The sequence below is a fragment of the Mycobacterium sp. NPDC048908 genome (genome assembly GCF_043197955.1).
In the GTDB taxonomy this organism is placed as follows: domain Bacteria; phylum Actinomycetota; class Actinomycetes; order Mycobacteriales; family Mycobacteriaceae; genus Mycobacterium.
This window is the reverse complement of record NZ_JBICUE010000025.1, coordinates 1-56517: the sequence shown is the minus strand read 5'-3', so window position 1 is coordinate 56517 and position 56517 is coordinate 1. Positions and strand designations below refer to the sequence as shown.

Annotated in this window: 55 protein-coding genes and 1 pseudogene (1 of these 56 only partly in view); 22 read left to right on the top strand and 34 right to left on the bottom strand. The window is 66.9% G+C overall.

All coding sequences use genetic code 11. The features are described from left to right. From ACGFK1_RS31975 to ACGFK1_RS31940, 8 genes are all read right to left on the bottom strand, one after another. Positions 1-1032, bottom strand: partial view of a malate synthase G gene (locus ACGFK1_RS31975; protein WP_393439510.1) — the beginning only. 1182 nt of this gene lie to the left of the window's left edge; the window shows 1032 of its 2214 coding nt (coding positions 1-1032); the start codon lies at positions 1030-1032; its stop codon lies beyond the left edge, outside the window. An 81-nt stretch (positions 1033-1113) separates the two neighbouring features. Next, entirely contained in the window at positions 1114-2070 is a 957-nt protein-coding gene (locus tag ACGFK1_RS31970; RefSeq protein WP_393439507.1) for a 3-methyladenine DNA glycosylase, read from the bottom strand. Further along, positions 2063-3115, bottom strand: a complete 1053-nt coding sequence (locus tag ACGFK1_RS31965; RefSeq protein WP_393439504.1) for a hemolysin family protein — start codon at positions 3113-3115, stop codon at positions 2063-2065. Before ACGFK1_RS31965 ends, ACGFK1_RS31970 begins: the two co-directional genes overlap by 8 nt. Continuing rightward, positions 3108-4478, bottom strand: coding sequence for a hemolysin family protein (locus ACGFK1_RS31960; RefSeq protein ID WP_393439501.1), 1371 nt, complete (start codon positions 4476-4478; stop codon positions 3108-3110). Before ACGFK1_RS31960 ends, ACGFK1_RS31965 begins: the two co-directional genes overlap by 8 nt. Before the next feature lie 176 nt (positions 4479-4654). Further along, the gene (locus tag ACGFK1_RS31955) at positions 4655-6094 is read right to left on the bottom strand and encodes a GuaB1 family IMP dehydrogenase-related protein (RefSeq protein WP_393439498.1); all 1440 of its coding nucleotides are present in this window, start codon (positions 6092-6094) and stop codon (positions 4655-4657) included. A 99-nt stretch (positions 6095-6193) separates the two neighbouring features. Further along, positions 6194-7657 carry an NADP-dependent phosphogluconate dehydrogenase gene (gene gndA, locus ACGFK1_RS31950; protein ID WP_393439496.1) on the bottom strand — a complete coding sequence of 488 codons (1464 nt, stop codon included), beginning with the start codon at positions 7655-7657 and terminating at the stop codon, positions 6194-6196. A gap of 51 nt (positions 7658-7708) precedes the next feature. Next, positions 7709-8659 (bottom strand): M56 family metallopeptidase, encoded by a 951-nt coding sequence (locus ACGFK1_RS31945; RefSeq protein WP_393439493.1) that lies wholly within the window; start codon positions 8657-8659, stop codon positions 7709-7711. 14 nt (positions 8660-8673) lie between these two features. Further along, positions 8674-9090, bottom strand: coding sequence for a BlaI/MecI/CopY family transcriptional regulator (locus ACGFK1_RS31940; protein ID WP_393439490.1), 417 nt, complete (start codon positions 9088-9090; stop codon positions 8674-8676). A gap of 217 nt (positions 9091-9307) precedes the next feature. Here ACGFK1_RS31940 and ACGFK1_RS31935 point away from each other — a divergent pair, with 217 nt between their 5' ends. The 8 genes from ACGFK1_RS31935 (at position 9308) to ACGFK1_RS31900 (ending at position 15070) form a co-directional block, all read left to right on the top strand. After that, complete coding sequence (locus ACGFK1_RS31935; protein WP_393439487.1) at positions 9308-10054, top strand: iron reductase; 747 nt, start codon at positions 9308-9310, stop codon at positions 10052-10054. Between the two features lie 258 nt (positions 10055-10312). Beyond that, a complete protein-coding gene (locus ACGFK1_RS31930) occupies positions 10313-10717 on the top strand; it encodes a PaaI family thioesterase (RefSeq protein ID WP_393439485.1) in 405 nt (134 codons plus the stop codon). Positions 10718-10771: 54 nt separating this feature from the next. Continuing rightward, complete coding sequence (locus tag ACGFK1_RS31925) at positions 10772-11074, top strand: urease subunit gamma (protein ID WP_393439482.1); 303 nt, start codon at positions 10772-10774, stop codon at positions 11072-11074. Positions 11075-11106: 32 nt separating this feature from the next. Continuing rightward, complete coding sequence (locus ACGFK1_RS31920) at positions 11107-11421, top strand: urease subunit beta (RefSeq protein WP_393439557.1); 315 nt, start codon at positions 11107-11109, stop codon at positions 11419-11421. Continuing rightward, on the top strand, positions 11418-13139 hold the full coding sequence (locus ACGFK1_RS31915; protein ID WP_393439479.1) for an urease subunit alpha: 1722 nt from the start codon (positions 11418-11420) through the stop codon (positions 13137-13139). The genes ACGFK1_RS31920 and ACGFK1_RS31915 overlap by 4 nt, the downstream gene beginning before the upstream one ends. Next, positions 13139-13774, top strand: coding sequence for an urease accessory protein UreF (locus tag ACGFK1_RS31910; protein WP_393439476.1), 636 nt, complete (start codon positions 13139-13141; stop codon positions 13772-13774). Before ACGFK1_RS31915 ends, ACGFK1_RS31910 begins: the two co-directional genes overlap by 1 nt. 10 nt (positions 13775-13784) lie before the next feature. Further along, complete coding sequence (ureG, locus tag ACGFK1_RS31905) at positions 13785-14462, top strand: urease accessory protein UreG (protein ID WP_393439473.1); 678 nt, start codon at positions 13785-13787, stop codon at positions 14460-14462. Further along, the gene (locus tag ACGFK1_RS31900; protein ID WP_393439470.1) at positions 14444-15070 is read left to right on the top strand and encodes an urease accessory protein UreD; all 627 of its coding nucleotides are present in this window, start codon (positions 14444-14446) and stop codon (positions 15068-15070) included. The genes ureG and ACGFK1_RS31900 overlap by 19 nt, the downstream gene beginning before the upstream one ends. On the opposite strand, the gene ACGFK1_RS31895 is transcribed toward ACGFK1_RS31900, so the two are convergent. From ACGFK1_RS31895 to ACGFK1_RS31885, 3 genes are all read right to left on the bottom strand, one after another. Further along, positions 15067-16440 (bottom strand): NAD(P)/FAD-dependent oxidoreductase, encoded by a 1374-nt coding sequence (locus ACGFK1_RS31895; protein ID WP_393439467.1) that lies wholly within the window; start codon positions 16438-16440, stop codon positions 15067-15069. The genes ACGFK1_RS31900 and ACGFK1_RS31895 overlap by 4 nt on opposite strands. 110 nt (positions 16441-16550) lie before the next feature. Then, entirely contained in the window at positions 16551-17480 is a 930-nt protein-coding gene (locus tag ACGFK1_RS31890) for an LLM class F420-dependent oxidoreductase (RefSeq protein WP_393439464.1), read from the bottom strand. Between the two features lie 68 nt (positions 17481-17548). Further along, a complete protein-coding gene (locus ACGFK1_RS31885; protein WP_393439461.1) occupies positions 17549-18220 on the bottom strand; it encodes an SDR family oxidoreductase in 672 nt (223 codons plus the stop codon). Between the two features lie 129 nt (positions 18221-18349). Here ACGFK1_RS31885 and ACGFK1_RS31880 point away from each other — a divergent pair, with 129 nt between their 5' ends. The 6 genes from ACGFK1_RS31880 to ACGFK1_RS31855 all read left to right on the top strand — a co-directional run bounded on the left by ACGFK1_RS31880 (position 18350) and on the right by ACGFK1_RS31855 (position 23694). Next, entirely contained in the window at positions 18350-19129 is a 780-nt protein-coding gene (locus tag ACGFK1_RS31880; protein WP_393439458.1) for an ABC transporter permease, read from the top strand. Positions 19130-19135: 6 nt separating this feature from the next. Continuing rightward, complete coding sequence (locus ACGFK1_RS31875; protein ID WP_393439455.1) at positions 19136-20194, top strand: sulfate/molybdate ABC transporter ATP-binding protein; 1059 nt, start codon at positions 19136-19138, stop codon at positions 20192-20194. 222 nt (positions 20195-20416) lie between these two features. Next, the gene (locus ACGFK1_RS31870) at positions 20417-21439 is read left to right on the top strand and encodes an alanine and proline-rich secreted protein Apa (protein WP_393439452.1); all 1023 of its coding nucleotides are present in this window, start codon (positions 20417-20419) and stop codon (positions 21437-21439) included. A 513-nt stretch (positions 21440-21952) separates the two neighbouring features. After that, the gene (locus tag ACGFK1_RS31865) at positions 21953-22255 is read left to right on the top strand and encodes a GlsB/YeaQ/YmgE family stress response membrane protein (RefSeq protein WP_393439450.1); all 303 of its coding nucleotides are present in this window, start codon (positions 21953-21955) and stop codon (positions 22253-22255) included. Positions 22256-22293: 38 nt separating this feature from the next. After that, on the top strand, positions 22294-23310 hold the full coding sequence (locus tag ACGFK1_RS31860; protein ID WP_393439447.1) for a zinc-binding alcohol dehydrogenase family protein: 1017 nt from the start codon (positions 22294-22296) through the stop codon (positions 23308-23310). Between the two features lie 108 nt (positions 23311-23418). After that, entirely contained in the window at positions 23419-23694 is a 276-nt protein-coding gene (locus tag ACGFK1_RS31855; protein ID WP_393439444.1) for a hypothetical protein, read from the top strand. Between the two features lie 12 nt (positions 23695-23706). Here the strand turns inward: ACGFK1_RS31855 and ACGFK1_RS31850 are convergent, their stop codons facing one another. Beyond that, the gene (locus ACGFK1_RS31850; RefSeq protein WP_393439441.1) at positions 23707-24186 is read right to left on the bottom strand and encodes a hypothetical protein; all 480 of its coding nucleotides are present in this window, start codon (positions 24184-24186) and stop codon (positions 23707-23709) included. 119 nt (positions 24187-24305) lie between these two features. On the opposite strand from ACGFK1_RS31850, the gene ACGFK1_RS31845 reads away from it, so the two are divergent. After that, on the top strand, positions 24306-24890 hold the full coding sequence (locus tag ACGFK1_RS31845) for a CGNR zinc finger domain-containing protein (protein ID WP_393439439.1): 585 nt from the start codon (positions 24306-24308) through the stop codon (positions 24888-24890). 3 nt (positions 24891-24893) lie between these two features. Here the strand turns inward: ACGFK1_RS31845 and ACGFK1_RS31840 are convergent, their stop codons facing one another. Both ACGFK1_RS31840 and ACGFK1_RS31835 read right to left on the bottom strand, forming a co-directional pair. Next, positions 24894-25655 carry a CPBP family intramembrane glutamic endopeptidase gene (locus ACGFK1_RS31840; protein WP_393439437.1) on the bottom strand — a complete coding sequence of 254 codons (762 nt, stop codon included), beginning with the start codon at positions 25653-25655 and terminating at the stop codon, positions 24894-24896. A 23-nt stretch (positions 25656-25678) separates the two neighbouring features. Continuing rightward, complete coding sequence (locus ACGFK1_RS31835; RefSeq protein ID WP_393439434.1) at positions 25679-28093, bottom strand: phosphoketolase; 2415 nt, start codon at positions 28091-28093, stop codon at positions 25679-25681. 85 nt (positions 28094-28178) lie between these two features. Between ACGFK1_RS31835 and ACGFK1_RS31830 the strand changes: the two genes are divergently transcribed. From ACGFK1_RS31830 to ACGFK1_RS31820, 3 genes are read left to right on the top strand one after another with little or no spacing between them, the layout of a single operon-like run. Continuing rightward, positions 28179-29063: a TIGR03619 family F420-dependent LLM class oxidoreductase gene (locus ACGFK1_RS31830; RefSeq protein WP_393439431.1), complete on the top strand. Its 885-nt coding sequence runs from the start codon at positions 28179-28181 to the stop codon at positions 29061-29063. Further along, complete coding sequence (locus ACGFK1_RS31825) at positions 29036-31354, top strand: CaiB/BaiF CoA transferase family protein (RefSeq protein WP_393439428.1); 2319 nt, start codon at positions 29036-29038, stop codon at positions 31352-31354. Before ACGFK1_RS31830 ends, ACGFK1_RS31825 begins: the two co-directional genes overlap by 28 nt. A gap of 32 nt (positions 31355-31386) precedes the next feature. Then, positions 31387-32862, top strand: a complete 1476-nt coding sequence (locus ACGFK1_RS31820) for an acetyl-CoA acetyltransferase (protein WP_393439425.1) — start codon at positions 31387-31389, stop codon at positions 32860-32862. Between the two features lie 12 nt (positions 32863-32874). On the opposite strand, the gene ACGFK1_RS31815 is transcribed toward ACGFK1_RS31820, so the two are convergent. From ACGFK1_RS31815 to lon, 8 genes are read right to left on the bottom strand one after another with little or no spacing between them, the layout of a single operon-like run. Further along, on the bottom strand, positions 32875-33438 hold the full coding sequence (locus tag ACGFK1_RS31815) for a hypothetical protein (protein ID WP_393439554.1): 564 nt from the start codon (positions 33436-33438) through the stop codon (positions 32875-32877). Continuing rightward, positions 33438-34628, bottom strand: coding sequence for an NAD(P)/FAD-dependent oxidoreductase (locus ACGFK1_RS31810; protein ID WP_393439422.1), 1191 nt, complete (start codon positions 34626-34628; stop codon positions 33438-33440). The genes ACGFK1_RS31815 and ACGFK1_RS31810 overlap by 1 nt, the downstream gene beginning before the upstream one ends. A gap of 1 nt (position 34629) precedes the next feature. Further along, a complete protein-coding gene (locus ACGFK1_RS31805) occupies positions 34630-35367 on the bottom strand; it encodes a DUF72 domain-containing protein (protein ID WP_393439420.1) in 738 nt (245 codons plus the stop codon). After that, complete coding sequence (locus tag ACGFK1_RS31800; protein WP_393439417.1) at positions 35364-35993, bottom strand: endonuclease; 630 nt, start codon at positions 35991-35993, stop codon at positions 35364-35366. The genes ACGFK1_RS31805 and ACGFK1_RS31800 overlap by 4 nt, the downstream gene beginning before the upstream one ends. Positions 35994-36012: 19 nt before the next feature. Continuing rightward, positions 36013-36345, bottom strand: coding sequence for a TfoX/Sxy family protein (locus ACGFK1_RS31795; RefSeq protein WP_393439414.1), 333 nt, complete (start codon positions 36343-36345; stop codon positions 36013-36015). A 30-nt stretch (positions 36346-36375) separates the two neighbouring features. After that, positions 36376-36564, bottom strand: a complete 189-nt coding sequence (locus tag ACGFK1_RS31790; RefSeq protein WP_393439411.1) for a hypothetical protein — start codon at positions 36562-36564, stop codon at positions 36376-36378. After that, complete coding sequence (locus tag ACGFK1_RS31785; RefSeq protein WP_393439408.1) at positions 36561-37583, bottom strand: LLM class flavin-dependent oxidoreductase; 1023 nt, start codon at positions 37581-37583, stop codon at positions 36561-36563. The genes ACGFK1_RS31790 and ACGFK1_RS31785 overlap by 4 nt, the downstream gene beginning before the upstream one ends. 3 nt (positions 37584-37586) lie before the next feature. After that, entirely contained in the window at positions 37587-39926 is a 2340-nt protein-coding gene (gene lon / locus ACGFK1_RS31780) for an endopeptidase La (RefSeq protein WP_393439405.1), read from the bottom strand. A gap of 117 nt (positions 39927-40043) precedes the next feature. On the opposite strand from lon, the gene ACGFK1_RS31775 reads away from it, so the two are divergent. Both ACGFK1_RS31775 and ACGFK1_RS31770 read left to right on the top strand, forming a co-directional pair. Next, on the top strand, positions 40044-41321 hold the full coding sequence (locus tag ACGFK1_RS31775) for an ATP-binding protein (RefSeq protein WP_393439402.1): 1278 nt from the start codon (positions 40044-40046) through the stop codon (positions 41319-41321). Positions 41322-41361: 40 nt separating this feature from the next. Next, positions 41362-42063: an SDR family oxidoreductase gene (locus ACGFK1_RS31770; protein ID WP_393439400.1), complete on the top strand. Its 702-nt coding sequence runs from the start codon at positions 41362-41364 to the stop codon at positions 42061-42063. 62 nt (positions 42064-42125) lie between these two features. Here ACGFK1_RS31770 and ACGFK1_RS31765 read toward each other — a convergent pair whose 3' ends face one another. From ACGFK1_RS31765 to ACGFK1_RS31750, 4 genes are all read right to left on the bottom strand, one after another. Further along, positions 42126-43121, bottom strand: a complete 996-nt coding sequence (locus tag ACGFK1_RS31765) for an esterase family protein (protein WP_393439397.1) — start codon at positions 43119-43121, stop codon at positions 42126-42128. Positions 43122-43321: 200 nt separating this feature from the next. After that, entirely contained in the window at positions 43322-44566 is a 1245-nt protein-coding gene (locus ACGFK1_RS31760) for an alpha-hydroxy-acid oxidizing protein (RefSeq protein WP_393439394.1), read from the bottom strand. Between the two features lie 12 nt (positions 44567-44578). Continuing rightward, complete coding sequence (locus tag ACGFK1_RS31755) at positions 44579-45973, bottom strand: mechanosensitive ion channel domain-containing protein (protein ID WP_393439391.1); 1395 nt, start codon at positions 45971-45973, stop codon at positions 44579-44581. Further along, the gene (locus ACGFK1_RS31750; protein ID WP_393439388.1) at positions 45970-48150 is read right to left on the bottom strand and encodes an adenylate/guanylate cyclase domain-containing protein; all 2181 of its coding nucleotides are present in this window, start codon (positions 48148-48150) and stop codon (positions 45970-45972) included. Before ACGFK1_RS31750 ends, ACGFK1_RS31755 begins: the two co-directional genes overlap by 4 nt. A 38-nt stretch (positions 48151-48188) precedes the next feature. Here ACGFK1_RS31750 and ACGFK1_RS31745 point away from each other — a divergent pair, with 38 nt between their 5' ends. Then, positions 48189-48635 (top strand): DUF1810 domain-containing protein, encoded by a 447-nt coding sequence (locus ACGFK1_RS31745; RefSeq protein WP_393439385.1) that lies wholly within the window; start codon positions 48189-48191, stop codon positions 48633-48635. On the opposite strand, the gene ACGFK1_RS31740 is transcribed toward ACGFK1_RS31745, so the two are convergent. From ACGFK1_RS31740 to ACGFK1_RS31705, 8 genes and pseudogenes are all read right to left on the bottom strand, one after another. Continuing rightward, on the bottom strand, positions 48619-49896 hold the full coding sequence (locus ACGFK1_RS31740) for an alpha-amylase family protein (RefSeq protein WP_393439382.1): 1278 nt from the start codon (positions 49894-49896) through the stop codon (positions 48619-48621). The two genes, ACGFK1_RS31745 and ACGFK1_RS31740, sit on opposite strands and share 17 nt — an antisense overlap. Then, positions 49893-50372 (bottom strand): nucleoside deaminase, encoded by a 480-nt coding sequence (locus ACGFK1_RS31735; protein ID WP_393439379.1) that lies wholly within the window; start codon positions 50370-50372, stop codon positions 49893-49895. Before ACGFK1_RS31735 ends, ACGFK1_RS31740 begins: the two co-directional genes overlap by 4 nt. 10 nt (positions 50373-50382) lie before the next feature. Continuing rightward, entirely contained in the window at positions 50383-50994 is a 612-nt protein-coding gene (locus tag ACGFK1_RS31730; RefSeq protein WP_393439376.1) for a rhomboid-like protein, read from the bottom strand. An 11-nt stretch (positions 50995-51005) separates the two neighbouring features. Then, positions 51006-52679 (bottom strand): tetratricopeptide repeat protein, encoded by a 1674-nt coding sequence (locus ACGFK1_RS31725; RefSeq protein ID WP_393439373.1) that lies wholly within the window; start codon positions 52677-52679, stop codon positions 51006-51008. After that, on the bottom strand, positions 52615-53676 hold the full coding sequence (locus ACGFK1_RS31720) for a hypothetical protein (protein WP_393439371.1): 1062 nt from the start codon (positions 53674-53676) through the stop codon (positions 52615-52617). The genes ACGFK1_RS31725 and ACGFK1_RS31720 overlap by 65 nt, the downstream gene beginning before the upstream one ends. Positions 53677-53678: 2 nt before the next feature. After that, positions 53679-54260 (bottom strand): TetR/AcrR family transcriptional regulator, encoded by a 582-nt coding sequence (locus tag ACGFK1_RS31715; RefSeq protein WP_393439368.1) that lies wholly within the window; start codon positions 54258-54260, stop codon positions 53679-53681. Between the two features lie 90 nt (positions 54261-54350). Beyond that, positions 54351-54698 (bottom strand): DoxX family protein, encoded by a 348-nt coding sequence (locus ACGFK1_RS31710; RefSeq protein WP_393439365.1) that lies wholly within the window; start codon positions 54696-54698, stop codon positions 54351-54353. 247 nt (positions 54699-54945) lie between these two features. Further along, a pseudogene (locus ACGFK1_RS31705) lies at positions 54946-55593 on the bottom strand (cytochrome P450); the annotation flags it as partial. 192 nt (positions 55594-55785) lie between these two features. Between ACGFK1_RS31705 and ACGFK1_RS31700 the strand changes: the two are divergent. Further along, on the top strand, positions 55786-56409 hold the full coding sequence (locus tag ACGFK1_RS31700; protein ID WP_393439362.1) for a PaaI family thioesterase: 624 nt from the start codon (positions 55786-55788) through the stop codon (positions 56407-56409). The last annotated feature ends 108 nt before the right edge of the window (positions 56410-56517 follow it).

Genomic DNA, 56517 nt, shown 5'->3' with positions numbered 1-56517 from the left:
GAACAGCAGGCTGCGTCCTGGCAGCGTGAGCTCGCCCTCGCCGTCGGGTGTGGTGTAGACGCGGTCCTGGTTGAGGACACGCGTGAATGTCTTGCCGTCTTTGGTGACGTCCTCGGCGAGGTCGCCCCTGTTGAGGCCGAGCCAGTTGCGGTAGCCCAGCACCTTGTCGTCGGCGTCAACGGCGGCCACCGAGTCCTCGAAGTCCATGATCGTGGTGATCGCGGACTCCAACACGACATCCTTGATGCCTGCCGCGTCGGTCGAGCCGACAGGGGATTCGGGGTCCACCAGGACCTCGATGTGCAGGCCGTTGTTGCGCAGCAGCACCGACCACTGTGGGGAGCCGAGTTCGCCGGTGTAGCCGACGAACTGCTCGGGCGTCGCGAGGCCGGTGGATCCGTCGCCCGTCTCGATGACCAGCTGTCCGTCGTCGATCTTGAGGCCGGTCGCGTCGCTCCACGACCCGGACGCAAGCGGAGCGGCCGTGTCGAGGAAGTTGCGGGCATACGCGATGACCTTGTCGCCGCGCACTTGGTTATATCCGCCGTCGGTACCTGGTCGCACCTTCTCGGCGCCGTCGTCCTCGGAGATGACGTCGGTGCCGTAGAGCGCGTCGTACAGCGAACCCCAGCGCGCATTGGCCGCGTTCAGCGCGAACCGTGCGTTGAGGATCGGCACGACCAGCTGCGGGCCCGCCGTGGTGGTGATCTCGTCGTCCACTCCGGCGGTGGCGATGGTGAAGTCGTCCGGCTCCGGCTGCAGATAGCCGATGTCGGTGAGGAACTGCTTGTAGCCGTCGGGATCCAGCGGCTCGATCACGTGCTGGCGGTGATACTTGTCTAGCTGCGCCTGCAGGTCGTCGCGGCGGGTGAGCAGGTCCTGGTTCTGCGGACTGAGGTCGGTGACCACCTTGTCGACACCGGCCCAGAAGCTGTCCGGGTCGATGTCGGTGCCCGGCAGCGCCTCGTTGTTGATGAAGTCGTAGAGCACCTGGGCGACACGCAAGTTACCCACTGTCACGCGATTGGTCATGCGCGATCCGCCTTCATTCCTTGCTCGCTGGCCATATTTCCTCCTAAGCCGTCGATCCAGCTTACCCAGCTGTAACTGGGGTTATTCGCCAGCAGCGGCGGTCAGCAGCAGGTCACACCACGAGGCCAAGGTGGCCCGCAGCGGCGCGGCCTGCTCAGCAATGCTCTGCTGGGCTCGGACATACTCGGCGCGACCAGCTGGCGTCTCAACGGGGATCGCGTCGAATCCGTAGTCGCGGAGATCATAGGGGCTGGCGCGCATATCCAGCGAACGGGCACGCGCTGCGAGTTCCAGGCAGTCCATCACCAACTCCGATGGCACCAGCGGACCGAGCTTGAACGCCCACTTGTACAGATCCATGTTCGCGTGCACGCACGCGGGTTGCTCCGCGGCCACCTGGCCGTCGCGGGTGAGCCGCTCGACGTTGCGTCCCACTGCGGGCTCTGTGAAGAAGCGGTACGCGTCAAAATGGCTGCAGCGCAACGGCATCGACTCGACGACGGTGTCGGTACCCGCTTGCCCGAGCCGCAGTGGCACGTGCGCGTGCCGCACGGCGGGCGCTCGGTACACCATTGCCCACTCGTGCATCCCGAAGCAGTTGAGTCGCCCCGGACGCGACGCGGTCGCGTGCAGCAGCAGGGCGATGAACCGCACCGTGTCCGCTCGCGCCCGCAGGTGATCGCTTGTCACCGCCACCCCGCGGGGTGAGCGCCCGTATCCGGCCCGGCTCAGATGGCGCTCGGCCGCCGCGCCGGTCAGCGTCGCGCCGAAACCGGGATGCCAGATCCGCAGTTGCCGTGGCCGCAGGCTGTAGTACGTCCACAGGAAGTCCCACACCGGATGGGCCTCGCCGACCCGGGCCCGGTGGCGATGAGGCTCACAGAATTCGTCGACCCGAGCCTGGTGCCGTCGTTCGCGTGCGGTCCAGTCGGGTTCGGTGAGCACGACATCAGGCACCGTCGGGCGGTGCCCGACATCAGGCACCGTCGGGCACCGCCCGACATCAGGCACCGTCGGGCACCGCCCGACATCAGGCATGGTGTGTCCTGTCGCGGACGGCGCCCACCACGTCCTCGACAAGGTCTTCCAGCGTCACCATCGCCGACACTGCGCCATCGGCGCCGGTCACCGACGCCAGGTGGCTGTTGTTGCGCCGCAGCAGCGAAAGGGCGTCCGGCAGCGAGGTCGTCTCGGCGACCTCCGGCAGCGGCCGCACCGTGTCGGGGCCGACCACCGCGTCCGGGTTGTCGACCAGCGCCAGCACGTCTTTGATGTGCACATAGCCGATGAACCGGTCGCGGGAATCGACGACCGGGAACCGCGAGTAGCCGGTCTCGGCCAGCGCGCTCTGGATCGCGGCGACCGTCGGCCCCGACCCGTCACCGGCCACCGGCACCGTGCGCACGTCGCTCAGCGGCATCGCGACATCGCGAACAACCCGATTGCGGATCCTCAGCGCCCGCGACAACCGGTTGTGCTCCTCGGGATCCAGCAGCCCCTCCGACAGCGACTCGGCGATCATCTCCGAGAGCTCGACGCTTGAAACCGTGTTCTCCAGTTCGGTTTTCGCCTGCACTCCGAACATGCGCAGGGTCACGTGGGCACACCAGTCGTAGACCGCGATGACGGGTCGCGCGACGCGCACCCACAACAGGTACGGCGGCACCAGCAGCATGGCCGCCGACTCCGGACCGGCGATCGCGATGTTCTTCGGCACCATCTCACCGAGAAGCACGTGCAGCACCACGACGATGGTGATGGCGATGACGAAGGACACCGTGTGCAGCACGGTGTCGGGGATGCCGAGCAGGTGAAACGGCCGCTCGAGCAGGTGGGCGACCGCAGGCTCCCCGGCGCGGCCGAGCAGGATCGAGCAGATCGTGATGCCCAGTTGGGCGCCCGCCAGCATCAGCGGCAGATTCTCGCCGGCCCGGATCACGGTCACCGCGCTGCGCTTGCCCTGCTCGGCCAGGGTCTCGAGGCGGTCGCGGCGCGCCGAGATCAGCGCGAACTCCGCACCGACGAAAAACGCGTTGGCCGCCAACAACGCGATGGTCAGGATGACGCCGAGGAAGTCACCCATCGGTATCGCCCTGTCCGTCGTCGTCGCCTCGACCGAGCTGGGTGAGTTCGAGTTGGTCGATGCGTCTGCCGTCCATCCGGACCACGGTCGCAAGCCAGCGCATCGGGTCGTCGATGGGCCCGTCCGGGTCGAACGCCGTCAACTCGACCGACTCGCCCTCCTCGGGGATGTGCCCGAGCAGTTGCAGCACCAGCCCGCCGATCGTCTCGTATTCGCCCTCCGAAGCCCGGAATCCGGTGGCGCCGGCGACCTCGTCGATGCGCAGCAGACCCGAGACATGCCAGCCCTGGCCGGCCTGCACCACGTCTGCGGTCGGCTCGTCGTGTTCGTCGCGGATGTCGCCGACGATCTCCTCGATGACGTCCTCGACCGTCACCATGCCCGCAGTGCCGCCGTACTCGTCGACCACCAACGCGGTCTGCAGGCCGTTGGCGCGCAGCTGGGCCATCACGTCGTCACCGTCCAGTGTCGATGGCACCCGCGCGACCGGCTGCGCCAGCGCAGTCAGCCGTGTCCTCTTGTGCAGCTCCGGGGGTACTTCGAAGACCTGTTTGACGTGCACGATTCCGGTGGTCTCGTCGAGATCGCCGTCGACGATCGGGAATCGCGAATAACCGCTCTGGATCGCCGCCTCGACCAGGTCGGCGACCGTGTCGTCGACCTCCAGCATGACGATCTCGGTTCGGGGCGTCATCAGTTCCTCTGCCGTCCGCGAGCCGAACTGCAGCGAGCGATCCACCAAGGTGGCGGTGACCGGGTCCAGCGACCCGTGCCGGGCCGAGTTGCGCACCAGCGACCCGAGCTCCTGCGGCGACCGCGCCGAGCGCAATTCCTCTGCAGGCTCGATGCCGAGACGACGCAGTATCCAGTTCGCGGAGCCATTGGTCAGGTGAATCAGCGGAGCGACCACCATCGAGAACAACACCTGCGGGCCCGCGACCACCCTCGCGACCGCCAGCGGCTTGGCGACGGCGAGATATTGGGCGACCAGCTCACCGAACACCATCGAGACCGACGTGGCGATCAGCAGCGCCAGCACCAGCGCCAGCCCACTGGCCACCTCTTTGGACAACGCGGTCGCCGCGAACACCGGCTCGAGTAGGTGAGCCACCAACGGCTCGGCGAGATAACCGGTGATCAACGTGGTGATCGAGATGCCGACCTGGGCCCCGGACAGCTGAAACGACAGGGTGCGATGCGCGCGCTGTACGAGTTGGTCGCGGCGGCCGCCGCTGCGGGCGTTCGCGTCGACGGTGCTGCGTTCCAGCGCGGTCAGCGAGAACTCCGCCGAGACGAACAGCGCGGTTCCCGCGGTCAGCACCAGGAACGCCAGCACCGCGAGCACGGTGTACACGACGCTCATCGCGTCCTCGCCAAGAACTCGCCGGGCCGCGTGCCCGGCCGACTAGGGGACGGCTCGGCGTCGGAAGGCTCGGGCCACTCAGCAGGCCCGACGGCCTCGACGGGTGCCTGCGGCACAGGGTCCCTTTCGAGTAGGCGTCAAGAAAAATCTATGGTAGCCGCCTCGACCGCCTGGCCTCACCATCCGGTGGGCAGCGGGTGACCCTCGGCAAACCCGGCGGCGGATTGCACCCCGAGGACGACCTTGTCGTGCAACTCCGCAATGGTCGCGGCGCCGACGTAGGTGCACGTGCTGCGTACACCGGAGGTGATGTGGTCGAGCAGGTCCTCGACCCCGCCGCGGGTCGGGTCGAGGCCCATCCGCGACGTCGAAATGCCCTCCTCGAACAACGCCTTTCGGGCGCGGTCGAACGCACTGTCTCCCGCGGTGCGCGCGGCGACGGCGCGTTTGGACGCCATCCCGTAGCTTTCCTTGAACGGCTGGTCCTCGCGGTCGCGCATCAGATCACCAGGCGATTCGTAGGTGCCCGCGAACCACGACCCGATCATCACGTTCGACGCGCCCGCTGCCAGCGCCAGTGCCACATCGCGGGGGTGACGAACCCCGCCGTCGGCCCACACATGACCGCCGAGTTGCCTTGCCGCCGTGGCGCATTCGACCACAGCGGAGAACTGCGGCCGCCCGACGCCGGTCATCATCCTGGTGGTGCACATCGCGCCGGGCCCGACCCCGACCTTGACGATCGACGCGCCTGCGGTGATCAGGTCGTGCGTGCCTTCCGCCGACACCACGTTGCCTGCGGCGATGGGCACCCCGAGGTCTAACGACGACACCGACTTGATCGCCTCGAGCATCCTGACCTGGTGGCCGTGCGCGGTGTCGATCACCAGCAGGTCCACTCCCGCCTCGACCAGCGCGCGGGCCTTGCCGCCGACGTCGCCGTTGATGCCGACCGCGGCGGCGATGCGTAACCGGCCCTTGTCGTCGACGGCGGGGGTGTAGATGCCCGCCCGGACCGAGCCGGTCCTGGTCAGCACGCCGGCCAGCGTGCCGTCGGGTTGGGTCAGCACGGCCAAATCAACAGGGGCGTGCTCGAGCAGATCGAAGACCTTGCGCGGGTCAGTGCCCGTGGGCGCGCTGACGAAATCGGCGATCGCGACGTCGCGGACCCGGGTGAACCGGTCGACGCCGACGCAGCCGGACTCGGTGACCAGCCCGATCGGCCTGCCCTCGAACGCCACCACCGCGGCGCCGTGGGCCCGCTTGTGGATCAGCGCCATCGCATCGGACACGGAATCGTCGGGCGAGAGCACCACCGGTGTGTCGGCGACCAGATCGCGGCTCTTGACGAAGTCGACGGTCTGCTTGACCGCCGAGATCGGCAGATCCTGGGGCAGCACCACGAGGCCACCGCGGCGTGCCACCGTTTCGGCCATCCGCCGGCCTGCCACCGCCGTCATGTTCGCCACCACGACGGGGATGGTGGTGCCCGACCCATCGCCGGTCGACAGGTCGACGTCGAACCGCGATTGCACGTCCGATCGTCCGGGCAGGATGAAGACGTCGTTGTAGGTCAGGTCGTAGGCCGGCCGGTGGCCGTCAAGAAATCGCATCACCTGCGAGTCTAGTCGGCCCCGCAGCCCCGCCGAGCAGACGCAAAATCGCACCAAACGGGCCGAAACGATGCGGGTTCGCGTCTGCTCGCGGCCGGAAAACTAGGCCTCGACTTCGCTGCGGTCGCCGCTCCACAGCGTGTGGAACTTCTTGTCGTGATCGCTGTCGATGCGCGAGTAGGTGTGCGCGCCGAAGAAGTCGCGCAGCCCCTGGGTCAGCGCCGCCGGCAGTCGCTCGGTGCGAAGCGCGTCGTAGTACGACAGCGCCGAGGAGAAGCCCGGAATCGGGATGCCCAGTTGGGTGGCGGTGACGACCACGCGCCGCCAACTGTCGATCGCCGACTCGAGCGCGCTGCGGAAGAAGGGCGCGCCGATCAGCGTCGGGAGGTTCGGGTCCTCGTCGAAGGCTTCCTTGATCGGGTTGAGCAGCTTCGCGCGGATGATGCAGCCGCCGCGCCAGATGGTGGCGACACCGCCGAGATCGATGCCCCAGTCGTATTCGGCGCTACCGGCCTGCAGTTGGTTGAAGCCCTGCGCGTAAGCAATGATCTTCGAGGCGTACAGCGCTTGGTGCACATCCTCGATGAATTTGTCTGCGTCACTTGGCTTTTCGCCGAGGCCGCCGGCCGCCAGGCCGGTGGTGGCGCGCCGTTGGGGCACGGAACCCGACAGTGCACGGGCGAACACCGCCTCGGCGATGCCGGTGACCGGTATGCCGAGGTCGAGCGCGGACTTCACCGTCCAGCGGCCGGTGCCCTTCTGCTCGGCCTCGTCGACGATGACGTCGACGAGCGGCTTACCCGTCTTGGCATCGGTCTGCCGCAGCACCTCCGCGGTGATCTCGATGAGAAAGCTGTCGAGGTCGCCCTTGTTCCACTCGGCGAAGACGTCGGCCATCTCGGATGCGGTCTTGCCGAGGCCGTCGCGCATCAGCTGATAGGCCTCGCCGATGAGTTGCATATCGGAGTACTCGATGCCGTTGTGCACCATCTTCACGAAGTGCCCAGCACCGTCGGGGCCGATGTGGGTGCAGCAGGGCACGCCGTCGACGTGCGCGGAGATCTCCTCCAGCAGTGGGCCGAGCGATTTGTACGACTCGGCCGGCCCGCCGGGCATGATCGACGGTCCGTTCAACGCGCCCTCCTCGCCGCCGGAGATGCCTGCGCCCACAAAGTGCAGACCGCGGTCGCGCATCGCCTTCTCGCGGCGAATCGTGTCGGTGTAGAGGGCGTTGCCGCCGTCGATGATGATGTCGCCTTCTTCCATCGCGTCGGCGAGTTCGTTGATGACGGCGTCGGTCGGATCGCCCGCCTTGACCATGATCAGTACCCGCCGCGGCTTCTCCAGGGCGGCAAGAAACTCCGGGATGGTCTCGCTGCGGACGAACTTGCCTTCCGAACCGTGTGCGGCCAGCAGTGCGTCTGTCTTGGCCACCGACCGGTTGTGCAGCGCGACGGTGTAGCCGTGCCTGGCGAAGTTACGCGCGATGTTGGAGCCCATGACGGCCAAGCCGGTGACCCCGATCTGAGCGGTGCCGGTGGTGTCGGAGGTTTCAGACGAGCTCATGCGGGCGGCCTTTCGTTGTTTTGTTGTGGGTGAGTTATCGGCTACTTATCACTACGCGGTGAACAGCCGATGCAATTCCGTCAGCCACGGCACCGCCAGCGCCAGGGTGGGCACCACCAGCACGGCGGCTGCGGCGATGTAAGCGGTAGCGGCGACGATGCGGCTGTTGGGTTCTCCACCGAGGCGGCGCACTCGCAGCAGGGTGGTGGGGCCGCTTGCGGCAAGCGCACCCGAGGGGGTGCGCCCGGCTGCGCAGGCAACCAGGGCACGCGCAAGGGGAGTAGGGCCCGCGACGCGGACGGCGGCGTCGTCGGCGAGCATCTCGATGAGCATGCGGACCGCGTCGAGCGCGTTGCCGCTTCGAACGAACCGCGGGAATGCGGCGTGCACCGCGGTGAACATCTCCAGCACCAGGTCGTGACGGGCCCGCAGGTGCGCGTTCTCATGGCTGAGAATCGCGTCGATCTCGTTGTCCGACAAGGACTTCAGTGTGCCCTCGCTGACCACCACGCGACTGCGCACACCCGGCAGGCAGTAGGCCAGCGGCTGCTTGACATCGAGGATCCGTAGGCCGCTGGCCTTGGTACAGACGTGGGGCGGGGTCGACTCATGTGACATGTCGAGCAGGTCGACCATCATCCGGTGGTGCGCGCGCCTGCGCCTGGTGGCGATCGCCACCTGCACCACGGCGAAGGTCAGCCGCGCGCCGATCACCAGCGTGAGCGCGAAAACGGTGACGAGTGCGCCCCAGAGCGGCCAGCCGAGTGCGTCGATCTCACTGGTGACCGTCGCGGTGGGGCGACCGTCGGGTCCAGGGACGAAGAGCCTACTGGCGATCGCGATGCCCGCAGAAAACGCCGACAACACCGCGGCGAGTGCGATCGACTGCCACAGCACGATCGCCGCTCGTGGAGCGCGCAGCGGCCACGACGCCCGCGCCAGCACTGCCGGGACCGGTCCCGACAGCACCAGCGCGACAATGGTGAAGGCCAGCGCGGACACGCTGTCAGTATTTCTCAGGCGGTGCCCGGATTACCAGCGGGCGGGGCCTGGCCGTGCTTACTTTCCAACTCGGCCAGTGCGCGACGCAGTGCCGCGGCCTCGTCGGCGCCGACTCGCTCGACGAAATGCACCAGCGCGGCTTCACGACTGCCGGAGTCAGCGGCCTGGTCTAGCGCGTCGACCATCAGGCCGGCGACCAGTTCGTCCCGGCCATGCATCGGGGCGTACCGGTGCGCGCGATCGTCGCGATGCTGGACGACAAGGTTCTTTTTCGCCAGCCGCTGCAGCACGGTCATGATCGTCGTGTAGGCCAGATCGCGGTGGGCCGACAGTTCCTCGTGGACCTGGCGCACGGTTTGGGGCTCGCGGGAGGACCACAGGTGGTCCATCACAGCGCGTTCGAGTTCCCCAAGACGCGTCAACTTTGCCATGTTCCGTTCATCTCCTACGGGCAGTAGATCCAGGGTACTACGGCGTTACTACGGTGCGTCGTATCGAACGCGTCAGAACAACGGTCGGAGTGCCGCACACGGTTCCGGCCGTGGTCATCGGACCCTCCATCTCCCTTGTGAGTCGAGTCACAGGGGGTAGCCCCTGATCATCCCGTGACTATAGTAAGGCTAACCTAACTGCAGATCGGGAGGTTCAGTGACGGTTCTGATCGAGGATCCGCTCATCGCGAGCATGGCGATCCGGCGGCCGCTGCCATTACATGAGTCGAGTCGCAGGCTGCGCGAGCTGTATCCCGGATGTCCGCGGGTCTACGGCGTCGCGGTGATGGCCGACCTTTCGCGGCGCCGGTGGTGGCCACTGGCGGAGGCCGTCACGGGTGACCGCCTGCAGACGATGTTCGACATCGCCGCCGCGGAGACCGACAGCCGCGCTGCAATCGCTCAGCAACTCGCGGCCACCCTGGCCCACGTGGTCGTCGGCCGCGTGCTGCCACTGCTCGTCCTCGAAGGCCGCGCCTGGGACACCGGCCTTGAGAACCTCTGGGTGCATGTTGACTCCGAGGGCGCCATCGACTGGGTCGGCGTCGTCGATCCCCAATTGCGGGCCCTGCCCGATGATCCCGCGGCCAGTGACGACGGCATCGTCACACTGCCCAGCGAGGCCGCGTTGACGACCTGGGTCGCGCATCGCAGCCACCGTGCGCTGGCGCCGCTCTTCGCGCGGCTGACCGACATCTGCGGTGACGCCATGCCGATGGCGTCGATGTGGCACATCGTGGGCGGCGCGGTGGTCAGCGCGGCCACCCAAGTTCCACTGCTGGCCGGGTCCAGCGAGCTGACGAGCATGCGGCGCGCGCAGGCCGTCCTCGACGCGTTCCTCGGATTCGGGCTTGCGGTGCGGGGCACCAGCAGACCGAGCGCACGCAAGGCCTTGCTCAATTAGGGAAGCCTTGCCTATTCTCTTCCTGTTCGAAGCGAATCACCGGACCGCGCCGGAGTCCTGAGGGCTGCAGAGACTCCCGGTCCACTCGAGGGCAGGCCCCGCGCCATCGGCGTGGGGCCTGCCCGCTTTTCGCCTACTTCTCGACCGGTCCCGCCGCAGTCTGCCCATTCCGTGAACGAGCCCATGTTGTAGACCTCGGTGTAGCCGACGCCCGGGGCCCTCGCCGAGGCGGCGTCGTCGCCGTGTAGACACAACCTCGTGACCACGGACGTAGCCGGCCAACTCGGCAAGGGATTCGACAACGAACTCGGGCTCGAGTACCTCGAGCTCACCCCGGACGGCGGCCGGGCGCGGTTGGAGATCAAGGACAAGCTGCTGCAGCCATGGGGCATCGTGCACGGCGGTGTGTACTGCTCGATCGTCGAAGGCCTGGCCAGTGTCTCCGGACAGGTGTGGCTGCTCGAAAACGGGGGCGGGCACGTCGTCGGCGTCAACAACAACACCGACTTCCTGCGCGCGATCTCCGCGGGTGCGGTGACCGCGGTTTCGACGCCGATCCACCGCGGTCGCCGCCAGCAGCTGTGGTTGATCACGATCACCGACGACGACGATCGTGTCGTCGCACGCGGTCAGGTCCGGCTGCAGAACATTTCGCCCGAGTAACAGCCGTATTTCGTGGACTGCTGAGTCCGCCGCAGCGTGGCAGTATGCCTCGCTATGCGTTTGACACCGCATGAACAGGACCGGCTGCTCATCTCCTATGCCGCGGAACTCGCGCGCCGGCGCCAGGGTCGTGGGCTGCGACTGAACCACCCCGAGGCCGTCGCGTTGATAACCGATCACCTGCTCGAGGGCGCGCGCGACGGTCGCACCGTCGCCGAGTTGATGGTCAGCGGCCGCGACGTGCTGTCGCGCGACGACGTCATGGAGGGCGTGCCCGAGATGCTCGACGACGTTGCGGTGGAGGCCACGTTTCCGGATGGCACCAAACTCGTCACCGTGCACCAGCCGATCGCATGACCAGCGAGAAGCCGAAGGCGGATCGCGCATCAATGAAGCCCGGTGAAATCGTCTACGGCGACAAAGACATCGAGATCAACACCGGTGCGAAGCGGTTGACCCTCGACGTCGTCAACACCGGCGATCGACCCGTCCAGGTGGGAAGCCATGTGCACCTGCCGCAGGCCAATTCCGCGCTGCGGTTCGACCGCGACGCCGCGCACGGCCACCGCCTCGACATCCCGGCAGGGACCGCGGTGCGCTTCGAACCCGGTGTTGCCCAGCAGGTTTCGCTGGTTCCGCTGAGCGGTTCGCGTGAGGTGCACGGGCTGACGTTGACACCGCCCGGCCGGTTGGACGCCCGGTGACGGCATTGTCGCGGGCCCGCTACGCGGCGCTGTTCGGGCCGACGACGGGTGACCGGATTCGACTCGCCGACACCGACCTGTTCATCGAGATCACCGAGGACCGCAGCGGCGGTCCCGGACTGGCAGGCGACGAAGCGGTGTTCGGCGGCGGCAAGGTGCTGCGCGAGTCGATGGGTCAGGGTCGTGCCACCCGCGCCGACGGTGCACCCGACACCGTCATCACCGGCGCGGTGATCCTGGACCATTGGGGAATCATCAAGGCCGACATCGGTATCCGCGACGGCCGCGTGGTCGCGATCGGCAAGGCAGGCAACCCGGACATCATGCCCGGCGTCCATCCCGATCTGGTGGTCGGCCCGTCCACCGAAATCATCGCCGGCAACGGGCGCATCGTCACCGCGGGCGCCATCGACTGTCACGTGCATCTGATCTGTCCGCAGATCATGGCGGAGGCGCTCGGCGGCGGCATCACCACGATCGTCGCGGGCGGCACCGGCCCCGCGGAGGGCAGCAAGGCAACCACGGTCACCCCTGGCGCCTGGCACCTGGCCCGCATGCTCGAGTCACTCGACTCGTGGCCGCTCAACATCGCGCTGCTCGGCAAGGGCAACACCATCAGCGCGGAGGCGATGTGGGAGCAATTGCGCGGTGGGGCAGCCGGGTTCAAGCTGCACGAGGACTGGGGAACCACCCCGGCGGCGATCGATGCCTGCCTGACGGTCGCCGATTCCGCGGGTGTGCAGGTCAACATCCACACCGACACGCTCAATGAGGCAGGCTTCGTCGAGGACACGCTGGCCGCGATCAAGGGCCGGTCGATCCACGCCTACCACACCGAGGGCGCGGGCGGCGGCCACGCACCCGACATCATCACGGTGGTCTCGCACCCCAACGTGTTGCCGAGTTCGACCAACCCGACCCGACCGCACACCGTCAACACCCTCGACGAGCACCTCGACATGCTGATGGTGTGTCACCACCTGAATCCCAGCGTCCCCGAGGATCTGGCGTTCGCGGAGAGCCGCATTCGGCCGTCCACCATCGCCGCCGAGGACCTGCTTCACGACATGGGCGCGATCTCCATGATGGGCAGCGATGCGCAGGCGATGGGCCGCATCGGAGAGGTCGTCATCCGGACCTGGCAGACCGCGCACGTGATGAAGCGCCGCCGCGGCGCGCTGGAAGGTGACGGGCCTGCCGACAACAACAGGGCGCGGCGCTATGTCGCGAAGTACACCATCTGCCCGGCCGTCGCCCACGGCATCGACCATGAGGTCGGTTCGGTCGAGGTGGGCAAGCTGGCCGATCTCGTGCTGTGGGAGCCCGCATTTTTCGGGGTGCGTCCGCATGCGGTGCTCAAGGGCGGCATGATCGCGTGGGCGGCAATGGGCGACGCCAACGCGTCGATCCCGACCCCGCAACCGGTGCTGCCGCGAGCGATGTTCGGTGCCGCCCCGGCTGCGGCGGCGGCCACCTCGCTGCATTTCGTCGCACCGCAGGCCCTCGACGATGGACTGGCCGATCGACTTTCGGTGGATCGAAAGTTGGTACCGGTCAACGATGTTCGGCACCTCGGCAAGGCGCAGATGCCCCTCAACGACGCGATGCCGAACATCGAGGTCGATCCGGACACCTTCACCGTACGTATCGATGGCGAGGTCTGGCAGGAGCAGCCCGCCACCGAACTGCCCATGGCCCAACGCTTTTTCCTGTTCTGATGACCAACCTGTCGACACTGCTGACGCTCGCCGACTCGCGGTTGCCCACCGGCGGGCATGTGCACTCCGGCGGTGTCGAGGAAGCGGTCACCTCGGGTTTGGTGGTCGATTTGGCGACGCTGCGGGCATACCTGCGGCGCAGGATCCGCACGCACGGTCTTGTGACGGCGTCGCTGGCCGTGGCCGTCCACGCGGCAAGTCTGAGCGTCGAACACGCCGACCGCGAAACCGACGCCCGCACACCGGCTCCCGCGGCGCGGCAGGCGTCGCGGGCTCAGGGTCGTGGGCTGGCACGACTTGCGCGCCGGGTGTGGCCCGATGATGACTGGCGGCCCCTCGGGACCACACCCCACCTGGCCGTCGCGGCCGGCGCGGTCGGCAGGGCCAGCGGCCTGAACCCCGATCAGACCGCGATATCCGTCGTCTACACCACGATGACCGGATCAGCGACTGCAGCACAGCGATTGCTGGCGCTGGACCCCGGCGACGTCGCGGCCGTGACCTTCGACCTGGCATCACTGTGCGAGGCGACCGCCACCGAGGCCGCCAAGGGGCTGGCCGACCTGTCCGATCCGCTGCTCGACACGCTGGCCCAACGGCACAGCCAACGCGAGCGCCCGTTGTTCGTCTCGTGAAAGGCTCGTCATGCCACCGCATTACCTCGACGGCGACACCCATGCACACACCCAGCGGCCGCGACGCCGACGGGAACCGGGAGAGCCGCTGCGCATTGGCGTCGGCGGCCCTGTCGGCTCCGGCAAGACCGCACTGGTCGCCGCGTTGTGCAGGCAGTTGCGCGACGAGTTGTCGCTTGCCGTGCTGACCAACGACATCTACACCACCGAGGACGCCGACTTCCTCCGCCGCCACGCCGTGCTGCCGGACGAACGCATCGCCGCGGTGCAGACCGGCGGTTGCCCGCATACCGCGATCCGTGACGACATCACCGCGAACCTGAACGCGGTCGAAGACCTGATTGCGCGCAACGACCGCCTCGACCTCATTCTCGTCGAGTCAGGCGGCGACAACCTGACGGCGACGTTCTCGTCGGGGCTTGTCGACGTGCAGGTCTTTGTCATCGATGTCGCGGGCGGTGACAAGGTGCCGCGCAAAGGCGGGCCGGGCGTCACGTATTCAGATCTGTTGGTGGTCAACAAAACCGACCTCGCACCGCTGGTGGGCGCCGATCTCGAGGTGATGCGTCGCGATGCCGCCAAGGTGCGCGGGGACAGCCCGACGGCGCTGATCTCGCTGACCGAGGATCCCTCGGCGTCCGCGGTGCTGGTCTGGGTGCGGGAACAGCTGTGCGTTCCCACGTCCTGATCGTCGCCGCGCCCGGTCGGCATCCGCGCATCGAATGCGGGGGAGCGGTCGCGGGTCGCCGCACCGAACCCGACACCGTGCACCTGGTGTCGGCGGCCGCCACCCCGCTCGGCGGGGACGCGGTCCACGTCCACGTGGTGGTGGAGGCAGGCGCACGACTGCGGGTGCGCACCGCAGCGGCGACGGTGACGCTTCCTGGAGCCGCGACGCGGGAGTCGCACGCGATCTGGACGCTGGAGGTGGCGGGCGACCTCGACGTCGATCCGCAGCCGACCGTCGTGGCCGCCGACTCGCGGCACTTCACGTCCACCCGAGTCAAATTGGTCCCTGCAGGTCGAATCCGGCTGCGCGAACGCATCCAGATCGGCAGAACCGATGAGCGCCAAGGGTTTTGGTCGGGTTCACTGCGCGCCGACGTCAACGGCTCACCGCTGCTGCGGCACCGCATCGAACTGGGCAGGAAAGGCGTGGCCGACGACGCACTCGGCACCCCGATGGCATGCATCAGCGAGTTGCACTATCCCGACAACGACGTACCCACCGCAGGCATCGCGCTGGCAATGGCTGGCGGCGGCTGCCTTTCGACCTGGCAGGGCGAGCGGCTCTAGCTCGCCGCCCGTTCGCCGTCCTGCACCCCGGCCGCGATTTCCTGAAGCTCTTCGATCCTGGTGCGCGCGTACGCCTGCTGCTCGGTGATGGTGAGGTTGCCGCGAGCAGTGGACAGGAACGTGACCGTCCACGACAGCAGCGTGGTGATCTTCGTCTTGAAGCCGACGAGGTACACCAAGTGCAGCACCAGCCAGGCCAGCCAGGCGATGAAGCCGCCGAATTCGACGGGCCCGACCTTGGCGACCGCGGAGAACCGCGACACCGTCGCCATCGAGCCCTTGTCGAAATACTGGAACGGCTCACGCTGGGCGGGGTCGGCGCCCCGCAGTTCGGCCTTGATCGCCTTGGCCGCGTACTTGGCCCCCTGGATGGCGCCCTGCGCCATGCCGGGCACGCCTTCGACGGCCGCCATGTCGCCGACCACGAAGACATTCGGGTGGCCGGGGATCGTCAGATCCGGCAGCACCTTGACCCGGCCCGCCCGGTCCAGCTCCACATCGGACTGTTCGGCGAGGTCGCGGCCGAGCGGGCTGGCCGACACACCGGCCGACCACACCTTGGTCGCCGACTCGATACGCCGGATGGTGCCGTCGGAATCCTTGACCGTGATGCCGTTGCGGTCCACGTCGGTGACCATCGCGCCGAGTTGGATCTCGACGCCCATCTTCTCCAGTCGGGCCTGTGCCTTCTTGCCGAGCTTCTCGCCCATCGGCGGCAGCACCGCGGGTGCCGCGTCCAGCAGGATCACCTTGGCCTGTGTCGAATCGATATGGCGGAACGCACCTTTGAGCGTGTGGTCGGCCAGTTCGGCGATCTGCCCGGCCATCTCGACACCCGTGGGCCCGGCGCCCACCACCGTAAACGTCAACAGCTTCTCGCGGCGCGCGGGATCACTTGAGCGCTCGGCCTGTTCGAACGCGCCGAGGATGCGGCCACGCAACTCGAGTGCATCGTCGACCGTCTTCATGCCCGGCGCCCATTCGGCGAAGTGATCGTTGCCGAAGTAGGACTGGCCTGCGCCCGCCGCGATGACCAGGCTGTCGTACGGCGTGACGTAGGTGTGGCCGAGCAACTCCGACTTGACCGTCTTGCTGGCGAGGTCGATGCGTGTCACGTTGCCCAACAACACCTGCACGTTCTTCTGCCTGCGCAGGATGATGCGTGTCGGCGGGGCAATCTCGCCCGACGAGATGATGCCGGTGGCCACCTGGTACAGCAGCGGCTGGAACAGATGATGCGTGGTCCGCGCGATCATCTTGATGTCAACGTCGGCATGCTTGAGTGCCTTCGCGGCGTTCAAACCGCCGAAACCCGAACCGATGATCACCACCTTGTGGCGGTCAGTTGCAGTGGCTCCGGGATGGCTCATTTTGGGCTCCTCGACGGACTACACGTGCAGTTATACAGACACTACGGTAGTCGCCCGGAATCCCCGCAGCGCGGTGAGATTTGCCACGCCGACACGCGTTTAAACGCCGGCTATCCGGCGAGCATCGGCTTCAACTTCTCGGCCACCGCGGTGATGTTCCCGGGCTGGTAGCCGTTGATGCTGGTGACCGGGCTGAGGATGACACCGTCGACACCGGCGTCGAGCACCTTCTCCCTGACCTGGTCGGCTACCTGCTCGGGGCCACCGACCACGGCCTGCTGCCGGAAGTCCTCGGGCACCTGGTCGGGGCTGAAGTTCTCGTCGATTATCGCGATGACCAGCACGCTGGTCTCCAGCGTCGCCGGGTCACGGTCGATCTCCTCGCAGCGCTGCTTGACCACCGCCACCTTGCGGGGCAGCTCATCGAAGCCGGCGATGATGTTGAGGTGGTCAAAGTATTTGGCGGCCAACGGAATTGTCTTCTTCTCGCCGCTGCCGCCGATCATCAGCGGGATGTGGTCGCGGAACCGAGGGTTGGCCATCGCCTCCTTGGCCCGGTAGTACTTGCCCTCGAAGGTGGGCCGCTCGCCGCGCAGCATCGGCAGGATGATCTGCAGCGCCTCGTCGAGCTTGTTGAAGCGGTCGGTGAAGGTGCCGAACTCGTAGCCGAGCTGGTCGTGTTCGAGTTCGAACCAGCCGGTGCCGATGCCGAGCACGGCACGGCCCTGGCTCATCACGTCGAGCGTGGTGATCTCCTTGGCCAGCAGCGTCGGATTGCGGTAGCTGTTGCCGGTCACCAGCGTGCCGAGCTGCACGTTCTCGGTCGCGGTCGCGAGCCCGCCGAGCGCGGTGTACGCCTCGAGCATCGGCTGGTCCGGGGTGCCGAGGCCGGGCAGCTGATAGAAGTGGTCCATGACGAAGACCGAGTCGAAGCCTGCCGCATCGGCTTCCTGCGCCTGCGCGATCACGGTCGGGAAGAGCGCCTCGACGCCGGTGCCGTAACTGAAGTTGGGGATCTGGAGTCCGAGTTTGATGGTCACGGGGCTCACGTAACCACAGTTAAGCGGGGCGGTCACCCCGTTTAGCTCCCCGCGAACGCGGGAATATTTCAGCCGAAGTTTGCGAGCGCTCCGTGGCTGACGTGCAACGTCTGTCCGGTGATGTGCCGGGCGGCGGGCGTGGTCAAAAACAAGGCCAGGCGCGCGATCTCGGCGGCCACCGGAGCGGGTGTACGCGATAGGCCGTCGTAGCCGGGTTCGGCATTGCGACCAGAGGCCACCGCGTTGACCGTGATGCCGCGGGTGCCGAAGTGCGTCGCCTGCCCGGCGGTCCAGTCGGCGATCGCGGCCTTCACCGCAGACTCGGCGCTGCCCTCGCGAGGCTGCTCGGGAATGACGTTGACGATCGACCCGCCGGAGCGCAGATGATCGCCGAGGATCTGCACGGTCAACACCGCGGAGAGCGCCGTCGAGTCGAGCGCGTTGCGCCAGGCCGCGGCCAGGTCGGTCAGCGAATAGGTGCGCGGATCGCCCGGGTCCCAGCGGGGCGCGGGCACATTGACGATGGTGTCCAGATGGTGCGGGAATTGGCTACGCGCCTCTTCGAGACTGGCCGGGTCGGTGTTGTCGAACACGATCGCGTCGACGTCGAGTTCCTTGGCAGCGACCTCGAGATCGTCGCGGCGCGCACCTGCGATCACGACTCGGTGTCCCGCGTCGCTGAAGCTCTCGGCGACTGTGCGGCCCAGATCCGTATCGCCGCCGGTGACCAGCACCTCCATCACAAGGACCTCCTGCCTTCGTTCAACGCTGAACCCCAGCGAGTACCCGGGTCATGTTACTGGACAGTAGCTAGACGGTGGAAATCGACACGACAACACTTCGGTGTCTGTGCCATAGGGTCGTGATTTGTGCTGCCCCGCTGGATCTACCTGCCTGCGGCCATCGGAGCGCTGTTCGTCGTCCTGCCGCTGGTCGCGGTGGCGGTCAAGGTCGACTGGCCACACTTCTGGACACTGATCAGCAGCCAGTCGTCGACCACCGCGTTGATGCTGAGCCTGAAGACCGCGGCGGCGAGTACCGCGCTGTGCCTGCTGCTCGGCGTTCCGATGGCGCTGGTGTTGGCCCGCAGCGATGCCCGCCTGGTCCGGATCGCTCGTCCGGTGATTCTGTTGCCGCTGGTCTTGCCGCCCGTGGTCGGGGGCATCGCACTGCTGTACGCGTTCGGCCGACTCGGCTTTATCGGCGGATATCTCGACGCCGCGGGCGTCGAGATCGCGTTCACCACGACGGCGGTCGTGCTGGCGCAGACATTCGTCTCGCTGCCGTTCCTCGTCATTGCGCTCGAAGGTGCGGCCCGCACCGCGGGCGCCGACTACGAAGTGGTCGCCGCCACGCTCGGCGCCAGGCCCACGGCGGTGTGGTGGCGCGTGTCGCTGCCACTGTTGGCGCCGGGGCTGATCTCCGGTGCGGTGCTGGCGTTCGCGCGCTCGTTGGGGGAGTTCGGCGCGACGCTGACGTTCGCCGGATCCCGTCAGGGCGTCACCCGAACGTTGCCACTGGAGATCTATCTGCAACGCGAAAGCGACGCCGACGCCGCGGTCGCGTTGTCGCTGCTTCTTGTCGCGGTGGCAGCAGTCGTGGTCGTCGGGTTGGGCAGCCGTCGGCTGCGGAGCACCAATGCCTGGTGACCCGAAATGACCGGCGTGCAACTGCGGGCGGTCGTCGACAGTCGCGACGTCGACCTCGAATTGAATGCCGCGGCAGGTGAGGTGCTGGCCGTGCTCGGCCCCAACGGCGCAGGAAAGTCGACGGCGCTGCACGTGATCGCGGGTCTGGTGCGGCCTGATCGGGGAGTAGTGCGTGTCGGACAACGGACCCTGACAGACACCGCTGCGGGCCTTCACGTCGCGACCCACGATCGGCGGGTCGGGCTGCTGCTGCAGGACCCGCTGTTGTTCCCGCATTTGAGCGTCACCCGCAACGTGGCGTTCGCCCCGCGCAGTTCGCGTGCTGCGGCGGCCCGCTGGCTCACCGAGGTCGATGCGGCAGAACTCGCTGACCGGCTGCCCCGGCACCTGTCCGGCGGGCAGGCCCAGCGGGTGGCGCTGGCCAGGGCCCTTGCCGCGGAGCCGGATGTGCTGTTGCTCGACGAACCCCTGACCGGTCTTGACGTCGGCGCGGCCACCGCGATGCGAAAAGTGCTGCGCCGGGTGCTGGCCCGCGACGGCCGCAGCGCGGTGATGATCACCCACGACCTGCTCGACGTGCTCACCCTCGCCGACCGGGTGGTGGTGCTCGAGAATGGCCGAGTCGTCGAATCCGGCACGGCTGCAATGGTTTTGACGACTCCTCGCAGTCGCTTCGGTGCGCGGTTCGCGGGGGTGAACCTGGTCGGGGGCACAGCGGACGCGGACGGGGCGCTGACCACGCGGTGGGGGACGGTATGGCACGGCAACCCGGCGCCCGACGTGGCGCCGGGCGAGCCGGTCGTCGCGCTTTTCAATCCCGCCGCCGTCGCGGTCTACCGCGACAAGCCGCACGGGAGTCCCCGCAATACGGTCGAGGTGACGGTCGCCGAACTCGACAGCCGCGGCGCGGTGATCCGGGTGCGCGCGGACGAACAGCCGGACGGCGCACCGGGGCTGGCCGCCGACATCACCGCCGAATCCGCCGCCGAACTGCGCCTGGTGCCCGGCGATCGCGTGTACTTGTCCGTGAAGGCCCAAGAAGTCGCGGTGCATCCGAGCGCGTAACGACGTCGTCCGCCCGCCCGAAATAAAGGTTGCGAATCGGCCACAAATACGGGGGCGCAAGTGGGTTCAACCGCCCGCGCGACGCGCGGGGGCCTCGCCATGCCAGCAATCCCGCCAAAAGCCGTTTGTCAGTAACTTTTTGATATACAGCAATCTTTCAGCTGAACACTTTTTGAGCAACACGCACTTGCGTCACGGCCGTAACACGGTAGTTTCTTCCACATGCTTGAGCCGGAACACCGCAAAGGCCTCCCGAAGACACTGGCGATCGCGGCGCTCACCGGCGCCTCGGTGGTGGTGCTGACACTGCCTTCGGTGGCCAGCGCCGACCCGACGCCGCCACCTCCGCCACCCCCCGCGGGCAACACGTTCCTCAACGGTCCGCCGCCTCCGGGTGCACCCGCGCCGCCACCCCCTGCGGATCCCAACGCGCCACCGCCTCCGCCTGCGGATCCCAACGCGCCGCCGGCACCGCCCCCGGACCCGAACGCGGCGCCGCCTCCGCCTGCGGACCCGAACGCCCCGCCCGCACCTGCGGCCGCGCCCGCCGCGGAACCGGGTCGGGTTGACAACGCCGCGGGCGGCTTCAGCTACGTCGTACCTGCGGGCTGGAAGGTCGCGGACGCCACCCAGTTGTCCTACGGGCAGGCGCTGCTGAACAAGATCCCCGCGGAGGCCACCCAACCCAACGGGCAACCGGCCCAGCCGCCGAGCGACACCAGCGTGCTGCTCGGCAGGCTCGACCTGAAGTTGTTCGCGGGCGCGGAAACCGACAACACCAAAGCGGCGCAGCGGCTTGCGTCGGACATGGGTGAGTTCTTCATGCCGTTCCCCGGCACCCGCGTCAACCAGCAGACCGTGCCGCTCAATGCGGGCGGCATGGACGGCGTCGCTTCCTACTACGAGGTGAAGTTCACCGACACCAACAAGCCGACCGGTCAGATCTGGGCTGGTGTGGTCGGTGCGCCCACCACGCCAGGCACGCCGCGCGGCCAACGCGCGCCCGAACGCTGGTTCGTCGTGTGGTTGGGCACTGCCAACAACCCGGTGCCCAAACCCGAGGCGGTCACGCTGGCTCAGTCGATTCGGCCCTACACGCCGCCGGCCCCGCCCCCGCCGGACCCGAACGCGCCGCCGCCACCCGCGGGCGGATTGACCGCACCGGCGCCGGGCCAGAACCCGAACGTCGGGGTGCCCGTTCAGGTCGACCCGAACACGGCTCCCGGGATGTTGCCGCCGGGCTGACGGCTCGCGCTGGGTCGGCTCCTAGGGGCCGACCCACGGCGGCTGGCCGTTCAGATTGTTGACGTTGAGGATGACGCAGGGAACACTCCCGCCGAATCCGACGACGCCAACACTCTGGCAGCGCTGGAAGGTGCCGTCAGGTGCGATGGGTCCGTGGCAGATCTCCCCGCCGCCTCACGGCGTCCAACCGCTCTGACACCCGGCGTTGGCGGGCGCGGCCAGGGCGATGCCGCTTGCTACCAGTCCGCTGACCGCCAGTGCGACAAGTGCTTTCATTGTTCACCCCTTGTTGAGCTGTACCGGCGCGCGCGCCGGAACCCCGTCCCTGACCCGTTATACCCAGGCGATGACTCCATGACCGGTTTGGAACGGCGGCTTTTTCGCTCTGGGCGTAGAGGCGTAATTGACGTTCGTGGCCAATTCGCGCCTCGAATCGTTACTTGCGTCCGGTACACCTACAGATGTGGCCCAGCGGCCCACTGGCCACGGCCGGTGACAGGCAGGAGAGTTGCGATGGACGTGCTAGCGGCAACCGAATTTCTCGCCCGCTCCACCACGCTGACAAGCGTCGGCTGGATCGGCTACATCATCATCGGCGCGATCGCGGGATGGATCGCCGGAAAAATCGTCAAAGGCAGCGGTTCCGGCATCCTGATGAACATCGTCATCGGTATCATCGGTGCACTGATCGGCGGCTTCCTGCTCAGCTTCTTCCTGAACACGGCCGGTGGCGGCTGGTGGTTCACGCTGTTCACCGCAATCCTCGGCTCCGTGATCCTGCTGTGGATCGTCGGGATGGTGCAGCGAAAGACATAGCGGGCGCATAACTCTCGACGGGCGAGCACCATGGGGGCATGGCCGCCCCAACCATGAGTGCGTGGCGGGTCCGAAGCCCGGGCCCGATTTCCACCAGTCCGCTGGACCGCGTCACCGTCGAGGTGCCGCGGCCTGGTCCGGGCGAGCTGCTCGTCGCCGTACACACCTGTGGCGTGTGCCGCACCGACCTGCACGTCACCGAGGGCGACCTGCCCGTGCACCGCCCTCACGTGATACCCGGACACGAGGTGGTCGGGGAGGTCGCGGGGGTAGGCCCCGACATGGGCGAGGAGTTCTCGATCGGCGACCGTGTCGGCATCGCATGGCTGCGACACACGTGCGGGCACTGCAAGTTCTGCCTGCGCGGTCAGGAGAACCTCTGCCCGCAATCCCGTTACACCGGTTGGGACGCCGACGGCGGGTATGCCGAATTCGCCACCGTCCCAGCGACTTTCGCGTACCACCTGCCGTCCGGCTACTCCGACACCGAACTCGCCCCGCTGTTGTGTGCGGGCATCATCGGCTACCGCTCGCTTCTGCGGGCGGACCTGCCCGCGGGCGGCAGGCTGGGCATCTACGGATTCGGCGGCAGCGCCCATCTCACCGCGCAGGTGGCTCTCGCTCAGGGCGCGGAGGTGCACGTGATGACCCGAGGGGAGCGTGCCCGCGAATTGGCGCTGTCGCTGGGAGCGGCGTCCGCGCAGGGTGCTGCGGATCGGCCACCCGTGCCTCTGGATGCCGCGATCCTGTTCGCGCCGGTCGGGGATCTGGTGCTGCCTGCACTAGAGGCACTAGACCGCGGCGGCACGCTCGCGATCGCTGGCATCTACCTGAGCGACATCCCGACCATGAACTATGAACACCACCTTTTTCAGGAGCGCCAGGTGCGGTCGGTGACATCCAACACCCGCGAGGATGCCCGCGAATTCTTGGCGTTCGCCGGTCAGCATCACATCGAGGTGACCACCCCGGAGTACCCGCTCGGGCGTGCCTCCCACGCACTGTCGGATCTCAGCGGGGGCCGCATCGCAGGGGCGGCAGTGTTACTGGTCTAGAACGGCCTTCCCTCGGCAGTTTTCGGCCCCGCCAATTTTCTGGAAACGATCTTGTCCAGGTCATATGATCCTGACCAAGCCGAGGTCGGGATGTCCGAGGGAGGCCGGATGATGCAGGGGAAAATTCTTCATCTGACAATCGGCGCGGCACTTCTGGTGCCACTCGCATCATTGACGTTGGTGATGCCGGGCAGAGCCGCGGCGGCCGAATGCGGCTGGGGGACTGTGTATGACGGGCCCTCGAACAGTTGCGTGGCCGCACCGCTTCCGCCACCGCCTCCGCCGCCACCACCCGCGCCTGCATGGAATGGTGACCTGACGCCGTACTTCTCAGTAGGCATCTGCGCGCCGATTCCATTCGTGTCGTTGTGTGCCGGAATCTGAGCCGACGCTGATCTAAAGCGCCGCCAGCGCAGCGCCGAGCCGGCCTGCCAAATCGCCCTTGCCGTACCAGTAGAAGGGTCCGGTGCCGTCCGAGAGCACCCGGCGCAACCGCGCCATTCCCCGTGCGCTGACCGGCTTGGGCGAGTGCAACCGCAAGGTGATCGCGTCGATCAGCTCCTCAGCGGCCGAGATGTTCCTGGAATGCAACGGAATCCGGGACGAGAACACCGCGCCCGAGCGAGCATCGCAAACGGCCTGTCGCAGCGATCGTGCGATCGCATGGCGTTCCTCCACCGAGGTCAGCCGTCCCTGATGGGCCGCGAGCGCGCTGCCCGGCTCGGGGACGACCCCGACGGCAAGCTGATGGTCGAACTTGTCCGCGTACAACCGAGCGGTCACCCGGGCGACGAGTGACGGTCGCCGTCCAGCGCTGCACCGCAGCGCGTCATTCGTGGTGGACAGGAGATCCGGCGAAATCCTGTTGTTCGACATCCTCATCTACCTCTAACCGTTCCGTGGCCGGTAAAACTCCGTGACTATCAAACACCCTATACCGGTCATTCATGACCAGTCAAATTGATTTACTGGTCATGTGAGCGTAATCTCCCCATATGACTCCTGGGCCCAAGCAATGGCTCGGCGACGACGAGACAAAACCCGCGCCGGAGCCGCTGGTGTTGGTCCAGTCGCTGATCAACACGCTCGAACTGCCCGAAGGGGCGGACCGGCTCGCGGATCCAGCCGACGCGCGGCCGTGGTTGATCGATCACCGCCTGCTGGCGGCACACGCCGAGCTTGCCGTGGCCGATCTGGAAACTCTCCGCTCGGTCCGCGAGGCGCTACGTGCCATGTTGGTGTACAACGCCGGCGGACCGCCACCGAATAAAACCTCGCTGAGTGTGCTGCGCTCGGTTGCCGAAACGGGCACCGCCCGTGCCGATCTCGGCGACGACGGCCACATCCGGCTGACCGCATTCGGCGATTCGTTGAACGATCGACTGGTCAACGTGCTTCTGATCATTCGCGACGCCCAGCGCGACGGCACCTGGGCCCGCCTCAAGGCATGCGCGAACGACGAGTGCAGGTGGGCGTTCTACGACCGGGCCCGCAACCACGGCGGCACCTGGTGCGATATGGCGGCGTGCGGCAACAAATTGAAGAACCGCGCCTTCCGCGCGCGAAGCAGGTCGCACTGAGAGCTACGTCGACAGGTGCCACACCAGCGCCGCGGCCAGCGCGCCGAGCCCGTTCAACGACCAGTGCAGCGCGATGGGCGCGATCAAGCTGCCGCTGCGCTTGCGCAGCCAGGTGAACACGAAGCCCGCGACCGCCGTCGCGGCCACCGCCATCACCACGCCTGCCACCGTGCCGAGCAGGCCGCCGCCGAACAACCGGGTGAAGCCGACGTTGCTGCTGGTCAACCCGAGCGAGGTGGCGATATGCCACAGGCCGAACAACAGTGAACCCGCCGCGGCGACACCGCGGAAACCCCACGCGCGGTTCAGTGCGCCGTGCAGCACGCCCCGAAACGCCAGCTCTTCAGGGATGACGGTCTGCAACGGGATGATGAGCATCGACGCGATCAGCGCGCCGGACACCGTCGCGTAGTTGTTGTTCAAGAACATCGGCCGGGTCCATGGCAGCAGCATGCCGATCGCGATCACCGTCAGCACCACCGCCACGGCCGCGAGGGCGTAGCCCGCGCCGGCTTTCCAGTGCTCGCGACTCAGCCCCAACTCCGCCCAACCGAGCCCCCGGGATCGAACCAGGATCAGAAGGCCGACCGCTGCGGCGGGCACCGTCGCGATGCTGGCCCACGGCGTGGTGAAGTGGGCGATCACGTTCGTCAACGCCAACACCACCACGACAACGCCGATGTCGACGTAGGTGCGGAAGTAGTGCAGCGCCGCCAGTTGCCCCACGACGGGATGGGGATGGGGGGACAGCGCGTGCTCGGACATTGCAGGCCAGTTTACCGGCGGATTCAGTTGCTCTCGCTGAGCGTGTCCTGTGACAACGACATCGACCGGTAGCCGGAGTCCCACGTCCAGCCGGAGATCGCGGGGTCGTCTTCGCCGTGCTCGCGGGTGTAGCGACGCGCGGAGAGCCGGGCGTCGAGCATTCGCTGGCGCAGCACCGCTGCCCGGTTGGCGAGCCCGGGCACCCGGTCGATGACGTCGATCACCAGGTGGAATCGGTCCAAGTCGTTGAGCATCACCATGTCGAACGGCGTGGTCGTGGTGCCGCGCTCCTTGAACCCCCGCACGTGCAGTTGCCCGTGATTGGTCCGGCTGTAGGTCAACCGGTGGATCAGCCACGGATAGCCGTGGTAGGCGAAGATCACCGGCTTGTCGGTGGTGAACAAGGCGTCGAACTCGTGGTCCGACAGCCCGTGCGGGTGCTCGGACTCCGGTTGCAGCCGCATGATGTCGACGACGTTGATCACCCGCACCGCCAGCTGGGGCAGCTCACGGCGGAGGATGTCCGCGGCGGCCACCGTCTCCAGCGTCGGGATGTCGCCGGCGCAGGCCAGCACCACGTCGGGCTCCCCGGTGGCGCTGCCCGCCCAGTCCCAGATCCCAAGACCGCGGGTGCAATGCGCGATCGCGGACTCCATGTCCAGGTACGTCAGCGCGGGCTGCTTACCGGCGACGATCACGTTGACGTAGTCGCGGCTGCGCAGACAGTGATCGGCCACCGAGAGCAGCGTGTTGGCGTCCGGCGGCAGATACACCCGCACCACCTCGGGCCGCTTGTTCGCGACGTGGTCGATGAAGCCGGGATCCTGATGCGACGCCCCATTGTGATCCTGACGCCAAACATGCGATGTCAGAAGGTAATTGAGCGACGCGATGGGCCGCCGCCAGCTCAGCTCGCGGTTGCGGGTCAGCCATTTGGCGTGCTGGTTGAGCATGGAATCGACGATGTGCACGAACGCCTCGTAGCAGTTGAACAACCCGTGTCTGCCTGTCAGCAGATAGCCCTCCAGCCAGCCCTGGCACAGATGTTCGGAGAGCACCTCCATCACGCGGCCCTCGGGCCCGAGGTTCTCGTCGTTGTCGTCGACCTCGGCCAGCCACGCCTTGTCGGTGGACTCGAACACCGCCGAGAGCCGATTCGACGCGGTCTCGTCGGGACCCATCAGCCGGAACCGGTCGGAGTTGCGGGCGATCACGTCGCGCAGGAAGGTGCCGAGCACGCGCGTGGCCTCGACCGACTGGGATGCTGGATCATCAACCGGCACAGCGTAGTTCGCGAAGTCGGGGAGATCGAGATCGCGTAGCAGCAGGCCGCCGTTGACGTGCGGATTGGCGCTCATCCTGCGCTGTCCCGTCGGCGCGAGCGCACGCAGCTCCCGGCGCAGCACACCGTGCTCGTCGAACAACTCCTCGGGCCGGTAGCTGCGCAACCACTCCTCGAGCTGCGCCATGTGTTCGGGGTTGGTGTGGGTCTCGGACAGCGGCACCTGGTGCGACCGCCAGGTGCCTTCCACTTGTTTGCCGTCCACCTCCCGCGGCCCCGTCCAGCCCTTCGGGATACGCAGGACGATCACCGGCCACAGCGGCCTGCCCTTCTCACCGTCCAGCCGGGCCGCCTGCTGGATCGCGCCGATCTGGTCGAATGCCTCATCCAACGCGGTGGCCAACTGTTGGTGCACATTGGCCGGATCGTCACCGGCGACCGTGATCGGCCGGTAGCCGTAGCCGTAGAGCAGCGATTCGAGTTCCTCCTGCGGAATGCGGGACAGCACCGTCGGGTTGGCGATCTTGTAGCCGTTGAGGTGCAGGATCGGCAGCACAGCGCCGTCGGTGACCGGGTTGAGGAATTTGTTCGAGTGCCAGCTTGCGGCCAGCGGCCCCGTCTCGGCTTCGCCATCGCCGATCACACAGGCGACCACCAGATCCGGATTGTCGAACGCGGCACCGTAGGCATGCACGAGCGCGTAGCCCAACTCTCCGCCCTCGTGGATCGATCCTGGTGTCTCGGCTGCCACATGGCTCGGGATCCCACCGGGAAAAGAGAACTGGCGGAACAACTTCCGCATGCCTTCGACGTCTTCCTCGATGCCCGAGTACACCTCGCTGTAGGTGCCCTCCAGATAGGCGTTGGCCACCAAGCCGGGTCCGCCGTGACCAGGCCCCGTGATGTAGATGACGTTGAGGTCGCGGTGCCGGATGATGCGGTTGAGGTGCGCGTAGACGAGGTTCAGCCCGGGGGTGGTGCCCCAGTGTCCGAGTAGCCGCGGCTTGATGTGCTCAGGCGCAAGGGGCTCGCGCAGCAGAGGGTTGTCCAGGAGGTAGATCTGACCCACCGACAAGTAGTTGGCGGCGCGCCAATAGGCGTTGATCAATTCCTGTTCGGCGTTGGAAAGCGTGGGGGACAAGGCCTGGGCGGTCATCTGACTCATCATCGTCTCGGCAGGTGAACAACAGGTAGAGCCCTAGTACCCGAATCACAGGAACCTACGCACTAGCCTGGCGGGCGTGCTGGGATTCGCGGTGCCGCAATTCGGTGAGTCCGCCTGCGACGGTCTGGCGCGCTTCGCAACCACGGCCGAGCAACTCGGAGTGGACAGCCTGTGGGTCGGCGACCGGTTGCTCACCGCGGTGCATCCGACGGTCGGCTACGCCGGGAGCGACACGCTTCCCCGGCAGTTCCGCACCAGCCTGGACCCGTTCGTGGCGCTCACGGTCGCCGCGGCCGCCACCACTCGGGTGCAGCTAGGCGCCAGTGTGTTGGTTGCGCCGTGGTATCCGCCCGCGCACCTGGCGCGGCAACTGACCAGCATCGACGTAGTCAGCCGCGGGCGCCTGCTGCCCGGGTTCGGCATCGGGTGGTCGCCGGAGGAGTATCAGGCCGCCGGTGCTCCGTTCAGCCGGCGCGGCGAGCAACTCGACGAGGTGCTGGACGCCCTCGAAGCGCTGTGGACCACGAATCCCGTTGAATTCTCGGGTGATCGTTGGGCCATACCGCAGTCATGGGTTGCGTTGAAGCCGGTGCAACAGCCGCGTCCGCCGATTTATCTGGGCGCCTTCCGGCGGCAAGGACTCCGCCGCGTCGGCGCACGCGCCGATGGCTGGATGGCAGTCGTCGGGGTGCCGGGCCTCACCGCCGACCTGATCGTGACGACGCTCAACGCGCAACGACAGACCATCGACGATGCCGCGCGTGCGGCGGCCCGCGATCCGGCAGCCATCCACACCTATGTGCGGGTGAATGTCGCAACACACACCCCGGTCGATAAGGTCGCCGACGTGCTTGCGCTGTTGTCTGACAATGGTTATCCCGATGCGTTCGTCGACCTGATGTACGTAGCCACCGGGATCGACGCTCACCTGGAGTGGGTGGAACGGTTGTTGGCGCGGTGAGGGCCGGGTTGCTCGCAGCGCTTCGGGTGCTCGATTGCGGCGGTGCCGAATCCGACGCCGTCGGGCGGATGTTCGCCGACCTCGGCGCGGATGTGTTGAAGATCGAACCCCCAGCCGGAAGCCCGGCACGCGGTGGGCTGCCGAGCGTCGGCGGCGCCAGCGTGTCATTCGCTCTGCAGAACGCCAATAAGCGCAGTGCCGTGCTGGACCCCGACAACGCCGGCGACCGCGACCGTCTGCTCGACCTGGCGGCCACCGCCGACATCGTGGTGGACGGCGGCAATCGCCTGACGGCATTCGGCACCTCGTGTGCAGCACTGGCCGGACGCTTCAGCCATCTGGTCGCCTTGTCGATGACCGACTTCGGAACAGCAGGTCCCTACGCCTCGTGGCGGGCGACGGACGCGGTGTTCTACGCCATGTCGACCGCGTTGTCGCGCACCGGGCCGACCTCTGGCACCCCGGTGCTGCCCCCGCTCGGCATCGCGTCGGCAACCGCGGCGATGCAGGCCTGCTGGGCTGCACTGGCCGCTTATTATCGCCGATTACGTTGTGGCACAGGCGAATACATCGACTTCTCGCGCCTGGAGGGCGTACTGCAGTCACTCGATCCGCCGTTCGGGTCCGAGGGCCAGGCCGCCGTCGGAATGAAGAAGTCCAGCGAGCTGTGGCGTGGGCGGCCCCGCAACCAGCAGATCTACCCGATCTTCCCGTGCCGCGACGGGTACGTGAGAATCTGCTTGCTGTCGCCGCGGCAGTGGCGAGGAATGCGCGGATGGCTCGGCGAACCCGCGCAATTCGCCGACCCGAAATTCGACACCATCGCGGCGCGCTATGCGTCGTCGCGGGAACTCAACGAGGCGATCGCCGCGTTGTTCGCCACCCAGACGATGTCGGATCTGGTGGCCGAAGGGCAGCGGCGCGGCGTGCCGATCGCCGCGGTGCTGCGCCCCGCGCAGGCGTTGGCATCGGAGCATTTCCGCGCCGTCGCAGCGCTGACCGATGTTGAACTCGCACCGGGCGCCGCCGTGTCGGTACCCGTCGGCGCGGTGGTGGTGGACGGTGCACACGCCGGCTACACCACACCTGCCGCTGCGCTTGGCGCTGACCAACCCGCTTGGGCCACAGAAGCTTTCGCCGCTCCCGTGGCAGACGGTGCCACCGAGCGACCGTTTGACGGGTTACGCATCCTCGACCTCGGCGTGATCGTCGCGGGCGGGGAACTGGGCCGGCTGTTCGCCGACCTCGGAGCCGAGGTCATCAAGATCGAGAGCGCCGCCTATCCCGACGGCCTGCGGCAGACGCCGCCGGGCCAGGTGATGAGCAGGTCGTGGGCGCTGACCCACCGCAACGAGTACAGCCTCGGTGTGGATCTGCGGCATCCGTCGGGGGCCGAGGTGTTCCGGAAGCTGGTGGCTGACGCCGATGCGGTGTTCGCCAACTTCAAACCGGGAACCCTTTCTTCCCTTGGCTTTTCGTATGAGCGCCTGCGCGAGCTCAACCCGCGCATCGTGTTGGCGGAGAGCAGCGCGTTCGGGGCCAGCGGCCCGTGGAGCGAGCGGATGGGATACGGTCCGCTGGTGCGGGCCACCACCGGGGTGACGTGGCTGTGGACGTCGCCGGACGCCCCGCAGGGCAGCTTCTATGACGCCACCACCGTCTTCCCCGATCACGTATCGGCCAGAATCACCGCGACCGCCGCGCTGGCGGCGCTGATCGGCCGCGAGCGAACCGGAACCGGTGCGCACGTTCATGTTTCGCAGGCCGAGGTTGCGGTCAATCAGCTCGCCACCACCTTCGTCGCCGAGGGCGCATCGCCGCTGCCGGTGACCCCCGACCCCTCAGCGCACGCGGTGTATCGATGCGCGGGCGACGACGAGTGGTGCGTGATCTCGTTGCGCGGCGACGCCGACCGCGCGGCGCTGGCCGCCGTCACGCGCGGCACCGAGGTGTCCGAGTGGACACGTACCCGCGACAAATCGGACGTCGCGCACGCTTTACAGGCGGCAGGTGTGCCCGCCGCGCCGATGAACCGCGCTGCCGACGTGCTGACCGATCCGCAGGTGGAATTCCGAAACCTCTACCGCGATATGACGCATCCGCTCTTCGACGCGCCGATGCCCAGCGAGACGGGGCCGGCACCGTATACGCGCATCCCGCCCGCGGAACTTCGGCCCGCACCGATGCCAGGCGAGCACACCCGCGAGATCTGCCAGAAGCTGCTGGTCATGGACGCCGAGGAGATCGATCGACTGATCGACGAGGGCGCCCTGTTCCAGACCCTCAGGTGAGACCATCAGGCTGGCCCGTCAAACTAGACACCATGCCCATCGACCCGCGGACCCCGGTACTCATCGGCTACGGCCAGGTCAACCAGCATGACGACAATCCCGGCGTGGAACCCGTGGACCTGATGGTGGCGGCGGCCCGCGCCGCGGCCGATCCGCGGGTGCTCGAGGCGGTCGACTCGGTCCGCGTCGTCAACGTGCTGTCCTGGCGTTACCGCGACCCGGGCCTGCTGCTGGCTCAGCGGATCCGCGCGAAGAACGCCGCAACCCGCTATACCGGGGTCGGCGGTAACATCCCGCAGACCCTGGTCAACCAGGCGTGCCTGGACATTCAGGCGGGGCGCACCGGGACCGTGCTGATCGCGGGCGCCGAAACCTGGCGCACCCGAACCCGATTGCGGGCCAGCGGCGCCAAGCCGCGATGGACGAGTCAGGACGACACCGTCCCGCCTGCTGAGCGCGTCGACGAGGACATGCAGATGGCGGGGGACGCCGACATCCGGATCAAACTGGACCGGCCTGCGTATGTGTATCCGATGTTCGAGCAGGCGCTTCGCGTCGCCAACGGTGAGCCCGCCGACGAGCACCTGCGCCGCATCGGGGCGCTGTGGTCACAGTTCAGCGGGGTGGCGGCGAAGAATCCGCATGCCTGGAGCCGCGAGCCGCTGGCGCCGCATCAGATCTGGCAGCCCAGTCCGCGCAACCGGATGATCAGCTGGCCGTACACCAAGCTGATGAACTCCAACAACATGGTCGATCAGGGCGCGGCGCTGGTCCTGACGTCTGTCGACAACGCGCGTTTTCTGCAGATCCCTTCGGAGCGTTGGGTTTTCTCGTACGCTGGGACGGATGCACACGACACCTACGCGATCGGTGAGCGGGCCGAGTTCCATCGCTCGCCCGCGATCCGGATCGCGGGACGGCGGGCGCTGCAGCTGGCGGGCACCGGAGCCGATGACATCGAGCTGATTGATGTCTATTCCTGCTTTCCGTCCGCCGTGCAGGTGGCGGCGAACGAACTGGGGCTGCCGCTCGGTGATCCGGCCAGGCCGCTCACGGTGACCGGTGGGCTGACGTTCGCCGGTGGGCCGTGGAACAACTACGTCACCCACGCGATCGCCACCATGGCCGAGCGCCTGATCGCCAACCCCGGCCAGCGCGGGTTCGTCACAGCCAACGGCGGTTACCTGACCAAGCACAGCTTCGGTGTGTACGGCACCCAACCGCCGAGTCACGAATTCCGTTGGGAAGACACGCAGTCCGAGGTCGATCGGGAGCCGACCCGGCATGGGTTGGTGGAGTGGACGGGTGTCGGCACGGTGGAGACGTGGACCACGCCGTTCAACCGCACCGGCACCGCGGAGAAAGCCTTCCTTGCCGTCCGCACCCCCGACGACGCACGCGCGCTCGCGGTGATTCCCGACGCCACCGAGGCCGAGGCGACCATCCGCGACGACATCGCGGGCGCCAAGGTTTCGGTCAACGCCGACGGCACCGCCAGCCTGCTCTAGCGCCGTCTGGGTTCACGGCGCGCCCGTCGGCACGTCGGTGTATTGCGGCACGTATCCGTCAGAAGAGAACGTGAACCCCTTGCCGCTCGACTCGCTCAGGCACGACACCCCGGATTCCTGGACGTTGCAGCGGAATCCGGCGGCCGCCAGAATCTTGTTGAACTGCAACACCTTGGCCGACTCCGACGGGAGCGCGAACTGCGGTTGGTCCAGTTCGACGAACTGGGGGTCGCCCTCCTTCGCGACGACGATGGCGTTGGTCGAATCCGGTTCGCCGTCGACGCCGAGCCCCGACTGCCAACTGCTCGCGGCCTGGCAGCCCGCTTTGGTGTGGGTCAGTATCGCGCACTTCCACTTGCCGCTCGGCGTGGTGAAGTAGTACCCGGTGGTGTCGCCATCGTGTCCGACGTAGTCGAAGGCGTTGACGAGGTGCGCGTTGCTCGGCGCAGGTGACGGCGCCGCGCTGGGCGCGGCGGTGGGCTGGCTAGGGGTGTCCGAGGTGTTGACCACGGTCGCGCCCGAGCACCCGGCGGCGAGCACGGCGATCGCGCACAGCGTGGTCAGACGGTGGCGGATCAAGCGTCTCCCCATGGTTCACGGGACCGGATCTGCGTCTTGATGTCGTCGAGTCCTTCCCAGATGTTGACGTTCATCCCGGCCAGCACGCGATTCTCGCCGTCCAGCCAGTACGCGGTGAATTCACGCTTCGTGACGTCGCCGCGGAACACGACCTTCTCATAGTGGGGCGCGTGGCCGACGTACTCCATGCCGAGGTCGTACTGGTCGGTGAAGAAATACGGCAGTTCGTCGTACTCGGCGTGTTTGCCGAGCATCCCGGACACGGCGACGGCGGGCTGTTTGAGCGCGTTGGCCCAGTGTTCCGTGCGGATCCGGGTGCCGTACAGCGGGTGCTCGGCAGCGGCGATGTCGCCGACGGCGAAGATGTCGGGGTCGCTGGTGCGCAGCGACGAATCCACCAGCACCCCGCCGTCGCCGGTGGCCAGCCCGGCCTGCTCGGCGAGTGCGATGCTGGGGGCGGCCCCGACGGCGACCAGGACGGCGTCCGCGTCGACGGTGGCGCCGTCACCGAGCCTGAGCCCGGTCGCTTTGCCGCTTGCGGTGGCGATCTCCTTGACCGAGGTGCCGAGCCGCAGGTCGACGCCGTGTTCGCGATGCAGTGCGGCGAACACCTCGCCGAGTTCGCGGCCGAGGGCGGCCATCAGCGGAAGCTCGGCCATCTCGACGACGGTGACGTTGACTCCGCGTTCGCGGGCGCCCGCGGCGATTTCGAGTCCGATCCACCCGCCGCCGATGATCGCCAGCGAAGAGCCTTCGACCAGTGCGGAATTCAGCGCGTCGGCATCGTCGAGGGTGCGCAGGTAGTGGACGCCGGCGGCGTCGGCACCGGGAATCGGCGGCCGCCGGGATTGAGAGCCGGTGGCGAGGAGCAGCTTGTCGTAGCGCACGGTGCTGCCGTCGGGCAGGGAAACGGTATGGGCTGACGGGTCGATCGCCGAGACCTCCGTGCCGAGTTGCAGCTCGACGTGGTGGTCGCGATACCAGGCCGACGGGTTCGCGGTGAAGTCGGCGACCTGTTTTTTGCCTGCCAGGTATTCCTTCGAAAGCGGCGGACGCTCGTAGGGCAGGTGATCCTCGGCGGCAAACATCACGATATGGCCGTCGAAATCTTTGTCGCGCAATGCTTCTGCAGCCTTGGCACCCGCGAGGCCGCCGCCGACGATGGCGAATGTGGACGACGTTGTCATGTCAGATGAGCCTACTCGCCGCCAACATCTCCTTGAGGGTCCTGGCATTGCGAATCGCATGGCCGCCGAGGTCGTTGTTGAAGTAGACGAGTACCCGCCTGCCCTGTGCGTGCCATTCGGCGATCTGGTCGGCCCACTGCCGCAGTTCCGTTTCCGGGTAGGCGCCCGCGTACAGGGAATCCTGTGGCGGTCCGTGCAGCCTGACGTACACGAGGTCGCTCGTGGCGATGGGGATGCACCGCAGCCCCGCCCCGCTCATCACCACATACGCGGCGCCGTGCCGTTGCAGGATCTCGTAGACCGCGGGATCGTCCCACGTCGGATTGCGCAGTTCCATCGCGACGGGAATCCAGTCGGGCATCAGGCGCAGAAACTGGTCAAGCCGCGCGTCGTCGCGTTCCATCCCCGGATGCAGCTGAACCAACAACGCCTCGCGCCGGTCGCCGAGTGCGGTCCAACACCGCTCGAACCGCTCGATCCACGGCTCAGGGCTGCCCAGCCGCCGGTAGTGCGTCAGCCCGCGGTGCGCCTTGACCGACATCGTGAAGCCTGCAGGCAACCGCTCACGCCACCCGGCGAACGTGGCGTCCTTCGGCCACCGGTAGAAGCTGGCGTTGAGCTCGACGGTGTCGAACTCCTCGACGTAGCGGGCCAGCCGCTTGGCCACCGGCAACCCAGGCCGGTACAACACATCGGCCCAGTGGTCGTAGGACCACCCAGACGTGCCGACGCGAATCATGGTTGGGGCTGCACCGCGGTGCGCAGCTGGTCGTCCAATGAGACGCGGACTAACGCGGCCGACAACGCCGCGTTGGCACCTCTCGCGAGCGCACCGAGCTCGTCGGGATCGCTTGGCAGCCCGAGTTGACGGGCGGCGGCCACGGCCCGCTTGTCGAAGTACGGCCTGGCCCACGGCCACACGTCCTGCGCCTCCCGCAAGAAAATGTCCGCGCCGGTGTCCCCAATTCCCTTGAACCGCTTGAGCAGACGGGCCGTGCCCGAGACATCACCGGTGGCGAGGTTCCGCAGATCGCCGCCGTAGTCGTCGCGCACGGCCGCCGCGATGTCGGCCAGCCGGGTCGCCGAACTCTCGTCGTAGCGGACGTAGTGTGCGCGGCCGAAGGCGTTGATCATGTCTGCCCGGTCGGCGGCGAGCACCGTTTGCGGAGTGCGCAGCCCCGCCCGGAACAATTCGCGCGCGGCCCGCACCGCGATGGTCGCGTCGATCGGCTTGCTCGCCAACATGGCCAGCGTCAACAGCTGGAACAGTGGCATGGGTTGGTCCTTCAGCCGGATACCGGCCTCGTCAGCGTACGTGGTGCCCGCATGCTTCAGAAGATTGCGAACCACCTGCTTGGTGTCCACCTCGGCTGGCGTACCCGCGCTATTTCGGCGGCAAACTCTTGGCGTAGTCGACACCGCGCGTCACCCAGGACCGCAGTTGGCGTTTGGTCGTCACACCGTCGGTGGACGCCCGAACCCAGCCGCGGGTTTCGCGTCCCGCCATCACCATGGGTTCGACGTGTTCGCGGCCCAGCAGCTTCTCGGTCTCCTCCGGTGGCACACGCACCATCAGACCGCCACGGCCGCTGGCGCACACCGACATGTTGCCGTTGATGAGAAAAGCCAGCCCACCGAACATCCGCTTTTCGTCGACACCGCGCTCGGTCGCGATCAGTTCGCGGATACGGTCGGCCAGGTCCTCGTCGAAGGCCATGGGAGGGACGTTAGCGCCCGGCGCCGACATTCACTCGGCGTCGGCGCGGACCGTCCATGACCCGACCCTGTTGTACGCCGAGTCGTAGATGTCTTGTTTGTCACCTGGTTCCAGTGCATCGAAGTCGTCCATGGCCCCACCCCAGTACCTCAGAATCCTTCCCAGCTCAGCGCGGGCATCCGCATCGTCGGGCAGGTTCACGTCAAGCACGAATCTCACGGCTGTGAGGTACCCGATTTCGGCGTCCAGCCCAACTTCGGCCCGAGCTTTTCGGCCATGTCCGTGACGATCTGGGCGTAGTCCTGCTCGTCGAAGGTGAACGGCAGCGCGAACGCGACCTCGTCGGCCCGCTGGAAGCCGGCGTGGCCGGACAACATCTCAGCCAGTTCGTCGGAGGTGCCGACGTAGTCGGGAGAGAACAACATGCCGCGAGGACCCTGCGGCGGCTTGGTGCGCTCGAGGCGGGCCGAAGCGTAGGCGCGGTACTTCTCGATCTGCCCGCGAGACGCCGAATCGGTCGGAATCACCACCAGCCCTTGTGACACCCGGCCCTGCGGGTGATGCGCCAGGAACGCGTCGATGTGCTCGGCCTGAATGGTGGCGAAATCCCGCGATTCGGTGCCTTCGATGCTCACCACGGAACTGGTCATGTAGTTGATGCCCTGCTGGCCTGCCCAGATCGCCGACGACAGGCCGCCGCCGTACCACGCCCGCGACGCCAAACCCGGCGAATGTGGCTGCACCCGCCTGGTGAAGTCCTCGATGCCGACCTTGCCCTCGAAATCGCTCACCGGATCGCCGCGCAGACACTCCAGCAGCCGCGACACGCGGTCCTTCGAAAAGTTCTCCAGCGCATGGGTTTCCGGGTAGAGCTTGGTTTTGTAATGCTCGTAGAGCATCGGTGTGCCGACGGACACGCCAGGGTTGACCCGGCCGCCGGACAGGATGTCGACCGTCGCGAGGTCTTCGGCCAAGCGCAGCGGATTCTCGAGGGCGAGTGGGATCACCGCCGTGCCCAACTCGATCCGGTTGGTGCGCTGGCTGGCGGCGGCCATGATCGCGACGGGGGAGGAGATTCCCGGCTGCAGGTGCCTGCAACGCAGCCAGACGCTGTCGAAGCCGAGCGCCTCGGCGCGCTCGATCATCGACAGCGTCTGCTCGTGCCCGGGGCCCGGGTCGGCTTCGTCGAATCGGCCGATGGTCAGGAACCCGAGCTTGCGCAACGGCTTTCCGACCACGGGTCAGGCCGCGGCGGTAGCGGCCTCGGCCGCGGGCTCGAGCGCCTGCGCGACGATCTCCGCGACGTCGGTCATCGGCTTGACCTCCAGTGCGTCGAGCACATCAGCAGGCACATCGTCCAGGTCGGGCTCGTTGCGCTGCGGGATGAAAACCGTTGACAGGCCTGCCCGTTGGGCGGCAAGCAGCTTCTGCTTGACCCCACCGATGGGCAGCACGCGGCCGTTCAGCGTCACTTCGCCGGTCATGCCGACGTCCGAACGGACCTGCCTGCCGGTGGCCATCGACACCAGCGCGGTCACCATCGTCACACCCGCCGATGGACCGTCCTTCGGCACCGCGCCCGCGGGCACGTGCACGTGGATGCGGCGGTCCAGCGCCTTGGGGTCGACGCCGAGTTGCTCGGCGTGTGAGCGGACATACGACAACGCGATCTGCGCCGACTCCTTCATCACGTCACCCAGTTGACCGGTCAACTGCAGACCAGGCTCACCGTCGGTCGACCCTGCCTCGATGTAGAGCACATCGCCGCCGAGACCGGTGACCGCGAGACCCGTCGCCACACCCGGCACCGCCGTGCGTTCCTCCGATTCCGGCATGAACCGCGGACGACCAAGGTACTCAACGAGATCCGGCTCATCAATGATGAGGCTCGTCGATCCTCGTGATGCCAGCTTCGTGGTGACCTTGCGCATCGCTTTGGCCAGCAGCCTTTCGAACTGCCGGACACCAGGTTCGCGGGTGTAGTCGGCCGCGATCTTGCGCAGCGCTGAATCTGTGACCTCGACTTCATCCATGGTCAGCGCCGCGCGCTCCCGCTGCCGGGGCAGCAGGAAGTCGCGCGCGATCGCGACCTTGTCGTCTTCGGTGTAGCCGTCGATCTGGATCAGCTCCATGCGGTCCAGCAGCGCAGACGGGATGTTCTCGATCACGTTGGCGGTGGCTAGGAACACGACGTCGGACAGGTCGAGATCCAGTTCGAGATAGTGGTCGCGGAACGTGTGGTTCTGCGCAGGGTCCAGCACCTCGAGCAGCGCCGCCGACGGGTCGCCGCGGTAGTCGGAGCCCACCTTGTCGATCTCGTCGAGCAGCACGACAGGGTTCATCGACTCGGCCTCGCCGATCGCGCGCACGATACGGCCGGGCAGGGCGCCGACGTAGGTCCTGCGGTGGCCGCGGATCTCGGCCTCGTCGCGCACGCCGCCCAACGCAACGCGAACGAACTTGCGGCCCAACGCCCGTGCCACGCTTTCACCCAGCGACGTCTTGCCGACACCGGGAGGACCGGCCAGCACCATCACCGCGCCGGAGCCGCGGCCGCCGACGACCGCCATGCCGCGCTGGGCCCGCCGTGCCCGCACCGCCAGGTACTCGACGATGCGGTCCTTGACGTCCTCCAGACCGTGATGGTCCGCGTCGAGAACCTCGCGGGCGGCCCTGAGGTCGGTGGAGTCCTCGGTGCGTGTGTTCCACGGCAAGTCCAACACGGTGTCCAGCCAGGTGCGGATCCAGCCGCCCTCGGGGCTCTGCTCACTGGACCGCTCCAGCTTGCCGACCTCGCGCAGCGCCGCCTCGCGCACCTTCTCGGGGAGGTCGGCGGCCTCGATGCGGGCCCGGTAGTCGTCGGACCCGTCCGGCTCGCCCTCGCCGAGTTCCTTGCGGATCGCCGCCAACTGCTGACGCAGCAGGAACTCCTTCTGCGTCTTCTCCATGCCCTCGCGGACGTCCTCGGCGATCTTGTCGTTGACCTCCACCTCGGCCAGGTGGTCGGTGTTCCACTCGATCAGCGCGCGCAGTCGCTCGGCCACGTCGGGCGTCTCCAACAACTGCCGCTTCTGCACCTGGGTCAGGTACGACGCGTAACCGGCCGTGTCGGCCAGCGCCGACGGGTCGGTCAACTGGTTGACGAAGTCGATGATCTGCCACGCCTCACGTCGCTGCAGGTAGGCAAGCAGCAGCTTCTTGTATTCCGCGGCAAGGGCACGCGTTTCGTCGGTGGCAGCCGGTTCGGTGACCTCGGTCACCTCGACCCACAGCGCGGGCCCCGGCCCGTTGACGCCGGCGCCGATCTGCGCGCGGCCGTTACCGCGCACGACCGCAGCTGTTCCACTGCCGCCTGCCAGGCGACCGACCTGCACGATCGAGGCCAGCACGCCGTAAGACGGGTAACGGTCCTCCAGCCGGGGTGCGATGAGAAGCTCGCCGGACTCGCTGGCCCGTGCGGCGTCGACTGCTGCGCGCGCCACGTCGTCCAATTCGATGGGCACGACCATGCCGGGCAGCACGATCGAGTCACTGGTGAAAAGGATGGGCACAACACGCGTTGTCACATTGGCTTCAGCCATGAATCCTCCAAAGTTCAGTCAGATCGACTCAACCCTGTGGTGTGAGGATTTGTTCCCCGCTCCAACCACCCATCCGGGCGATGCCCGGCTGTGCTGTCGGCGGTGACCCTGACCTGCATGTCTGCGTGGCGGCTGCGCGAATTTCACGACGACGACCTCGACAAGGCGATTTCCGTCTGGGACCAGAGTCGTAGCCCCGACGAACCGCATCCGGTCTTCGGTGTCTCCGAGGTGATCGCCGCCGCCAAGGCTGGGCAGCCCGCCGTCGTCGCCGTGGTGGGTGAGGATTTGGTCGGCATGGCGGCGGCGCAGCAGCACGGCGAACGGGCGTGGATTTCGATGGTCGCGCTGAGCAACCGGTGGCGTAATCGCGGCATCGGCAGTGCCCTGCTCGGCGATCTCGAGGTTCGGTTACGCACCCTCGGCGCTCGACGCATCAGTGCATTGCTGCCCGCCGACGCCACCGGGACCGCAGCCTTACGCAACTCGGGCTACACCGAACGACCCGACTTGCGCTACTTCGAGAAGCTCGACCACGTCGGGCCGTCCGATGCGGGGCTGCTGGCGGCGCTCGGCGGGCAAGTGATGCCGCATGGCCTGTGGCAGTCGCTGGCGGGCATGGCGGCCGAGAAGCGGGTCATCGAACGGCGTATCGTGATGCCGCTTGCCGAACCCAATCTGGCTGAGCAGTACGGAGTTTCGCCGCCAAAGGCGGTGGTGTTGTTCGGGCCGCCCGGAACCGGCAAGACGAGCTTCGCCAAGGCCGTAGCGGGCAGGCTCGGCTGGCCGTTCGTCGAACTGTTCCCGTCGCGTCTCGCGGCCCCCGACGTCGCGATGACCACCGCGCTGCGCGAAGCATTTGTCAACCTGATGGACCTCGATGCGGCAGTCGTGTTCATCGACGAGGTGGAGGAGATCGCGGGTTGCCGGTCGGGAATCCCCTCCGACCCCGCGCACGGCGTCACCAATGAGCTGCTCAAGCTCATTCCGGCGTTTCGCCGACGCGACGAGCGGTTGTTGATCTGCGCGACGAATTCGGTGCGCTCGCTGGATTCGGCGTTTCTGCGACACGGGCGATTCGACTACATCATTCCGGTCAGGCCACCCGACGAGGTGGCGCGCGGCGCGATCTGGCGGCGCTATCTCAACGTCAACGCTGATGTCGTCGAGGTGGACAAGCTGGTCGAGGCGAGCGGAATGTTCACACCGGCGGACATCGAGTTCGCCGCCCGCAAGGGCGCACAGTCGGTGTTCGAGCGCGAGGTCGAGTTCCGTCGCGGCGAGGCCGCCTGTACCGACGACTACCTCACCGCCATCGCCGACACTCGCCCGACGTTGACTGCCGAGATGGTCGCCGAGTTCGAAGAGGACATCGCCTTGCGCACCCGACTGTGAGCCCTGGAATAGGGTCGACGGCGGCACCGTCGTAGCTCGCATGACCAACACCATCACCAACTACGTCATCGCCATCACCGGTGCGAGCAGCGGTATCGGGGAAGCCACCGCACGCCTGCTCGCCGGCCGCGGTGCCGCAGTGGTGCTCGGAGCGCGCCGCACCGCACGCTTGGACCGGATCGCGGCGGAGATCACCGCGGCGGGCGGCAGCGTCGCCACCGTCGCCGTGGACGTCGGCGTTCGAGCGGATCTCGACCGACTCGTGCACACCGCCGTCGATCGCTTCGGGCGCCTCGATGTGCTGGTGAGCAACGCGGGTGTCGCTCATCTCGGTCCACTTGCCGACGGGGACGTCGACGAATGGACGGCGATGATCGACGTCAACGTGCGGGGGGTACTGCACGGGATCGCCGCTGCGATGCCGGTTTTCCAGCGGCAGGGCCGCGGCCACTTCGTCACGACGGTGTCGACGGCGGGCCTGCGGATCGTTCCCACGATGGGCGTCTATGCGGCGACCAAGAACGCGGTGCGCACGGTGATGGAAGCGTTGCGCCAAGAGTCGACCGACGGTGCGGTGCGGACGACGTCGATCTCGCCTGGCTACGTGCGCACCGACCTCAGCAACATGGCGGACTTCGGTCTCGAACCCGAGGCCGTCGCACGAACCGTCGCATTCGCCATCGAGCAACCGCATGACGTCGAGATCGGCGAAATCGTGATCAGGCCAACGGTTCAGAACTAGCTCACACAGCAGGGAGCCTGCCGTTCGGGGGTGACGGCAGGCTCCCTGGTTGTGGGTGGCACTCAGGCGGACGCTTGCGCTCCGAGCACGCGCTGGATGTCCGGCTTCATCTGTTGCAGCTGCTGACCCCAGTAGCCCCAACTGTGCGTTCCCGTCGCCGGGAAGTTGAACACGCCGTTGGTGCCACCGGCCGCGACGTAGTTGTCGCGGAAGGTTTGGTTGGTGCGCAACGTGAATCCCTCGAGGAACTGCGCGGCCATCAGATTGCCGCCGTCGTCACCGACGTCGAGATCCGATGGGGTGCCGGTGCCGCAGTAAATCCAGATCCTGGTGTTGTTGGCCACCAACTGCGCCATGTTGACCATCGGGTCGTTGCGCTTCCACGCCGGGTCCGACGACGGGCCCCACATGCTCTCGGCGTTGTAGCCGCCAGCGTCGTTCATCGCCAGCCCGATCAGCATCGGCCACCAGCCCTCGGACGGGTTGAGGAAGCCGGAAAGCGATGCGGCGTAGATGAACTTCTGCGGGTAGTAGATCGAGTACGTCAGCGCCGTGCTGCCTGCCATCGAGATGCCGACCACCGCGTTGCCGTTCTGCGACACGCCCTTGTTGGCCTCGAGATAGGCGGGCAGTTCCTGGGTCAGGAACGTTTCCCACTTGTAGGTGTAGTCCTGGCCGTTGCCCCGCGACGGCTGATACCAGTCGGTGTAGAAACTCGACTGGCCGCCCACCGGCATCACGACCGACAAGCCCGACTGGTAATACCACTCGAACGCCGGCGTGTTGATGTCCCAGCCGTTGTAATCGTCCTGGGCACGCAGGCCGTCGAGCAGATACACCGCGTGCGGGCCGCCGCCCTGGAACTGCACCCGGATGTTGCGGTTCATCGCAGCCGAGAACACGTCAAGGTACTCGACCGGCAGACCCGGTCGGGAGAACGCATTGGCAGTCGCTGAACCCCCGACGAAGCCGATCAGCCCGGGCAGGATCGCCGCCGCAACGGCGCTCACCGCCAGTCGGCGGGACCACTTGGTCCGAAACCTCTCCAATAACTTCATAACGGCAACCAACCCACCTTTCATTACTTGCCACAAAGCAATTGCCGTTGCTTCGGGCGTAATGAAACCCGGTCACGCGCGCCTTCAGCCGTTCCGACACAGCGTTGCGAAGTCGCGGTTGGCTAACGATTCCGACTCGGCGCGGACTCGGGAAACCGCGATGTGCACTGTGACCTGTGGGAAAGCAGTGACAGATGTGACTAGCCGTCGAGGCCGGGCGAGCCGCGCCCGAATCGGTGCAGCTGTGTCACGTGCTGCGGGGTCAACTCGTCCAGCGACGTCACGCCGAGCAACCGCATCGTGCGCGTGACCTGCGCGGAAAGGATGTCGATTGCCCGGTTGACGCCGGCCTCCCCTCCGGCCATCAGGCCGTAGAGGTAGGCCCGGCCGACGAGCGTGAAGCGGGCGCCGAGCGCGATCGCGGCCACGACGTCGGCTCCAGACATGATTCCGGTGTCCAGCAAAATCTCGGTGTCGCCGCCGAGTTCGCGTGCCACCGCGGGCAACAGGTGGAATGGCACCGGCGCCCGGTCGAGTTGCCGACCGCCGTGATTGGACAGCAACACGCCGTCGACCCCGAGGTCAACGACCGCCCTGGCGTCTTCTAGCGTCTGAATTCCCTTGACCACCAACTTGTTCGGCCACTGCGTCTTGATCCACGCCAGGTCCTCGAACGTCACGGTGGGGTCGAACATGGTGTCCAGGTACTGCTGGACGGTCCCGGGCCACCGGTCCAGCGACGCGAATGACAACGGCTCCGTGGTCAACAAGTCGAACCACCAGCGTGGCCGCGGCAGCGCGTCCAGCACCGTGCGCAGCGTCAAGGTCGGGGGAATCGACATGCCGTTGCGCGTGTCACGCAACCGTGCGCCCGCCACCGGCACGTCGACGGTCACCAGTAGCGTGTCGAAGCCTGCCGCGGCCGCCCGCTCGACCAGTGCCATCGAGCGATCCCTGTCTTTCCACATGTAGAGCTGAAACCAATTGCGGCCATGCGGGTTTGCCGCCTTGACATCTTCGATGGAGCTGGTGCCCAGCGTCGAAAGCGAGAATGGGATGCCAGCTCTCGCCGCCGCACGGGCGCCCGCTATCTCGCCCTCGGTTTGCATCAACCGGGTGAACCCGGTTGGCGCAATTCCGAACGGCAGCGCGACATGGTCACCGAGCACAGTGCGGCCAGTGTCGACCTTCTCGACGTTGCGCAGGATGGTCGGGTGGAACTCGACGTCGACGAACGCCTGCCTGGCACGAGCCAACGAGAGTTCTTCTTCTGCGGCGCCGTCGGTGTAGTCGAACGCGGCTTTCGGCGTGCGACGCTTCGCGATTCGGCGCAGGTCCTCGATCGTCAACGCCGAGGCCAGTCGTCGTTGAGTTCCGTTAAGTTGCGGCTTCTTGAAGCCGATCAGCGGTGCCAGTTCACGGGGCCGGGGCACTCGGCGTTTCATGGTGGCCACCGGTCAGTCGGCGGCCAACGCGCGCTGGATGCTCGCCCGTCGCTGTTCGATGGTGCGGCCGATGTCCTGAAGCAGAAGCGGCTTTCGTCCCACCAGTTCTTCGATGTGTTCGCGGTCGATCTGCAAGACGGTCACCTCTTCGAGCGCGTAGGCGGTGGTGGCAGCGGGCTCTCGGGTCAGCGTGGTGCTGCCGAGGAAGTCGCCCTCCTCGAGGGTACGCACCGGGACAATTGCCCCGTCGTCGCCCGCCACGACCAGTCGCACATGGCCGTTGACGATGAACGTCATGCATTTGGGCACCTGGCCTGGGACTTGGAGGTGCTCATCGGTCCCGTACCTGGTGAGCCGGACGCGGGGAAGTAACTCATCCTGCTCGGCCTGGGTCAGTCGCAGTGTCGGGGCGATGATGCGCAGCGACGCCTCAAGCCGTTCGCGCGTTTCGAATTCGTCCTCGGCCTCGTCGAGGTGTAGTCCGGCCCGCCGCGACGCATACCAGACCCAGCGCAGGAAGGTCGCCTGCGCGACGATGTCGTCAGCGGGGGTCCGCAGCGGTATCACCGTGCGGTAGTTCATGCCTCCGGCGAACCGGCTGACGGGCATGGCATCGGGCCGCAGCTGAGGGAGCGCCGCAGCCGCTTTGCTGAGCATGGCGCAGACATCGTCGGGCGCATCGTCGAATCCGAACGAGGTGGTGACGACCAGGGAATGGGTGCCGGCCGGACGGCTGAAGTTGGTGAACGATGCGGCGGCAAGCACCGAGTTCGGCATCACCAGCAACCCGCGGCCGGTGTCGATATGGGTTGCGCGCCAATTGACTTCGACCACCCGGCCGCGCGCGGTGGGGGTCTCGATCCAGTCGCCGAGCTGGAACGGCTGCTCGAAGAGGACGAACAGGCCGGAGATGATCTGGCCGACGGAGTTCTGCAGGGTCAGGCCGAGCACGATCGACGACACACCCAAAGCGGTGAACAACCCGCCGATGTGTGCACCCCAGATGTAGGCGAGGATCAACCCGACGCCGACGGCGATCAGCGCGAAGCGCGCGACATCGAGGAAGATCGATGGAATCCGCCTGCGCCACGACCCTTCTGGCGCTCCTTGGAACACCGTGGCGTTGGTGCCGGACAGCAGCAGCACGAGCACCACGAACCCGAAAACCGTGGCGACGATGCGCACCGGCGTGGTCTCGCCGGAGATCTGCATCGCTCCGACGAGCAGAATCAGCAGCGCGCCGAGCGGAAGGATGTAGGCGCGCACCAGATGCACCGGTCGCGCCAACGAACTGTCGCGCCTGCGCAGTGCATTCTGCAGTTCGGTGAGCAGCACCAGGCAGACGGGGAAGCCGATCGCCACGCCGACCGCCCAGTAGAACCAGGGGGAGTCCAGCAATTCGGTCATGGCTGCCGGTCTGTCAATCGCCAGATCGGCTGCTCTTCACCGTCGACGACGATCGCTCCCACCGAGTTGAACGCGCGGGTGTCCCGCATCGCGTCGTACACCCGTGAGGTGACGTACACCCCTGGTTGCGGCGACCCACTTTGCACCTGGTAGGCCAGGTTGACCGCCGATCCCCACATGTCGTACGCCAGCGTGGACCGGCCAACCAGGCCGCTCGTCACGGTGCCGGTGTCGATGCCTGCCCGCAGCTTCAAGTCGTTGCCGGTCTCGGCGTTGAACCGGTCGATGGTGCGCTGCATCTCGATGGCGAAGTCCACGGTGCGGCGCACGTTGTCCAATCTGGGGGTACTGAGTCCGCAGCTGGCGAGGTAGCCGTTGTGCAACGTGCGAACCTGCTCGACACCGAGATTCTCTGCAGCGGAGTCGAACTGACGTGTCAGCCGGTTCACGATCGCGAGTAGTTCTTCGGAGCTGAGGTCGTCGGAGAGCTCATCGAGGCCGACGATGTCGGCGAAGATCACCGTGACGTTCTGATGGTCCTGGGCGATGGTCTCCTCGCCCTCACGGTAACGCCGAACCACTTGTTCGGGCATCAGGGAGCGCAGCAACCGGTCGTTCTCGCCGCGCTGCTCGGCGAGGAGGTCCTCCTTGATCGCGAGGTTGCGGCTCATGTCGTTGAACGCGACGGTCAGGTCGCCGAATTCGTCGCGCGATTTCACCGGCAGGGTGACGTTGTAGTCGCCCGCACTGATCTGCTGGGCACCCGCCTCGAGTCTGCGGATCGGCCGAACGAACAGTCGCGCCAGCAACATGGCGGCCAAGCAGACCACGAAAATGATGACGGCCGTTGAGATCACCAGCGTCTGCGTGAAGGTGGCGACGGGTTGGAACGCCTCGCCCGTGTCGATCTTTGCGACGATTGACCAGTGCAGCCCGCGAAGGTTGACCGGTGCGTAGGCCTGCAGGGTCCGATGACCTAGATAGTCGTCCTCGATCAGCGTGCCGGACTGACCGCGTTGCGCCAGCCTGATCGCTTCGCTCGCCACCGGTTGCACCAACGTAGTGCCATGCTGGCGCATCGATTCCTCGGCGACGTCTGGTGGAGTTCCCGCGTTGACCACATCGCTTCTGAACTCGTCGCGGTTCTCGAGGAACAACCGCGAATCAGACCGCATCAGGTCGTCCGGGCCGACCAAGTAGGTCTCGCCGGTCTTACCCATACCGGCCTGCTCCCACTTCTGGTTGACCGTCATCAGGTCGTTGATCTTGGAGATCGGAAACTGCAGCGCCAGAACGCCTTCCACCCGACCTTGTGGGCCCACCGGTGCCACCATCCAGGCGGTCGGCTCGTCGGCAGGCTGGTAATCCCCGAAGTCGGTGACCCCGACGTAGTCCACCGCGTGGGAAGCCAGCGCCTTCTGGTAGGCGTCGCGAAGTTCGTTCTCGCGATACGGCCCGTTGAGGATGTTGGTGCCGAGGTCGACGCCCTTGTAGGCGCTGTAGACGACGTTGCCTCGGGTGTCGAGCAGCAAGGCGTCCTCAAACGAGAAGCGCAACACGATCTCGCGGAAGAAGTCGTTGAACCGGGCGTTGGCGGCCGACCACGCGCTGCCGTCGCCCGCGTCGTCGAACCGGATCGCCTGATCCCAGTCCGTGAACCTTGTGGTGTAGTTGGCCTGTAAGTACCTCTGCGCGTTCACGGTTGGCAGCAACCCGGCGATGTCGATCTGGTTGCCGGTCTGCGCCTCTTCGGATTTCTCGAATTGGTTCTTGTAGTAGTCGAGTACCGCCTGCCACTGCGGCGGGCTGACGGTGGCGGTGTTGAGTTGGTCGAACGCGGCGGTGAACGCCTCGATCGCCTCGGTGGTCGTCGCGCCGCGGGTGTAGACCACCAGCGAGTCCTCCAGGTCGTTGAACTTCGCCTCGAGTTGTCGCGACTGGGATTCGCGGATCTCGGTCAGCCGGTCGAACGCCGCAGCGCGCAGCGAACTCCGCCCGGACTGGAAGCCGATGGCACCGACGACGGCGGCCGACAAGATGCTCGTCACCAACAGCATCACCAACAGCTTGGACTGGATGCTGATCCGCGACATGATTCGACGGCGTAAGCTGCGGGCCTTCGGCGCAGGGGCCGCCTCCGGTTCGACCGAAGAGTCCGCGTCGGTGGTTGTCGTCATTGAATCCCGAACCTTAGCTTGCGAAACTTGCCAATGACATGACAGTCGGCAAATCGTTCGATCTGCGTCGCTTCGTCGACGCCCAGGACCGCGTGTACGACACTGTGGTCGCCGAACTGCGCGACGGCGCCAAGCTCAGCCATTGGATCTGGTTCATCTTTCCTCAGCTGCGCGGCCTGGGCCGTAGCGGCACCGCAACGCACTACGGCATCGCATCGCTCGACGAGGCGCGTGCGTACCTGGCGCACCCGGTGCTGGGGCCGCGGTTACGGGAGTGCACCCGACTGGTCACCGCGATCGAGGGACGATCGGTCGACCAGATCTTCGGCTGGCCCGACAACGTGAAGGTGCGCTCGTCGATGACGCTGTTCGCGCACGCGACCGACGACCCCGACGTTCGAGGGGAATTCCGCGGCGTGCTGGACAAGTTCTACGACGGCGAAGAGGATCCCGCCACCCTCGAGCTTCTCAACGCGGCGCGATGATCAGCCAGCCGTGGGCGGGCACCTCGACGTCGGTGACCACTGTCTGCGGCGGCGCACCCGAACCGGCGACGATCTGGGCCTCACCGAAGCCGATGTCGCCCAGCGCCACCGACAACGGCACATCAACCGCGTTCAGCGCCACCACCAGCACGTCGGAGCCGTTGCGGGTGGCGTAGAGGTACTGCGTGTTGGTCAGCTGCAACGGTGCGGTCCTCGCGGTGTGCAGCCATGGGTGACGGCGGCGCAACCCGATCAGGTACTGATGCAGCCGGAAGATGTCATGGCCATGTTCGTCGACACCCATCAGCGGGGCAGTGAACTCCGGTCGCACCGCATCGTCGCCGCCGAACCGCTCCTCCTTGACGCCTTGATAGCCGGCTTCGTCGCCCGCGTAGACGCTCGGCGTGCCCCCCGTCGTGAACAGCAGCACCAGCGCATGCTCGAGGTGGCTGGTGTTGTCCAGCCGACTGGCGATCCGGGTGACGTCGTGATTGCCGACGAACGTCATCGGCACGAACTCGTCGAGAAACTCGTTGTGACGCACCAACGCCCAGTCGAGCTCGTGGAAATTGCCGTCGTTGAGGCTGCTCCAGATCGCTTTCCACAGCTCGTACTGGGTGACCGAGTCGAAGCCCGACTCGCGGACTCGGGCCGAGTAGTCGCCATGGATCACTTCGCCGACCACCCATGCGTCGGGGAACTGTTCGCGGACCCGGGGTAGCACAGCGGCCCAGAACCGGTCGGCGACGGCGTAGGCGGCGTCGAGACGCCAGCCGTCGGCGCCGCGCCGCAGCCAATGCGTCATCACCTCGACGGTGTAGTCGATGACCTCGGGGTTGTCGTGGTCGAGCGCGATCAGCTCGCCGTGCCCTTCGAAGGTGTCAAACGCGTTGCCGCGCTTGCGAAACCACTGCGTGCGCGGGAAGTCGGTCGCGACGTGATTGAACACGCCGTCGAGCAGCACCCGCAATCCGCGCCCTCTGGCCTCGGCGATGAGGTGGTCGAAGTCTCCGTCGTCACCGAGCCGCGGGTCGATGCGGTAATGGTCGGTCGTGTCATAGCCGTGGGTGCGCGACGCGAAGATCGGCCCGAGCGCGATCCCGGAGGCGCCGAGTTCGATGGCATGGTCGAACCAGTCGACGATTCGGCGCAGCCGGTGGTCGTCGGGGGTCGGCGGTGGTTCGGCCGGATACGCGCCGACGAAGCCGAGCGGATAGACCTGCCACCAGATGGCGTGCTCGACCCAGGCCGGTTCTGTCATACCCGAAACTTCGCTTCGTACAGGGCGTGCATCTGTTCGGCGAGCTCTTGCGCGGGCCCGTCGACGGTTACCCCGGGTGCAACGGCGTTGATCGGCAACGGGGCGACCGGCGACGGCGGTGCGCCCCACTCGGTGAGCCACTGGGTCAGTTGCTCCGACGAGGCGGCGTAGACAATGCGTCCCAGCCCCACCCATGCGTGTCCGGCCGAGCACATCGGGCAGTGCTCACCGGAGGTGTACACGGTCGCGCGGGCCCGCTCGTCTGGAGTCAGGTTGTCGACGGCCCAGCGGGCGATCGCGAACTCGGGGTGGCGCGTGTGGTCGCCGTCCTTGACGCGGTTGCGATCTTCGAACAGCGTGGCGCCCGCGCTGTCCACCAGGATCGACCCGAACGGCTCGTCACCGTCGTCGAGTGCCGTCCGTGCGAGGTCCACGCAGCGGCGGAGGCGTTCGAGGTCGTCGTCGCTGATCGCCACAGGCCGGAGTTTACGCAGCCGCGAGTTCGCGCCGTCGCGACCGGGTCAGCGGGTAGCAGGCCAGCCCGATCAACAGCGCGCTGAAGTGGCCGACGTTGGTGAAATCGCGTTTGACCGCCAGCACGGCGCCGAAGATGAGGACCGCGGTGACGAGGTACGGCCATCGCCACCGTCGCGGTACGTGGTACGTGAGCACTCCGACGATGCCCACCACGAAGTAGCTCACGCCGATGTCTCTGGCGTCGATCAACCGGGGCGACGTGATGGCCTCCTGGATCCGCCAGTACAGGTACCCCTCGCCCAGGTAGGTGGCCACGACATGGCTTGTGAGGCCGACGATCAGCCAGCGCAGCGGGCCCAGCCACCGCTCGGTGGGCGCGATGAACAAGGTGAACACGATAAGGTAGGGCCACCAGTACTTGCCGTCGATCCAGAGCAGGCTCTGAACAAGCACCCGGATCGGATCAGACCCCAGGTGATGCAGGTTCGTCGACTCCTTCCGCAGCAGCGCGTGCAGATGCCTGGCGGGGATGGCGTGCTGAATGATCGTCGTGATCAGCAGCACGCCAAGCCACGTGTAGGTCAGCGGCGCCGTTTTCACGTAGCGCCAAACGCTTGTCATGCGATCGAGTCTCAGTGACAGACCTCGAGCCGGCATGCGCACGACGCCAGGATCGGCACGTCGGCCCTCGCCTCGAGCAACTGCAGGCGTTGCCCGATGATGGCTGCCTCGGCGGTGCGGCCAAGCCGTTGCAGGCATTCGTGGTAACCGTGCAGGCTCCACACATTGCCGGGATGTTGGCACGGCCGGGCCAGCGTCGGATCGAGCCCGAGGTCGGCCGCGTACACCTGCGCGGCCTCCTCGACGCGGCCCTGTTCGAGGAGCAGCGCGCCATACGCGTGCCGGGTCGGTTGCATCCAGCCCCACGGCTCGTCGTACGGCAATGTGTCGTCGAGTTCGATCGCCCGCCGCAGGTGAGCGAACGCGTCGTCGAATCGGCCTTCCCGATAGTCGATTTCGCCATCGAGCATCTCACCGGCGATCGCCAGGATGTCGCGTGCGGTGTTGTTGAACAGGTAGCGGGTCTCCGGAATCCGCGCGTACGCCTCGGCGAACGCCAGGCGTTCGGCATGCGCTTGCGGCAGCTGCCCCTTGGCCGCGTGCGCGACGCCGCGGCCGTAATGGATGGTTGCGGTTGTGCTGCAATACAACTGGACGTCCTGCGGCAGCGGCAGTGCGATCAACTCGTCCCAACGGCCGAACCGCACCCACACGTGAACCTTCAATGGTACGAACGCCTCCAGCCAGTCCGCCATCGGCGGTGACTCGATCGCCAGCAACTCGGGCGTCAGCTGGGCCGCGAGTTCCTCGGCGGCATCGAAGGCGGCCCGCGAATTGCCTTCGAACATCGCCGAGTAGACGATGAAGTGCAAATTGTGCGCCCGATACAGCGAGTAGAAGTTGAGCGGCCCCTCGCGCTGGACGAATTGGTGGTCCGCTTGTACCGCAGCCTGATTCGCCACCACCGAGTCGCGATAGTTGCCGCACAGCACATCGATGTGACTGGGCATGTGTTCGAGGTGTCCGGCGTCGGGCACCAGACCGCGCAGCAGGTCGGCGGCGGGCAGAGCTTCCTCAGGAGTGCCCGACATCTCCATCGTGTGCAGGTACAGGTGCAGCACACCCGGATGTTCGCGGCCCGCAGGAGTGGCCAGTGCGTCATCGAGGATCCGTTTGGCCTCAGCCACCCGCGAACCGGGAGCTGGCTCACCGGTTCTCGTGTCCCACAACGCCCATGCGGTGATGTTGACCAGCGCGTCGGCGGCCAGCGCCTGGACGTCGACGTCGTCGGGATACGCCCGGCCGAGCGCGACCATCGCGTCGGCATAAGCCCCGTGCCCGGCCTGCAGGCCGTCGGTGTCGTCGGGATCGTCGGTCGGGAAGCGGACCTGCAGCGCCTCGATCAGTCCGCGTTCGACCACCGATGCCCGCCCCTTGGCGGCAAGACCGAGTTCCATCCGCGCCCGCGCCAAGGACGCGGACAGGTCGACGGGATCGAAGGCCTCCCACGCCTTGTTGTAGTTCGGGCCGACGGAATAGGCGATACCCCAGCGTGCGATGGCGAGGTCCGCATCGAGTTCAAGCGCACGCTCGAAACAGCGGATCGCCTCGTCGTGGTTGAACGCGTAGGCCCAGACCATGCCGCGGTCAAACCACAGCTGCGCCTGCTGCGACGGCGTCTCAATCGGACGGTGATAGGACCCGAGGTCGTAGTACGAATCGGTCACGCTCGGTGAAACGCGCATGGATCGCACGATAATTCACTCGCGAGGCGGTCGCGGCGATTGCCAGCAGCAAGCCCGCAGCGCCCCAGATCGCCAACCTGACAAGCGGCGTCTGCGCGCCGTTCCCGCCGAAGTAGGACACGCTTCGCAGCAGCGAGACCCCCGAGCCTTGCGGCACGATCGCGGTGAACGTGGAGTAGAAGCCGGACAGCAGCGGCCTGCCCACCGGACCGGCGGCCGCGGCGTTGCCGATGACCACCAGGAAAGCGGTCAACGCCATCGAGGCCACCGAACCGAACGCCGCTGCCACCCCGGTGATCGCTCCGGCGACAGCCATCGAGTAGAGCCACAGTGCGCCGAACACCTGCCAGGTGTGACCGGTGAGTGCGCCGAGAACCACGTCGACGTAAAACGTCACCGCGCCCGCCAGCAGCGCCGAGTAGCCGGCAAGCGTGGTCGTGCGCAGAGCAAGTGTCAGCGGCCGCCGGACGGTACCCATGAGTCGTCCAAGCAGCGCTGCGCCGACCGATGCGCCGATCGAGATGAAGATGATCGCGTAGAACTCGACCGTGCCGGACGGATCGCCCGCCGAGGCCGGGGCAACATCCTCGACGGCCGAGGCCAACCCGGCCTTCGCGGCGATCCCACGGCCCACGGACTCGGCGGCAGTCGCGACGCTCTTGCCGCCGCCGCCCGCGACGTAGATCGTCAGCTCACCCGTCGGGCTCACGGCGAACGCGGCATCGGTCCTCCGCTCGAAGACGTGGTCGCGGGCGGCGCCGGCGTCGCGGACTTCGGTGACAGTCAACGTGTCCTGACTGCGTAGCCCGTCCACCAGTTGAGGCGGACCTGCCACGGCGACAGACATGTTGTGCAGTGTGGGCTTGGCGAATGCGCCGGAGTAACTGGCGGTCATCGCCAGCACGAACAGCGTCAGTCCGATCATCGCGAGCGCCACGGTGCGCACGGCGGCGCGATCGCGGATCGGATGTTGTTCGACGGCATGGTGTTTAGCCATTGTCAGGACCCCTTCGAGGATGTGGTCAGTCCGAGCAGTGCGTTCACGGTGTCGAGCGCCGCGCTGGCGCGCCCGGTCAGGTCGGTCGAGCCAGGGTCTTCCATCCAGGCCCGCAGCACCTCCATGAACCCGCCGACCAGGAACCGGCTGACCGACTCCGGCGTGAGGCTGGCAATGGGGGAGACCACCGGCATGCCCTGCCGCGCGATCTCCTCGCACGCGGGCTGCAATTCAGCGCGGAACGCGGTCACGACCCGCTGGGTCACCGCACTCGGCACGACATTGCGGTACATCGAACGGTGTTCGGCGGCGAAGTCGAACAAACGCAGGATGCGGGCCCGGGCGTCACCGACGATGTTCGCCGCCGCTGCGGCAAACGCGACGCTGAACGCATTCGCAACGGCGTCGTCACGGTCGGCGAAGTGTCGATAGAACACCTGCCTGCTCACCCCCGCACGAGCGACGATGTCGCCGACCGTCAACTCGTCGACGGGCCGCTCATGAGCGAGGGCGAACGCGGCCTCGCGCAGCAGAGTCCGCACCCGTTCGGCGCGGGGATCGATGCTGTGCGTTCGGGCAGCCATACGAGCAGCGTAGGCGACTTCGTTGACAGTTGACTACGAAAATTTAGGTAATCTAAGTCAACTTCCGCGTCCGGTGTGACGGCCGCTACCTCAGAAGGTGTGCAGTACAGCGGCGGCGGCCGCGAGTATGAGCCCGACCACCGCGGCGGCCATGTCCTTGGCACCGTCGGATGCCCTCAGGTGGAATGCGATGGCGCCGATCGACAGCAATACCAGCCCTATGGCGGCGGCGATACCGAGCGGCGGCCAGATCAGGCCCACCAGCACGCCGGCGACGCCCACGAGCTCACACACGCCGATCAGCCGCCATTGCAGTGGCGCGACGCCGAGGTGATCCCGGACGGCCAGCGACTGCCGAACACCGAGCAACTTGATGCTCGCGGCGAAGGTGAACAGGGCCGCGAGCAGGATCGTCACGACTACGGTGGCGGTGTCCATACTTACTCAGAGTAAGTCGGTGACGCCGCCCGCCGCGCCGCTGTTCGTGCTTGCGCGATCCGGATCGAGGGGTCTGGGCCGGAACCCGGCACACCTGGCTGGGATTCGCCTCGGCCAGTGGACGATTCAGCGTCGACCGGTGACTGTCAGTCGGACCTCTCTTCGCGGCACCAGAGCAATTCCGCGCGGCACCGGGGCAGCGCCGGAATCCGCCTCCGAACGGAAGGTACTCGAACGGCGTCGGCGAGGCACCGAGGAACCTGTCGGGATCGAACCGATTCGGGTGTGTCCACCGCGACGGATCGAAGTGCACGGCGGGCAATGCAACACCGACCACGTCGCCCGGTGACCGCTGCACGCCGTCTACGGCGAGCGGCACAGTGAGTCTGCGCAGCACGACCGGGACGGCGGGATGCATGCGCAAGGTCTCGGACACGACTGCCGACAGATACGGCAACTCGGGCATTGCGTCGGGCCTGGTCGCGGTCTGGAGTTCTGCGAGCACCCGATTGCGCACATCTGGCTCGCGGTGAATGTGGTACATCGCCCACATCAGCGCGCCGGCCGTGGTGTCGTGGCCCGCGGCGACGAGCGTACGCAGTTGCTGAAGAAGGTCGTCGGAATCCATTCCAGCAGCGTGGTTTCCGATGATCAGTGCGCCGAGCATGCTGGTATCGGTGGTGTCGGGCCGGTGTGCGTCGATCTGCTCTTGCAACAGCTCATCGAAGCGGGCGCGCATCCGGACTAACCGTGCCCACGGCCCGATCCCTGCGAATTGCTTGCGCAGGAACGGCATCAGCATCAACGCAGCGTTGTTGGCGCGCAACAAGCCGGTGGCCACGTCGGCGAGTTCGTCACACCGGTCGGTGTTCTCGAACCCGAACGACGCGAGGATGATGATCCGCAGAGCGATCGACCGGGCCGCCTCTGAGAGTGGGATCAGGTCGCCGAGCCGCCATCGCGCCGGTCACCGACCTCAGTCACGACGAGTTGATCGCCTGAGCCCGGCCAGTGATCCGCCAGCTTCTGGTCGGTCCGGCGCCGAGCCGACTCGACAGCCCGCGTTAGAACGTGTTCTAGTACAGCGGTGCTGGACTGGACCTTGGAGAACCTCAGCGCCGACGAAGTAATACGGCTGCGGTCGCTATACGAACCGCTCACCGATTCTGTACGGGCGCTGATCGACGCCACCATCCGCACCGAGGCCGGTGCCGAGACGGTTGCGGCGGCCAAGGCCGAGATCGATGCGGCCACCGCACGGTTGCGCAGCCAGCAGGTGGACGGTTCCTACGGCATCCGGTTCACCACCGACGGCGAGCAGATGCCGTGGGGCAATGTGGTGATCGGCGTGCGTAACCCGGTGGCGCCACCCCTGGTGATCGAGCAGGGCGACGACGGCGGCGTGTTCACCGACTTCCATCTGGGCGCGGCATACGAAGGGCCGCCGGGTCATGTGCATGGGGGAGTCGCGGCTCTTGTTCTCGACCATGTGCTCGGCGCCGCTGCCAGCCGCCCGGACAAGCCGCGCCTCACCGGCACGATCACGCTGCGCTATGTCCGCACCACCCGACTCGGTGACTTGCGCGCCGAAGCCAGGATCGCCCGGAGCGAAGGCGTGAAGACCTACGCCGTCGGCCATCTCGCCGACGACGAAGGCGTGACCGTCGAGGCCGAGGGTGTGTTCATCCAGCCGCGCTGGGCCCGCGACTAGCTCTCAACTTCCGCCGGTGGGTCGGTGTTGCCGTGGAGGAGTTCTTCGGGGTGGTGGGCGTGGTTGATGTCGGGTGGGCGGGTGCCGTCGGTCCAGGCCAGTCGCCCG

What these genes read in the sequence shown, in the direction of transcription:
- ACGFK1_RS31725 (WP_393439373.1), bottom strand. Translation starts at nt 52,679, where the DNA reads ATGCGCGTTTCACCGAGCGTGACCGATTCGTACTACGACCTCGGGTCC.
- ACGFK1_RS31860 (WP_393439447.1), top strand. Translation starts at nt 22,294, where the DNA reads ATGGCCGCCCCAACCATGAGTGCGTGGCGGGTCCGAAGCCCGGGCCCG.
- ACGFK1_RS31960 (WP_393439501.1), bottom strand. Translation starts at nt 4,478, where the DNA reads ATGAGCGTCGTGTACACCGTGCTCGCGGTGCTGGCGTTCCTGGTGCTG.
- ACGFK1_RS31745 (WP_393439385.1), top strand. Translation starts at nt 48,189, where the DNA reads ATGACAGTCGGCAAATCGTTCGATCTGCGTCGCTTCGTCGACGCCCAG.
- ACGFK1_RS31870 (WP_393439452.1), top strand. Translation starts at nt 20,417, where the DNA reads ATGCTTGAGCCGGAACACCGCAAAGGCCTCCCGAAGACACTGGCGATC.
- ACGFK1_RS31750 (WP_393439388.1), bottom strand. Translation starts at nt 48,150, where the DNA reads ATGACGACAACCACCGACGCGGACTCTTCGGTCGAACCGGAGGCGGCC.
- ACGFK1_RS31770 (WP_393439400.1), top strand. Translation starts at nt 41,362, where the DNA reads ATGACCAACACCATCACCAACTACGTCATCGCCATCACCGGTGCGAGC.
- ACGFK1_RS31730 (WP_393439376.1), bottom strand. Translation starts at nt 50,994, where the DNA reads ATGACAAGCGTTTGGCGCTACGTGAAAACGGCGCCGCTGACCTACACG.
- ACGFK1_RS31810 (WP_393439422.1), bottom strand. Translation starts at nt 34,628, where the DNA reads ATGACAACGTCGTCCACATTCGCCATCGTCGGCGGCGGCCTCGCGGGT.
- ACGFK1_RS31840 (WP_393439437.1), bottom strand. Translation starts at nt 25,655, where the DNA reads ATGTCCGAGCACGCGCTGTCCCCCCATCCCCATCCCGTCGTGGGGCAA.
- ACGFK1_RS31765 (WP_393439397.1), bottom strand. Translation starts at nt 43,121, where the DNA reads ATGAAGTTATTGGAGAGGTTTCGGACCAAGTGGTCCCGCCGACTGGCG.
- ACGFK1_RS31910 (WP_393439476.1), top strand. Translation starts at nt 13,139, where the DNA reads ATGACCAACCTGTCGACACTGCTGACGCTCGCCGACTCGCGGTTGCCC.
- ACGFK1_RS31845 (WP_393439439.1), top strand. Translation starts at nt 24,306, where the DNA reads ATGACTCCTGGGCCCAAGCAATGGCTCGGCGACGACGAGACAAAACCC.
- ACGFK1_RS31755 (WP_393439391.1), bottom strand. Translation starts at nt 45,973, where the DNA reads ATGACCGAATTGCTGGACTCCCCCTGGTTCTACTGGGCGGTCGGCGTG.
- ureG (WP_393439473.1), top strand. Translation starts at nt 13,785, where the DNA reads ATGCCACCGCATTACCTCGACGGCGACACCCATGCACACACCCAGCGG.
- ACGFK1_RS31970 (WP_393439507.1), bottom strand. Translation starts at nt 2,070, where the DNA reads ATGCCTGATGTCGGGCGGTGCCCGACGGTGCCTGATGTCGGGCGGTGC.
- ACGFK1_RS31865 (WP_393439450.1), top strand. Translation starts at nt 21,953, where the DNA reads ATGGACGTGCTAGCGGCAACCGAATTTCTCGCCCGCTCCACCACGCTG.
- ACGFK1_RS31885 (WP_393439461.1), bottom strand. Translation starts at nt 18,220, where the DNA reads ATGGAGGTGCTGGTCACCGGCGGCGATACGGATCTGGGCCGCACAGTC.
- ACGFK1_RS31710 (WP_393439365.1), bottom strand. Translation starts at nt 54,698, where the DNA reads ATGGACACCGCCACCGTAGTCGTGACGATCCTGCTCGCGGCCCTGTTC.
- ACGFK1_RS31795 (WP_393439414.1), bottom strand. Translation starts at nt 36,345, where the DNA reads ATGGCCTTCGACGAGGACCTGGCCGACCGTATCCGCGAACTGATCGCG.
- ACGFK1_RS31920 (WP_393439557.1), top strand. Translation starts at nt 11,107, where the DNA reads ATGAAGCCCGGTGAAATCGTCTACGGCGACAAAGACATCGAGATCAAC.
- ACGFK1_RS31925 (WP_393439482.1), top strand. Translation starts at nt 10,772, where the DNA reads ATGCGTTTGACACCGCATGAACAGGACCGGCTGCTCATCTCCTATGCC.
- ACGFK1_RS31775 (WP_393439402.1), top strand. Translation starts at nt 40,044, where the DNA reads ATGTCTGCGTGGCGGCTGCGCGAATTTCACGACGACGACCTCGACAAG.
- ACGFK1_RS31740 (WP_393439382.1), bottom strand. Translation starts at nt 49,896, where the DNA reads ATGACAGAACCGGCCTGGGTCGAGCACGCCATCTGGTGGCAGGTCTAT.
- ACGFK1_RS31805 (WP_393439420.1), bottom strand. Translation starts at nt 35,367, where the DNA reads ATGATTCGCGTCGGCACGTCTGGGTGGTCCTACGACCACTGGGCCGAT.
- ACGFK1_RS31850 (WP_393439441.1), bottom strand. Translation starts at nt 24,186, where the DNA reads ATGTCGAACAACAGGATTTCGCCGGATCTCCTGTCCACCACGAATGAC.
- ACGFK1_RS31760 (WP_393439394.1), bottom strand. Translation starts at nt 44,566, where the DNA reads ATGAAACGCCGAGTGCCCCGGCCCCGTGAACTGGCACCGCTGATCGGC.
- ACGFK1_RS31940 (WP_393439490.1), bottom strand. Translation starts at nt 9,090, where the DNA reads ATGGCAAAGTTGACGCGTCTTGGGGAACTCGAACGCGCTGTGATGGAC.
- ACGFK1_RS31720 (WP_393439371.1), bottom strand. Translation starts at nt 53,676, where the DNA reads ATGGCTAAACACCATGCCGTCGAACAACATCCGATCCGCGATCGCGCC.
- ACGFK1_RS31715 (WP_393439368.1), bottom strand. Translation starts at nt 54,260, where the DNA reads ATGGCTGCCCGAACGCACAGCATCGATCCCCGCGCCGAACGGGTGCGG.
- ACGFK1_RS31835 (WP_393439434.1), bottom strand. Translation starts at nt 28,093, where the DNA reads ATGACCGCCCAGGCCTTGTCCCCCACGCTTTCCAACGCCGAACAGGAA.
- ACGFK1_RS31855 (WP_393439444.1), top strand. Translation starts at nt 23,419, where the DNA reads ATGATGCAGGGGAAAATTCTTCATCTGACAATCGGCGCGGCACTTCTG.
- gndA (WP_393439496.1), bottom strand. Translation starts at nt 7,657, where the DNA reads ATGAGCTCGTCTGAAACCTCCGACACCACCGGCACCGCTCAGATCGGG.
- ACGFK1_RS31965 (WP_393439504.1), bottom strand. Translation starts at nt 3,115, where the DNA reads ATGGGTGACTTCCTCGGCGTCATCCTGACCATCGCGTTGTTGGCGGCC.
- lon (WP_393439405.1), bottom strand. Translation starts at nt 39,926, where the DNA reads ATGGCTGAAGCCAATGTGACAACGCGTGTTGTGCCCATCCTTTTCACC.
- ACGFK1_RS31820 (WP_393439425.1), top strand. Translation starts at nt 31,387, where the DNA reads ATGCCCATCGACCCGCGGACCCCGGTACTCATCGGCTACGGCCAGGTC.
- ACGFK1_RS31895 (WP_393439467.1), bottom strand. Translation starts at nt 16,440, where the DNA reads ATGAGCCATCCCGGAGCCACTGCAACTGACCGCCACAAGGTGGTGATC.
- ACGFK1_RS31875 (WP_393439455.1), top strand. Translation starts at nt 19,136, where the DNA reads ATGACCGGCGTGCAACTGCGGGCGGTCGTCGACAGTCGCGACGTCGAC.